At 44.7% G+C, this 44,353-nt stretch carries 41 protein-coding genes and 1 pseudogene; 24 read left to right on the forward strand and 18 right to left on the reverse strand.

Annotated elements, in window-relative coordinates; genetic code table 11:
* From E5S67_RS16545 to E5S67_RS16555, 3 genes are all read right to left on the reverse strand, one after another.
* Positions 1-260, reverse strand: a 260-nt coding sequence (locus E5S67_RS16545) for a hypothetical protein (protein WP_172189081.1), incomplete at its 3' end; no start/stop codon positions are given.
* Complete coding sequence (locus E5S67_RS16550; RefSeq protein WP_172189083.1) at positions 257-3,556, reverse strand: helicase-related protein; 3,300 nt, start codon at positions 3,554-3,556, stop codon at positions 257-259. The genes E5S67_RS16550 and E5S67_RS16545, both read right to left, overlap by 4 nt.
* 105 nt (positions 3,557-3,661) lie before the next feature.
* Entirely contained in the window at positions 3,662-5,314 is a 1,653-nt protein-coding gene (locus E5S67_RS16555) for an ABC1 kinase family protein (protein WP_216670512.1), read from the reverse strand.
* 485 nt (positions 5,315-5,799) lie between these two features.
* On the opposite strand from E5S67_RS16555, the gene E5S67_RS16560 reads away from it, so the two are divergent.
* Positions 5,800-6,066, forward strand: a complete 267-nt coding sequence (locus tag E5S67_RS16560; protein ID WP_172189085.1) for a hypothetical protein — start codon at positions 5,800-5,802, stop codon at positions 6,064-6,066.
* Positions 6,067-6,246: 180 nt separating this feature from the next.
* On the opposite strand, the gene E5S67_RS16565 is transcribed toward E5S67_RS16560, so the two are convergent.
* From E5S67_RS16565 to E5S67_RS16580, 4 genes are all read right to left on the reverse strand, one after another.
* A complete protein-coding gene (locus E5S67_RS16565; protein WP_172189087.1) occupies positions 6,247-6,489 on the reverse strand; it encodes an ISAzo13-like element transposase-related protein in 243 nt (80 codons plus the stop codon).
* A gap of 125 nt (positions 6,490-6,614) precedes the next feature.
* Positions 6,615-7,241, reverse strand: a complete 627-nt coding sequence (locus E5S67_RS16570; RefSeq protein ID WP_172189089.1) for a hypothetical protein — start codon at positions 7,239-7,241, stop codon at positions 6,615-6,617.
* A gap of 110 nt (positions 7,242-7,351) precedes the next feature.
* Complete coding sequence (locus E5S67_RS16575) at positions 7,352-8,086, reverse strand: cadmium resistance transporter (RefSeq protein WP_172189091.1); 735 nt, start codon at positions 8,084-8,086, stop codon at positions 7,352-7,354.
* A 143-nt stretch (positions 8,087-8,229) separates the two neighbouring features.
* Entirely contained in the window at positions 8,230-8,934 is a 705-nt protein-coding gene (locus E5S67_RS16580) for a DUF1003 domain-containing protein (protein WP_172189093.1), read from the reverse strand.
* Between the two features lie 843 nt (positions 8,935-9,777).
* Here E5S67_RS16580 and E5S67_RS16585 point away from each other — a divergent pair.
* Complete coding sequence (locus tag E5S67_RS16585) at positions 9,778-10,362, forward strand: Uma2 family endonuclease (protein ID WP_172189095.1); 585 nt, start codon at positions 9,778-9,780, stop codon at positions 10,360-10,362.
* A gap of 114 nt (positions 10,363-10,476) precedes the next feature.
* Here the strand turns inward: E5S67_RS16585 and E5S67_RS16590 are convergent, their stop codons facing one another.
* The 3 genes from E5S67_RS16590 to E5S67_RS16600 all read right to left on the reverse strand — a co-directional run bounded on the left by E5S67_RS16590 (position 10,477) and on the right by E5S67_RS16600 (position 13,380).
* Positions 10,477-11,538 carry a mannose-1-phosphate guanylyltransferase gene (locus E5S67_RS16590; protein WP_172189097.1) on the reverse strand — a complete coding sequence of 354 codons (1,062 nt, stop codon included), beginning with the start codon at positions 11,536-11,538 and terminating at the stop codon, positions 10,477-10,479.
* A 145-nt stretch (positions 11,539-11,683) separates the two neighbouring features.
* Positions 11,684-12,616 carry a trypsin-like serine protease gene (locus E5S67_RS16595; protein WP_172189099.1) on the reverse strand — a complete coding sequence of 311 codons (933 nt, stop codon included), beginning with the start codon at positions 12,614-12,616 and terminating at the stop codon, positions 11,684-11,686.
* A gap of 149 nt (positions 12,617-12,765) precedes the next feature.
* Entirely contained in the window at positions 12,766-13,380 is a 615-nt protein-coding gene (locus E5S67_RS16600; protein WP_172189101.1) for a thylakoid membrane photosystem I accumulation factor, read from the reverse strand.
* 447 nt (positions 13,381-13,827) lie between these two features.
* Between E5S67_RS16600 and E5S67_RS16605 the strand changes: the two genes are divergently transcribed.
* On the forward strand, positions 13,828-14,730 hold the full coding sequence (locus E5S67_RS16605; RefSeq protein WP_172189103.1) for an undecaprenyl-diphosphate phosphatase: 903 nt from the start codon (positions 13,828-13,830) through the stop codon (positions 14,728-14,730).
* 431 nt (positions 14,731-15,161) lie between these two features.
* Here the strand turns inward: E5S67_RS16605 and E5S67_RS16610 are convergent, their stop codons facing one another.
* Positions 15,162-16,499: a tetratricopeptide repeat protein gene (locus tag E5S67_RS16610; protein WP_172189105.1), complete on the reverse strand. Its 1,338-nt coding sequence runs from the start codon at positions 16,497-16,499 to the stop codon at positions 15,162-15,164.
* Between the two features lie 245 nt (positions 16,500-16,744).
* Here E5S67_RS16610 and E5S67_RS32490 point away from each other — a divergent pair, with 245 nt between their 5' ends.
* From E5S67_RS32490 to E5S67_RS16625, 3 genes are all read left to right on the forward strand, one after another.
* Positions 16,745-16,930: a hypothetical protein gene (locus tag E5S67_RS32490; protein WP_216670513.1), complete on the forward strand. Its 186-nt coding sequence runs from the start codon at positions 16,745-16,747 to the stop codon at positions 16,928-16,930.
* Positions 16,931-17,072: 142 nt separating this feature from the next.
* Positions 17,073-17,843: a class I SAM-dependent methyltransferase gene (locus tag E5S67_RS16620; protein ID WP_172189107.1), complete on the forward strand. Its 771-nt coding sequence runs from the start codon at positions 17,073-17,075 to the stop codon at positions 17,841-17,843.
* A 478-nt stretch (positions 17,844-18,321) separates the two neighbouring features.
* Positions 18,322-20,880: a sigma 54-interacting transcriptional regulator gene (locus tag E5S67_RS16625; RefSeq protein WP_172189109.1), complete on the forward strand. Its 2,559-nt coding sequence runs from the start codon at positions 18,322-18,324 to the stop codon at positions 20,878-20,880.
* Positions 20,881-20,912: 32 nt separating this feature from the next.
* Here the strand turns inward: E5S67_RS16625 and E5S67_RS16630 are convergent, their stop codons facing one another.
* Positions 20,913-21,560 (reverse strand): ceramidase domain-containing protein, encoded by a 648-nt coding sequence (locus E5S67_RS16630; protein ID WP_172189111.1) that lies wholly within the window; start codon positions 21,558-21,560, stop codon positions 20,913-20,915.
* A gap of 256 nt (positions 21,561-21,816) precedes the next feature.
* On the opposite strand from E5S67_RS16630, the gene E5S67_RS16635 reads away from it, so the two are divergent.
* From E5S67_RS16635 to psbM, 4 genes are all read left to right on the forward strand, one after another.
* Positions 21,817-23,202, forward strand: a complete 1,386-nt coding sequence (locus tag E5S67_RS16635) for a TIGR03279 family radical SAM protein (protein WP_172189113.1) — start codon at positions 21,817-21,819, stop codon at positions 23,200-23,202.
* A 141-nt stretch (positions 23,203-23,343) separates the two neighbouring features.
* Entirely contained in the window at positions 23,344-25,239 is a 1,896-nt protein-coding gene (locus E5S67_RS16640; protein WP_172189115.1) for a TolC family protein, read from the forward strand.
* A gap of 147 nt (positions 25,240-25,386) precedes the next feature.
* On the forward strand, positions 25,387-25,683 hold the full coding sequence (locus tag E5S67_RS16645; protein ID WP_172189117.1) for a 2Fe-2S iron-sulfur cluster-binding protein: 297 nt from the start codon (positions 25,387-25,389) through the stop codon (positions 25,681-25,683).
* Between the two features lie 303 nt (positions 25,684-25,986).
* A complete protein-coding gene (psbM, locus tag E5S67_RS16650; RefSeq protein WP_015177760.1) occupies positions 25,987-26,100 on the forward strand; it encodes a photosystem II reaction center protein PsbM in 114 nt (37 codons plus the stop codon).
* Between the two features lie 120 nt (positions 26,101-26,220).
* Here psbM and E5S67_RS16655 read toward each other — a convergent pair whose 3' ends face one another.
* Positions 26,221-27,072, reverse strand: a complete 852-nt coding sequence (locus tag E5S67_RS16655; RefSeq protein ID WP_172189119.1) for a universal stress protein — start codon at positions 27,070-27,072, stop codon at positions 26,221-26,223.
* 142 nt (positions 27,073-27,214) lie between these two features.
* Here E5S67_RS16655 and E5S67_RS16660 point away from each other — a divergent pair, with 142 nt between their 5' ends.
* From E5S67_RS16660 to E5S67_RS16670, 3 genes are all read left to right on the forward strand, one after another.
* Positions 27,215-27,709, forward strand: a complete 495-nt coding sequence (locus E5S67_RS16660; RefSeq protein ID WP_172189121.1) for a YbgC/FadM family acyl-CoA thioesterase — start codon at positions 27,215-27,217, stop codon at positions 27,707-27,709.
* Between the two features lie 178 nt (positions 27,710-27,887).
* A complete protein-coding gene (locus E5S67_RS16665) occupies positions 27,888-29,036 on the forward strand; it encodes a homocitrate synthase/isopropylmalate synthase family protein (RefSeq protein ID WP_172189123.1) in 1,149 nt (382 codons plus the stop codon).
* 82 nt (positions 29,037-29,118) lie between these two features.
* Complete coding sequence (locus E5S67_RS16670; RefSeq protein WP_172189125.1) at positions 29,119-30,582, forward strand: MFS transporter; 1,464 nt, start codon at positions 29,119-29,121, stop codon at positions 30,580-30,582.
* A 39-nt stretch (positions 30,583-30,621) separates the two neighbouring features.
* Here the strand turns inward: E5S67_RS16670 and E5S67_RS16675 are convergent.
* Positions 30,622-31,065: pseudogene (locus E5S67_RS16675) on the reverse strand (SufE family protein).
* On the opposite strand from E5S67_RS16675, the gene E5S67_RS16680 reads away from it, so the two are divergent.
* Positions 31,066-31,407 carry a FecCD family ABC transporter permease gene (locus E5S67_RS16680; RefSeq protein WP_246276822.1) on the forward strand — a complete coding sequence of 114 codons (342 nt, stop codon included), beginning with the start codon at positions 31,066-31,068 and terminating at the stop codon, positions 31,405-31,407. It abuts the pseudogene before it with no gap.
* A 455-nt stretch (positions 31,408-31,862) separates the two neighbouring features.
* The gene (locus E5S67_RS16685; protein ID WP_172189127.1) at positions 31,863-32,795 is read left to right on the forward strand and encodes a coiled-coil domain-containing protein; all 933 of its coding nucleotides are present in this window, start codon (positions 31,863-31,865) and stop codon (positions 32,793-32,795) included.
* A 75-nt stretch (positions 32,796-32,870) separates the two neighbouring features.
* Here E5S67_RS16685 and E5S67_RS16690 read toward each other — a convergent pair whose 3' ends face one another.
* Genes E5S67_RS16690 through E5S67_RS16700 form a run of 3 tightly spaced genes read right to left on the reverse strand, consistent with a single transcriptional unit; the run spans position 32,871 to position 35,282 of the window.
* Positions 32,871-33,938 carry a DUF6282 family protein gene (locus E5S67_RS16690; RefSeq protein ID WP_246276823.1) on the reverse strand — a complete coding sequence of 356 codons (1,068 nt, stop codon included), beginning with the start codon at positions 33,936-33,938 and terminating at the stop codon, positions 32,871-32,873.
* Positions 33,916-34,821 carry an alpha/beta fold hydrolase gene (locus E5S67_RS16695; protein ID WP_172189129.1) on the reverse strand — a complete coding sequence of 302 codons (906 nt, stop codon included), beginning with the start codon at positions 34,819-34,821 and terminating at the stop codon, positions 33,916-33,918. Before E5S67_RS16695 ends, E5S67_RS16690 begins: the two co-directional genes overlap by 23 nt.
* Before the next feature lie 14 nt (positions 34,822-34,835).
* On the reverse strand, positions 34,836-35,282 hold the full coding sequence (locus E5S67_RS16700) for a SufE family protein (protein WP_172189131.1): 447 nt from the start codon (positions 35,280-35,282) through the stop codon (positions 34,836-34,838).
* A 176-nt stretch (positions 35,283-35,458) separates the two neighbouring features.
* On the opposite strand from E5S67_RS16700, the gene E5S67_RS16705 reads away from it, so the two are divergent.
* From E5S67_RS16705 to E5S67_RS16725, 5 genes are all read left to right on the forward strand, one after another.
* Entirely contained in the window at positions 35,459-36,013 is a 555-nt protein-coding gene (locus E5S67_RS16705; RefSeq protein ID WP_172189133.1) for a methyltransferase domain-containing protein, read from the forward strand.
* 47 nt (positions 36,014-36,060) lie between these two features.
* Positions 36,061-37,053, forward strand: coding sequence for an iron chelate uptake ABC transporter family permease subunit (locus E5S67_RS16710; protein ID WP_172189135.1), 993 nt, complete (start codon positions 36,061-36,063; stop codon positions 37,051-37,053).
* On the forward strand, positions 37,019-37,192 hold the full coding sequence (locus E5S67_RS16715; RefSeq protein ID WP_172189137.1) for a hypothetical protein: 174 nt from the start codon (positions 37,019-37,021) through the stop codon (positions 37,190-37,192). Before E5S67_RS16710 ends, E5S67_RS16715 begins: the two co-directional genes overlap by 35 nt.
* A 23-nt stretch (positions 37,193-37,215) precedes the next feature.
* On the forward strand, positions 37,216-38,001 hold the full coding sequence (locus E5S67_RS16720; RefSeq protein ID WP_172189139.1) for an ABC transporter ATP-binding protein: 786 nt from the start codon (positions 37,216-37,218) through the stop codon (positions 37,999-38,001).
* A gap of 320 nt (positions 38,002-38,321) precedes the next feature.
* The gene (locus E5S67_RS16725) at positions 38,322-39,230 is read left to right on the forward strand and encodes an ABC transporter substrate-binding protein (RefSeq protein ID WP_172189141.1); all 909 of its coding nucleotides are present in this window, start codon (positions 38,322-38,324) and stop codon (positions 39,228-39,230) included.
* A gap of 155 nt (positions 39,231-39,385) precedes the next feature.
* Here the strand turns inward: E5S67_RS16725 and E5S67_RS16730 are convergent, their stop codons facing one another.
* Positions 39,386-39,745, reverse strand: a complete 360-nt coding sequence (locus E5S67_RS16730; protein WP_172189143.1) for a hypothetical protein — start codon at positions 39,743-39,745, stop codon at positions 39,386-39,388.
* A gap of 325 nt (positions 39,746-40,070) precedes the next feature.
* On the opposite strand from E5S67_RS16730, the gene E5S67_RS16735 reads away from it, so the two are divergent.
* From E5S67_RS16735 to E5S67_RS16750, 4 genes are all read left to right on the forward strand, one after another.
* A complete protein-coding gene (locus E5S67_RS16735) occupies positions 40,071-40,802 on the forward strand; it encodes a response regulator (RefSeq protein WP_172189145.1) in 732 nt (243 codons plus the stop codon).
* 10 nt (positions 40,803-40,812) lie between these two features.
* Entirely contained in the window at positions 40,813-41,421 is a 609-nt protein-coding gene (locus E5S67_RS16740; protein ID WP_172189147.1) for an adenylate/guanylate cyclase domain-containing protein, read from the forward strand.
* Between the two features lie 84 nt (positions 41,422-41,505).
* Positions 41,506-42,441 carry a fused MFS/spermidine synthase gene (locus E5S67_RS16745; protein WP_172189149.1) on the forward strand — a complete coding sequence of 312 codons (936 nt, stop codon included), beginning with the start codon at positions 41,506-41,508 and terminating at the stop codon, positions 42,439-42,441.
* A 257-nt stretch (positions 42,442-42,698) separates the two neighbouring features.
* The coding region (locus E5S67_RS16750) for an NACHT domain-containing protein (RefSeq protein ID WP_172189151.1) at positions 42,699-44,353 on the forward strand (1,655 nt) is incomplete at its 3' end.

A 44,353-nucleotide genomic window follows, 5' to 3' on the forward strand; every position in this document is an offset into this window, starting at 1 on the left:
TGGTGATTTTGAGCCAACATTCTCATGAAACTAATGATCGATCGAACCCTCGATCGATTTATGAATGATTTGCGATCGCTATATATGTCAAATTCTGCAATAAAGTTATCCGAACTATTAGGAGAAAACGGAAGAGTTTTATCACTGCGGTAGCCAAGAGCAAAGAACAAATTACGGGCGTTATCGGCAAGTTTTCCCTTGGCAAAACTGTTTAAAGCTTGGTTAATAGATGCTTTGGCTTGTTGTTCGCTGACGCTCATTTAATTACCAGCCAGGTAATCAGTTCAAAATCAGTTGTTGCTTTAACCTGATGCGCTTGTTCAACCAACACAGCACTGCGACTAGACAGCAGATTTCCGATGAGCCGCTTGTTGTAAATACCTGCAATTGAATCAACCGCGCGCTTAAGCAGATCGTTATACAAACTCATATCAAATCCGTTATTAGTTTGTCGATCGAACAAGTTGCACAACTCTTCATAGGGAACAGTACACCCCGCGCACAGCAACTGATATATTTCAAGTATTTGTTTGGGTTGAGCAAAAGTTAATCGCACTTCCTTATTTTCTCGAACGTAAACTAAAAAGTATGGTTGCAGCGGGTTGACGGTTTTATTATCAAGAAAATCGCCTTTTTGTTTGAGGCAAAAAATTACGCCGGGAGCAATTATCGGGTACTCCGAGTTAGTTGGAACTACTGCATAGAGTCCTAAAGGGGCATCTTGGAGTAGTTTGCGGTTGCTCTCAATGTATTTGGCTAGTTCCATTCGGAAATCATCGAGAGTGAATTCCGTTAGGGCTACACTCTCGGTGAAATCTTCGAGATCCAGCACCTCCTCTTTCAATCGCAGCAACTGCTTGTCGCGGTATTTCAAATCACTCTCAATCAGTTCTTGAATCTCCTTTGCCTCCAGCAGGTTATCTTCAAATGTACCAGCCATGTCTGCTAAAGCCATCCGTGCTTCTACTCGATTTTTCAGATTGATGTATTCATCCAAGTCTTCTGTCGGCCAAAAATTGATTAATTGTACCGTGTGGTTGGGGCTGCCAATGCGATCGCACCTACCGAACCGCTGGATAATTCGGACTGGGTTCCAGTGTATGTCGTAGTTAATCAGATAATCACAATCTTGTAAATTTTGCCCTTCTGAAATACAATCTGTGGCAATTAATAAATCAATCTCGCCGTCTTGTTGCATAGATGGAATTTGGGCGCGTTTCTTGGCGAAAGGCGAAAAATTTGTCAGGATGTGATTGAACTCGTTTTTGCCAAAGGTAGTCTTATTTGCCGCCGATCCCCCAGTGACCAAAGCTAAGTTAATTTTCAATTCTATTCTTGCCCATTCCCGCAATCCTTCGTAGAGATAGACTGCCGTATCTGCAAACGCAGTAAAGACTAAAACCTTGCGATTTGGTTGGCCATGCTTGTTAGTTGTAGGATGCTTAACTTTCTCGGCGATCAGTTCTTTTAACTCAGCCAGCTTGGCATCGCGTTCAACAGAAATGCTTTGGGCAGAATTGTAAATTTTTTTAAGCTGTTCCTTGTCGCGTTTCAGGTCTTTTAACCAGGTTTCGACATCAAGGTGTGCCATTTTAACTTTTAGCTTGCCAACCTCCCACGCCGCTCGTAAATCCTCGTCTTCTTCTGCCTCGCACTCTAAATCATTGAAATCAATTTCCGCGTTTTCGTCTTGCCAATTCCTGAAAAATTCGAGTCGTTTTTGTAACTCTGATATTTTGTCAATAGTCCGCTGCATTGTGATAGCGAAGGAATTCACCGAGCTTTCCAGGCGTTTCAAAAAATTAACCTTTATCATGCCGATCAGAGAGCGTTCCCGATCGCTCTGTTTGAAATTTCGCACTCTTTTATTTTCATAAGCCGAACGGTATGGCGACAGGACATACTTTGAAGGGTTGAATAGCGAGAGTTGATATTTAGAAATTTCGCAGTTAAGCTGTTCGTAGGACATGAACTCACCCTTTAGGTCAATCTCAGGAAATACGGAGATGGGTTTGAGCCGTTCTGGAAAGCCGCCTAATTGGGCGATCGCATCTTTATAGTATTTTTGAATGTGCTTGCGAGATCGTGCGATCGTCAATTGGTCAAGCAGTTTGAAAAAAGCAGAACTTAGTTCTTCCAGCAGTTCGCTAGTTTTGCGATCACGACTTTTCTTGGCCCACTTGGTAAATTTCCCCTGAGCATCAGCTAGTGTATCGCGCAGACTGGCAATTCCCAGCGATTCGCTAAAGGCAGCATCGCGACCTTCTGTGATAAAATAAAGTTGATTCCGCAAATCCTTTAAATCATTGTTAACCGGAGTTGCTGATAAGAGTAGCACCTTAGTTTGGACACCGCTCTTGATAATATCATCCATCAGCCTTTCGTAACGGCTCTTTCTAATTAGATTGCCAAATTCGTCCCGTTTAATCTTGAGGTTGTTGCGAAAATTGTGGGATTCATCAATAACTACCAAGTCATAGTTACCCCAATTAAACGTTTCTAAATTAATGTCCCCAGACCAACCGGAATCGCGACTCAGATCTGTGTGAGATAGGACTGTATAGTTAAAGCGGTCTTTAATAAAAGGATTGAGTTCGCTATTGTTCTGTGCTAGATATACAGTCCAATTCTCGCGGAGTTTTTTGGGACACAGAACCAAAACTTTTTCATTCCGCCGTTCAAAATATTGAATAACCGCTAGAGCTTCAAATGTTTTCCCTAAACCAACGCTGTCAGCAATAATACACCCGTTATATCGTCGGATTTTATTGAGGGCGGCCTTAACTCCGTCTTTTTGAAATTCAAATAGAGATTTCCAGATTTCTGTATCAAATAGGTGTATCTGTTCGCTGATAATATCGCTTTTCTCTAGGTCATCTAGAAAAGTCTCGAAGATATGAAACAGAGTTTTGTAGTAGATAAACTCAGGAGTATTATTCTGGTAAAGTTGCTCTAGGTACAGCAGCACATCTTGTTTGACATCTTCGATGAGTTCGGCATCATTCCAGAGTTCATCAAACCAGACTTTAAGGTCGCGGGTATCACGTTTACTATCTACTTCTAGATTGAGTTCAATATTGTTATATTTCGTACCTAATCCCAGTCCCCGCACGGTAAAATTAGAACTGCCCATAATAGCATTTTCCGTTCCGTTATGAGCAATGTGATACATTTTGCCGTGCAGTAAATTAGATTGCTTTACCGACCGTATCTGTACTTTCTTCTCAATCCATTCTGCACATTCTTTTGCAACCCGCTTTTGCTGCAACCGATTCTGTAGCTGCAAGCCCTGATCCTCAATTTGGAACGCCTTTTTATCGGTTTTACTGGGGTCAAGAGACTTGATGAAGCGCGGTTCGCCAAAGAGAAATTTCAAGCTTTTAATACCTAGAAGTTGTTCCTTCAAAGCATCAAAAGCATAAATTGTAAAGTAAGCAGAAACAATTGACAAGGTTGAGTTTTCCTCGACCTTGGCTTTCAAAAAATCGCCCACAGTGCCGCGGTGGCGGTTGTCTCTAATTGCCGACTTTGGGAGAGAAGAATCATGCTGCGACATAGCCTACCTTTATGCGGTTTTTGCACTTGGCTATATTCTACATCTTCCACAATTCTCAAGAACAGGCAAGATGCCTGTTCCACAACACATACCGATATTGTACAATCAACTGCGCAAACGCCCCGATCGCAGAATGCTAATAATCAACCAAAAACCCAAAAAACTCGCCGCCCCAAACAAACCAGTGCTCAGAAAAGATAGCTGAGAAGTTTGCGCATTAGAAGAAATAATTGCAGCCCCTATAATCAGCGAACCCACAACAATACTAAAAGAAAGTCGGTTCGCAGAATCCCCCAGAGTGCGGCGTAGCGGATCGAGTTCTTTTAGTGTCAAGTTCCACTTCAAAGTTTCCGAAGTAACCCGGTCTAAAAGCACTTCCACCTGTCGCGGAGATTGCAAAGATAAGCTTTTGAGATCCAGGGCAGTTCTCAGCAGAGCTTGCACCGGGTCATCTCCTAATAACTGACGCCGAAACATATCGGTCATCAGCGGTTTCACCTGCTCTACAATATTAAACCGCGGATTAAAAGAGCGCGCCAGTCCTTCCAAATTAGCTAGAGTTTTTGCATACAAACCGAGATTGCTGGGCAGCCGAATTTTATTTTTTCTGGTGATTTCCAGCACCTCATAAAAAATTTCCGACAAGTTCATTTGCGACAAGCTCACATTGTAATACTTGCGCAGCATTCGAGCCAAATCGTTCTCTAGATTAACTAAACTTGTAGGCTGAGCAAATTCTGCCATTTCCAAAGTTAATTGAGCGCAGCGCTGAGCGTCTAAATCGACAATTGACAGCAACATTTCTGTCAAATTTTGCTGAGTGCGCGGGTCTAACCTGCCGACCATGCCGCAGTCCAGCAAAGCTATCCGGCCGTCTTTGAGATAAAATAAATTGCCGGGATGCGGGTCTGCGTGAAAAAATCCGTCGATGTACAACTGCTGGAAGAAAACGCGGCAAAGCAGCGTTGTAATCTCTTCGCGTTCGGCATTTACATCTCCTTTGTGGCGAATTCCTTGCAAATCGCCTAACAAAATCGGGACTCCGTTCAGCCACTCCATTACTAAGAGTTTTTTTGTAGTTAACTCCCAGTTAATTTCTGGTAAGACAACTTGTGTGGGGTCAAACCAGCGACTTTTAGATAAATTGCGGCGCAGTTCGTCTGTGTAGCTGGCTTCTTGAATGAAGTCTAGTTCTGCACGCAGGGCGATCGCAAATTCTTCTGCTAAGGCGACAATATCGTATTGTTGACCGAACTCTGTGAGCATCACAAGTTCTGCCAAACCTCGGAGCACGGCTATGTCTTGTTCGATGACAATATCAATACCGGGGCGCTGAACTTTGAGGGCGACTTCGCGGCCGTCTTTTAAAGTAGCTTTGTGGGTTTGGGCGATAGAACCTGCGGCGACGGCTTCAGTGTTAAATTTGGCGAAGGTATTTTCGAGAGATTGTGTGAGTTCCTGGCGGACGATTGCTTCTACTTGCGACCACGGTACGGGCGGCACTTCCGCTTGCAGCGTGGAGAGGATTTCGATGTAGCTGGCCGGTAAAAGGTCGGGACGGGTGCTCAGCAATTGCCCTAATTTGACAAAAACTGGGCCTAATTCGACGAGGATATTGCGGAGAACTGCTGGAGTTGGGAGACTGGGTGCGTCGGTTTTGCGACCGGTTAGGAGGCTTTTCATGTAGTCCCAACCGTTGCGGAAGACGACCTCTAGAATTTCTCCTTTGCGAGAAGTGTTTTGAACTAGGCTGAACAAGGGGCCTCCGGGTCGATCGGGTTTAAGGGCAATATAACTACTAGGATAGCGCTGTTAACCAAGCTGACCAGTGTCTTGAGGAATAACTTAGGGGAAGTGCGATCGAATTTTGGGGTGTGGGAGGGAGGGGCGATCGGTTTTTGGCTTTGGCATTACTCTTCATAGTAATATACATTTCAAGCAGACTTAATATTTTTATAATTAAAATTTTTACCTCATAATTTTTAATTTTATAATTAAAGTAAATATTCTGATTTAGGAAGAGATCAAAAAGATGAGTGCCGTTGATATAATATTTACTATTCCTGACTAGATTAATCAAGGTTTAGAAAGTGCGAAGTATGTACGAGTTGGCGGTGTGATTCGGGATGCACAGAAGCAGCCGCCTGAAATAGTTGCTATGTTGCGTGAAGTAAACCCTAATCTTTCTCAAGTATCAACCCTACTATCTCAGTCTACAGCGGTTAGAAGAAATTGAACAACGCTTGAAGCGAATTGAGCATAAAATAGACCTGAGTTTTTATGCTGATTTCCGTGAAGCTCTCAAAACTGCACAAAATGCCTTTACAATGGAAAAATATGATAACCGTAGAGCGTTTGCAATCCAGGGTGTTTCGCGATCGAACAACGCTCAAGAGATTTACAAAGATTACACTCTTACAGCATTTGATAATCAGATACAGGTTGCTGATGAATATTTTTATTGTTTGTTTTTAGCTTATGTAGCTGAACTCCTTTGCTACTTATTATAATTAGAAGAAATCGCAGTGAAGATAATTTCATATAAGTTCAAAATATTTGGCATCCCCTAGTTGTAAAATATCTTTAAAAGATGTTGCCCTCTGTCGATTCCGCAGAGTGGAATAAGTTGATTGAGAAACAGCCTAAAGTATTTTTACCAGAAAGCGACTGGCGATTAAATAAAATCCCAATCAAGTGGGAACAATTGCGATATCCCATTTAGGCAGGATGGAGGAGCGATGGCAGAAGCGGAGGTACTTTTTTAGTTCCTGAGATGGAACCTTAATCCCTTTTTCATAGGTCGTTTCTAGCAAATGTACAATTGGTTTGAGTCCCTTCCACGTCATATTTGCAGCCGAGTTGACCGCTTGCGGCTTCCCGTTAACTTTTGGGCTGCATCGAGGAATGTCGCGAATCATTGCATCACTCAGCATCTTCTGGCTTTTTTGCGATCTAAAGAGGAGAGGCAATAGCCAATCGTGGCATTGCCTCTCCTCTATTGGGCCTGGGACTTTATTTTTTCCCAAGTCCCCAACTATTAACCGTTCCTAAATAAGCATTAATCAATCAGTTGCGGCGTAGGAACTTGTGCATTAATCTGGGCCTGAGAAAACGAGGGCAGGGTCCAAGTTGTCTCACCCGCTTTAAAAACTTTAGCAGGGGCAACATTCAATTGAATACCACCCGTTGCTGCATTCGTTGTAGCAACTAGCTGCGTACCATCTACAACCTTAATAGCAACCGGTTCAGCCAAAGAAAGTGGCTCAGTCGCCGGGCCTAAAGTAGCTTGAGTCTCTGCTGGCAAGTAAATACCATCGCAATCCCAATCATCATCTGTAATCTCACCGGCTGCCAGGAAATAAAGTTGCGTCGGCGATTTTTTCGGCTTATTCGCATAAACTGCCAGCGTTTGCCCAGTTTCATTACGACACTGAGCCCGCTTTTTAGCAGTTTCGATCACGTACTTCTGCATTTGCAATTCTCCCAACCGCTGTTGGTACTGCTCAGGCGTATAACCCGCAGTGGAAGGATCGCTCTGAGCTGACAAAAGTTGATTCAATTCCTGTGTCACTTCCGCATAGTCAGCCCCCTTTGTGAAATCCTTGCCGGCCCAAGAAGGTTGAGCTACAGCTAAGTTTACGAAAAGCACTAAAGCCACCAGAATTACTTTGAAAAACTTGCTCATTTTTGTTGTCCTTTGTGTAAGAAATCAGAGTTTGTTCTTATAAAACCCCTCCACTTTGCTGAAATTATAAATTATTTTACAACTTCAGCAAAGTGGAGGAAACTTGAACCCTAGTTTACCTCAAATTTTTCGATTTTAGGTGCAGTCTCTAACGATTGATAAGTGTCTTTAAGCAATATCAGCAGCCACAAGCAACTGATAGCTAAAGTAACTACTGTTAAATCGCGATTCTCTAGAGTATGGCTATCGAGCAGGATCAGCGTACCCAGACCCATTAGAACGAAGGGAACAAGGGAATTACCGTAGCGGACAAGTAGGGTCGCGATCGCGCTCATGCGAGTTAGTTGATACGCCACATAACACCAGACACCCACTAGCAAGAAAAAGACGCTCAGAATCACTAGCAGGCTATCCCAAGTGCAGTTGGCAAACAACGGGATATAAATCCCCACATTATCACCTCCATTAGCAAATGTCACCGCAGCTACGCTATAAGTTTGTGGCGATAAAAGACTAGCAAAAATAGTGGATTGAGGCGAATCTGTAGCTGTATTTTCATCATCAGCCTCTGTATCTCTATTTAGCAGGCGGCTGACTCCAATGGCAATTGGTACTAACCCCAACATCCCCACCCAAGGGCGCGGCACCATCATACAGCCAAAGAAGCTAGGAAGACTAAGCAGCACCAGTGCTGCGAACCCAAGATATTGTCCTGTAACAATGTGTTGCCGTCTAAAAACAGCATTGACTTGGGAAAAAAACAGCAGCAAGATGACAATATCATCTAAATTTGTGGCGGTGAAAGCTGTAAAACCTGTGGAAATAGCGGTAATGAAGGGGTTCATATCTAACTGCCTAGATTGTGATGGTAGGATTGCTGGAAAAGTGCCGGAGATTAATTGATGTTGAGGAGTTTTATGTGTTAAAAATGTTACTTAACATATTGGCTAGACTGACGCTCTTATTCACTGATTAGTAACGTCGATTGTCACAGCTTGAAATAGGTTGACGCGGATACCGAATGTGTTAAGGGCTTTTGAGTAGGAAGTAAAATTGGCATCACTTCTGCATATTTAGATGAGTCAAATTTCGATTTAAATACTTGGGGAAGTAGGATGGGAACCTCAGGCTTCTGCTTCCGATCGGAAGCAGACGGCTTAGCTGCTTCATTACCTTCGGTAATTGCCTTAACGGGGGCTGGCATCACCATCACTTTGATGGGACTGACAGATGGCTGTTGCTGATTGAGTTTTTCCATTAAGTCAGGAATGTGGTGGCTTAATCGATCGATCTTTTCGTGCAGTAATACCACATCGTGAGCCGCTTTGAGATTAACTTGATGATTGTAGAGATTTTGTTCGCGTTCGTCATCCGACTGGCGGTTTTGACTCATTAACACAATCGGTGCAGTGTAAGCAGAGGCAAAGGAGAATACTAAGTTGAGCAGGATGAAGGGCTGCTGATCCCAGTGAGGAAGGCCCGGTGTCAGGTTCGCGCCCACCCACCCCGCGAGGACTACTGTCTGTCCAATCAAAAACGGCCACGAACCCACTTTCGCTGCTAGGGTATCTGCTAAATGCTGTCCGCGAGTTAAGGCTTTTTCTTCTGGTTTTTGAAGGGTAAGCTGTAAAGGCATTTGATGGCTGGCGGTTTTCACTTTTGCATTAACGCTTTTGGATTGAGTGGATTTCATGGCAAACCTCACGGGTGAAAGTCTAGTTGAAGCTGACTGGTTAATGTTCGCTTGCGTTTTTCTTTGATGGCTTTACTTTAGTCAACCTCGACTCATAAGAGCAAATGTTCTTTTTTATCAAATCAATCACTTCTATTTATAGAATTGTTGGGAAATAGGAGAGAATAAGAAGAACGAGACAGGGTGAGGGGAAGACTCAACATCGAACCAAAATTTAACGGGAAGTCGCAAACGAGACTTCATGGCGAAAGTCGCCCCAGACGACTTGGGAGGGTGAACCCGTCAAGCGGAAACGATGTTTGGCGGGAATCGTCATAGTGTGGAACTCGGATTGCAAAAGTCGGCGAAGGGGGATTCTGTATAGTCAGGACTTACGCAGGCACACTACATATAGTGTGCCGAAAAAGGGTGATGGCGTTGGGTTCTCGCCCGTGCTCGCGTTTTTTGTGCGACAAGCACGCGTTTCATGTAGCCCCAACCGTTGCGGAAGACGACCTCTAGAATTTCTCCTTTGCGAGAAGTGTTTTTAACTAGGCTAAACAAGGGGCTTCCGGGTCGATCGGGTTTAAGGGCAATATAACTACTAGCATAGGGCTGTTAACCAAGCTGACCAGTGTCTTGAAGAATAACTTGGGGGGAATAGCGGGAAGGGGCGTGAGAGCTTTGGGGGGTGGGGGCGATCTGTTTTTGGCTTTGGCATTACGCCTCATAGTAATATACAGTTAAAGCAGACATGATATTTTTATAATTAAATTTATTTACTTGAAAACTTGTGTCAAATACTGGAATGAGTAAGTGATTAAATAACCCGAGTCTAAATGTGTTTAAAACCGTATAAGAGACATGATTGCAATCCAATTTCCTCAGACCTCGATCGAATTATCCATCAACTTAACTGACGAGCAATTTTTTCAGCTTTGTCAGAACAACCGCGATTATCAATTTGAACGTACAGCATCCGGGGAATTAATTATTATGCCACCGACAGGCAGTGAAACTAGCAAGCGCAATATGGATCTATCGTATCAACTTCGAGCCTGGAGCCGCCAAAATAATCTAGGAGTTGCCTTCGACTCTTCTGGAGGCTTTAGGCTTCCCAATGGTGCCGATCGCTCTCCTGATGCCTCTTGGGTCAAAAAAGAACGCTGGGATGCTTTAACACCGGAACAAAAAGACAGTTTTGCTCCTTTGTGTCCTGATTTTGTTGTTGAGTTGCGTTCTCGGACTGATTCCTTGAAAAAACTTCAAGAGAAAATGCAAGAATATATAGATAACGGTGCTAAATTGGGTTGGTTAATTGACAGGCAAAATCGGCGGGTAGAAATTTATCGCCCCGGTCAAGATGTTGAAATTATCGAAAATCCTGCCACTCTATCAGGGGAAGATGTACTGCCTGGTTTTGTGTTGAATTTAGAAGAAATTATGTAAATAAAGTAAATAGTAAGGCCCAACACAGATTCAAAAACGAATGCCTGGATAAACAGTGATGAATAGTTGGTGTATCCGCCTTGAGAATCCGTGTCGTGCTGCCTCATTTCACCCTCACAGCAAATCTTTCAATTTCTCATCTTCTCCCAACACCTTAATTACCTGTTTAATCTCCTGCGTCCTGTCCTTTTTCACAATCAAAGTCACATTGCCATCTCTGACAACTACCACATCTTCTAAACCAATGGTGACAATTAATTCATTCTCATCTGCTGCATAAAAAATGCCACCTTTCGTATCAATTCCGACGTGTTTTGCTAACTCCACATTCGGTTTGTCTCCTTGCAGCAAACGGCCGATCGCATTCCAATCTCCCAAATCGTCCCAGCTAAACCCTACGGGCAGAACACAGGCTTTTTGCGTCTTCTCCATCAGCGCGTAATCAATGCTAATTTTGGGTAATTCCGAGTAAGCCTGGGCGCCTTTGGCCTCCAAAGCGGCCATCATTTCCGGTACATGATTTCGCAATTCTGTCAAGACTGTTCCGACTCGAAAGACAAAAATTCCGCCGTTCCAACTAAACTTGCCACTGGCTACAAATTCTTCAGCAGTTGTGCGATCGGGCTTTTCCGTAAACCTCGCCACCCGATAGGCCGGAAAACCCCCAAAACTGCCAATTTCCTCGCCTTGTTCGATGTAGCCGTAGCCGGTAGAAGCATAACTCGGTTTTACTCCCAAAGTGGCGATCGCATCCTGATTTCTCGCCAACTCAGCCGCCGCCTCCAAAGTCTTCTCAAACTCCTCCGGTTCCCCAATCCAGTGATCCGCCGGGAAAAAACCAACCACCGCATCCTCACCGTAACGCTTCGCAGTTTCTATAGCAGTCCAGGCCACCGCCGGCGCCGTATCCCGACCCTCCGGTTCCGCCAGCAAATTCTCAGGAGGCAGCAGCGGCAACTGTTCGCGGACTCCCGCGGCCAACATTTCCGACGTTACCACCCACAAATCGTCCCAACCGTTACCTAATGTTAATAGTCGATCGGCAGTTGCTTGCAGCAAACTCTTGCCGCTACCGTCGAGACTCAAAAACTGCTTGGGCCGCTGTTTGCGACTCAGCGGCCAGAAACGTTCGCCTTTACCGCCGGCGAGAATTACGGGAATTAAGGTTTTGGTCATGATTTGAAGTTAAACAGTTCTGATCTATTTTGCCTGACACTTGAGGGATTGAAACGATCGTGATATAATTGATCTAACTAATTAATTGTTGGCAGCGTGGCGTTAACGCGCTACGTTTTTTATTTAGTAGGGATTTTTAAAATGCCTAGGAGGGATTTTTGGTCATTTTGTCAATCCAATTAGCATAAAACGATACCCGCGTGTCGCCGGAAATTTCCCCGAAACTGCCATTGTCGTCAATTTTATCAATATCGGCGATGTTTGTTTTGAAAAATCCCCGATCGCTATAACCCCAAGAACTAATCCCCGCAATTTTCCCATCGACAAACGAAGGCCCGCCCGAATCTCCGCTAGCCGTAGCTATCTCATTTTTCCCCAAACCTCGATCGCGCAACTTCGGAAAATGCCTCCCCAAAGTATCCCGTTCCGCACTTCCATCGTCAAAATCAAAGATTAATTGACTTCCCAAAACCAAATCGGACATATCTGATTCTGTAGCATCTTTCAAAACATCAATTAACGCATCATAGCGATTCTGTCCGCTATATCTTTTTGCCTCAGAATTAGAATTTTCATCTTGTCCCTTTGCACCTAAACCTATATATCCGTATCCCACCTTTGTCAATACTTTGCCTACTTCATTCTTGTTTCTATTTATATCGTACTGTTGAATACTTTTTGGTGCGACCCTTTTCAGTTTTAAAATAGCAATATCGTTGCCAACTTCTGACTCATAACCATTCCAACCCGGATGAATATAATAATTGCTAACAGAGATCCTAACTTCACCGCTAGGCAATTTAAAATTTGCTTTGATTGCCGTTTCTGCAGGAACCTTGACTCCGCCTCCGTTCAGACAGTGGGCGGCCGTGAGAACGTACAATCCTCCTGTTAGCAGCGAACCCGTACATTGAGTGGGATCGAGATAGGCGACGCCTGTATATTGATTGAAAGCTAAAGGTTTGCGGGAACTGCTGTTACCAAAAGCACTAATTATTGCTCGCCCGATTTCTGCTGTTTCTAAAACTAACAATACAGTCAAAACTACCATTAATAAAACTTTTATTGCTGACTTCATTTTTGATATTAAATTGATTGAATAGCTGTTAGATCAAATCCGGTATTATTGGAATTAATGTTACCTACAATCAGGAGACGGCAGCGCAGTTTTTATACAATTAATCCTGGTAGGAACACGGCAGTGCCGTGTCCTCTTATTGCAATATTTTACTTCGTCGACAATTCGACGTTAAGTTCGTTCACGACACGGCGTTTGCGCGGGAGTGATTTTTCTCTGGGTAGCAAGTCAAATACTTTCCGAAAAGCATCATCTACCTGTTCAAAGGATATTTGTCCTTTCTCGTTAAAAACTACTTTTCCCGATTGGTCGAGGATGACAGTTTGAGGTACAAAACCTTCGTAGTAATGGCTCGGTTCGGTGAGTTCCGGTGACGGTTTCGGAGGCAAAGAGTCAACTGTTATAGGCATAAAATCGGCTTCGCGGCCGTAAAATTCCTGGAGTTGAGAGACGACGATCGCGTATTGCTTGGAGTCGCTGCTGTCGTCAGTGTAAAACACTAACAATACGGGTTTATTGCGTTTGAAAGAATCTGTGAGTTTGACTTTAGGAGGAACTAGGGAACCGTTGCCGGCGTAGAGGGCAAAGATTGTACCGTCATAGCGATCGTCTGTGAGAGTTGCGAAGGCTGGTGGCGTGCCGGTTAGCAGTATCAAGCTAAGTGCGATCGCCACTGTTAAAAGACTGGCTGACAAGATTCGCCGCAGCAAGCCCAGGCCAGAAGCAGCAGTAACAATTGATTTTTTTTTGTCAGGAAGTATCATAGGTTGTTGGCAGTTGCTGTATGCTGGCGAAATCCGATGCAAAAACTTTGATAATTTTATCACCCCAATGTAGGCAAATGTTGTTGAGTAGGTTAAAGTAGTTTCGGATCGACTATCATATTTTGCTTGTTGTAGCGATCGACACGGTGATTCTACTGACAGAAGAGAACTAGGGCGGGCTGGAAGTGTCCGCGCCACAATAAAATTTATTTTTGGTGGGGTGGGCTTCTAGCTTCCCAGAAGAGTGCAAGATCTTAGAGGATGTTTTAAAAGGGTCGTTTGACCTCATAGTTGGCACAAAGAAGCATCTAAGTATGGGCCCAAACCTTGATTGATCGTCTCAGTTAAGCCCAAGCAGAAGGGCTAAATTATACCTTCCCAGACTTTTAAAACATCCTCTTAAATTCAACTGATTACTAGAAACTGACAACTGGGAATTCACAACTAATGATAGCTTTGCTTGAGGCACTCCTCGCCCAAACGCCCGCGGCTGATGTTTCCGGACCCGCTCAAATCAATCTTGTGCAGGCGATTGTTTTAGGAATTGTACAAGGATTAACAGAGTTTTTGCCCATCAGCAGCAGCGCTCATTTGAAGGTAGTGCCGATCGCCCTGGGATGGGGCGATCCGGGGGTTGCTTATACTGCTGTTATTCAGTTGGGCAGCATTGTTGCAGTGCTTTGGTATTTCTGGAAAGACTTGACAAATATAACTTTTGGTGCTGTAGATGCCCTGGTGCGGCGCGACTACAAATCGCAAGAGTTTCGGATCGCATTGGGAATTGTTTTGGGAACAATACCTATAGTCTTTTTTGGGCTGCTAATCAAGGCATTGGTTCCAGATTTTGACAAGTCGCCGCTCAGAAGTTTAGCCAGCATCGCCATTGCTTCGATCGTCATGTCGCTGCTGTTAGCAATAGCAGAAAAAACTGGCAGGCGCTCGCGCCCTTTTGAAAAGTTAACTGTCCCAGACGGCATTTTGATGGGATTAGCTGAAGCAATTGCATTGATTCCGGGGTGTTCGCGATCGGGTTCTACCCTAACAGCAGGATTGTTTATGGGATTAGAAAGACCCGCGGCCGCGCGGTTTTCTTTTTTATTGGGAATTCCGGCCATTACTCTGGCTGGATTAGTGGAATTGAAGGGTGCTTTGGGAGAAGGAATCGGCGATGCTGGAGTTGCAGCTTTGATAGTGGGAACGATTTCGGCATTTGTGTTTTCTTATTTGTCGATCGCGTGGCTGATGAAGTTCCTGCAAACTCAAAATACGTGGGTGTTTGTGTGGTACAGGTTGGCTTTTGGCGTGGCGATTTTGACCGCGCTTGCAGGTGGGGCCGTGAACAATATTTAAAAAGTAAATCCGAGAGCAGTAGGAGCGACATAAGTCGCTCTGAACTCGGTATAATTAAGAACTAGAACGCCGAATTACAAAATTATTATGAATGAAAGAAAGTCGGAAACCTCAACAGCCAGAGAATCTATTCATGCAGTCTAAAATAAATTTAGATCTGACGATTGATATAAAATGTGCGCGCGTGCCGTTAAGGAGGAAGGCGAACGATTTGTCTCACCCTTTTTTTCTTGAATTTGAGCTTACCACTTTTCTTTTATTTACACAACTCATTCAGACGGGCTAGAGTAACAAAAAATACAAAAAAAATTAAACTATCTGATGCTGATAATGTTTAATTAGATCCTCAAATTCTTCAAGAAGTCGGGACTCTGGGTATTCTATTTTTTAGCGATTAGTAGTGCGATCGACCTTTGGGGAGTTTTTGCAGTTTATTGAAGTTTCCTCAGATTGTTAATGGCTTTTTCATAGTTACTCTGATCGCCTTGCTGCTGAAATAAATCTGCTGCTTTCTGAAAGTCTTGAATCGCCCCGGGTTTGTCTCCCTCTTTAGCGCGGGCAAGTCCCCGGCTCAAATAAGCACCGGCTAAGTTAGGATCGATTCGCAAAGCTGCGTTGTAATCGGCTACAGCACTTTGCGTGTCTCCTAAACGAAAGCGGGTAACGCCCCGGTTTAAGTAGGCACCGGCAAAGTTAGGATTAATTTGCAAAGCTCGATCGTAATCGGCTACAGCACCCTGGCTGTCTCCTAAATCATCGCGGGCATTCCCCCGGTTGATGTACGCTTGGGCATATTTAGGATTGATTCGCACAGCTTCGTTAAAATCGGCTACAGCACCCTGGTTGTCTCCTGAAACATAACGGATATTCCCCCGGTGGTAATAAGCAAGAGCATCGTTAGGATTAATTTGTAAAACTTGGTTGAAATCCGCGATCGCACCTTCCTTGTCTCCTAAACTATAGCGGGCAAGTCCCCGGTTGCCGTAGGCTTGGGATAAGTTAGGATTAATTCGCAAAGCTTCGTTGAAATCCGCCACAGCACCCTCGCTGTCTCCTAATTGAGAGCGCACCATTCCCCGGTTGTTGTAGGCAGAGGCATAGTTAGGATTAATTCGCAAAGCTTCGGTGTAATCGGCTACAGCACCCTTGTTGTCTCCCAAACGATAGCGGGTAACTCCCCGGTTGTAGTAGGCTGAGGTATCGTTGGGATTAATTCGTAAAGCTGCGTTGTAATCGGCGAGTGCACCTTGGCTGTCTCCTGAGTCATCGCGGGCATTGCCCCGGCTGATGTAGGCTTCTACATAGTTAGGATTAATTCGCAAAGCTTCGTTGAAATCGGCTACAGCACCCTTATTGTCTCCTAAAATATAGCGGGCATTTCCCCGGCTGTTGTAGGCTTCTGCATAATTAGGATTAAGCGCGATGGCTTGAGTGTAAGCAGCTATAGCGCCTTGATAATCTCCTTTTTCATATTTTTCCTCACCCTGAATAAAGAAATCCTCAGCTTTGGGCGCAGCCACGACAGGCGCACTGGGAATCTTTACCCCTACATCCACTTGAGCTGATGCTAATAATCTCAAACTGGTATTAATCGGAATCCCCTGATTGAAAACTGGTTCTCCGTTCAGAATCCCAGTGCTAATATATTTGAGAGTACCGTTGCACAAAAAGCTATGATTTCCCGCACGGCTGGGTTGACAAAAGAGCGCTGTTGTGCTGCCAGAAACAACTAACCCTGTCAGGAGTCCCGTCAAAATTTTGAGTTTCATAAATACATATTTTTGATACATATTCTCTCACAGATCAGGTTAATTCACAACCCAGAACTGAGCCTGATTGTAAAGGCGATCGACTTTAGCAAACTATATCAATACCGAAAAAAGGAACCAGAAAAATAATTGTTGATGGGGAGCCTTTCATCTGGCTAATCCGAAGACAAGCTACTTATACGCAATCATGCTACGCTGGCGGAAATATTCATGTTGGTGTCGAACACCCTGAAGAACCGGGTTCGGTGTTAGTTATCCTCACCGATCGACCTCATCCTCAATGTTTGGTGGATATTAACGAAGTGAAACCAGTAAGACCCTCTGATGTAGCACAATGGATAGGGCAAGCGGTGCGACTCGGATGGCAGCCTCGGCTACCCGGAATAACTTTTAAGGTGCGGATTGCAGGACTGTTTATGGAAAAAATATAATGCTGTTTCTTCAGTAACCACACAAGTCAATTCTGTGAAAGACAATTCACTCGCCTAGGATGAATTTAGCGATCGCCCGATCGCCAAATTCATCCTAGACAAGTTAAACTGTAAACATTCTCCGCTAGCCACATCCTAAACTATGACCGCACATCAGGAATCCATCATCGACCAGTTCACTCGTCAGGCAATTCCATTCTCTAAATTGTACGCTCACACAAATCAAGAGTCTCTGTACCTGCTCATAGAAATGGCGAGTGTTTCTGACAAAGACACAGTTCTAGATGTTGCTTGCGGCCCGGGTATTGTTGCTTGTGCTTTTGCTGCGGTTTCCAGTCGCGTTACTGGCATTGATTTAACACCAGCAATGATCGCACAAGCCCAGATTTTGGCACAGCAAAAAAACTTGACTAATCTCTCATGGCAGGAAGGCGATATCGAGATGCTACCATTTGCGGATGATAGTTTTTCCATTGTTCTGAGTCGTTACGCTTTCCATCATTTTTTGCGGCCAGATGTTGTGTTGTCGGAGATGGTTCGCGTGTGTCGTCCGGGCGGTCGAATTCTGATTGCTGATGTTGCGATGCCACCGGATAAAGTGAATGCTTATGACCGGATTGAGAAGTTGCGCGATCCATCTCATACTCGCGCCTTGACTCTGGAAGAGTTGCCCCAATTAGTCGCGGATGCCAATCTTCAAAATATCAAGTTGGCATTTTACAAGGTAGAATTAGAGCTTGAACAGCAGTTAGCTGCTTCTTTCCCAAATCCCGGCGATGACAATAAGGTGCGACAAATTTTTAGAGAGGATATTGGTGTTGACAATCTGGGGGTTGGCGCACATGAACTAGGAAATGAAATTCATTATGCGGTTCCGATCGCTGTGATTGTTGGCGAGAAAGCAAAGCTATAGTTAGCTGGAAATGGAATTAGGTAATGCCGATCGCAATTCAAGTGCTGCTGCTAATTCCTACAAAGTGCGTCAAGCTAAGCTCCCGATCGCGATCGGCTAAAGTTTCCTTCATTCTTATGGCAAGTTAAAAGTGTATAATTAAGTCTACTATGACAGGGAACTGCGATGACTATTCTTAAACCTCGTTATAAGCTGTTCAGCATTTAAATCACGTTCGCAAAATAATCAAAAGTTAGTAAAAATTAAAAATCGAAAAATTTAAATGGAGGATTCACTATGACTGCACAAATTTAACAAGCTATCGATATGGGGCGTTGCTTAATCAGAGTATGAAAAAAATAACTTGAAAATCCCGAAGTTTTGTGGATACTGGTTTCTCTGACTTGCATATTGAGCCAGTCATACCTTAAATCAGCAACGCCCAAAAATATATATCCTACACCAACCACCACGATTCGGCTTTCGCCGACACTAAGCGATGTCTACCGAAACATTAGTTAACTGGCTCGAATCGAGCACCGAATTAGGCATATTATCCCGCGAGATTTTACAGGCGATCGCGGGTGAAATGGAGATGACAACTTTTCCCCCTGGATTTCGAGTGGTAATAGAAGATACGCCCGTCACTAATCTCTATATCCTAGAACGAGGACAAGCCGATCGATACCACCGCAAACAACCGGGTTTAATGTGGGGGAGTAGTTTATTACCGGGGGCGATCGTCAATTTATCGGCCCTTCAACGATCGCAACCTGCGGATAGTCGAATTATTGCTCGGACAGAGTGTCAATTTTGGGTAATTAGTGCCGATCGCTGGCGTGGTTTCCTAGAAAGATATCCACGGATCGCCCAAGCCTACGCTCAACGTTTGGCGGCGAAATTAGAGCAGCTAGAAGCAGAAATTGCCTACGAACGAGAGCGTCAAAATGCCCTCCGCAGCTATCTAGTACCTAGGGCGAAACGGGGAGTCATTGGCAATAGTCGTTATGCAGTGAAATTGCGCCAACAAATTCGCACGGCATCGAGTGACAGCCGATCGGTATTAATCTCTGGCGAACCTGGTTTAGAAAAGGATAATTTAGCTGCTTTAATTCATTTCGGCTCTCACCGCCGCAACGAGCCAATTATTCAGATTAAAAGTGCTTTACTTCAGAGCAATGGAGCGGAATTATTCGGGCGGTTGGGCGGCAAACCGGGGCTGTTGGAATGGTTGGGAGAAGGGACGTTAATTTTAAATGACGTGCAAGAATTACCCGCTCAATTATGCCCCCAAATTCAGCAATTATTAACCGAGGGAACCTATACGCCAGTTGTCAAGGAAGGACAAATACCGCGACCACCGCGTTCTAGTAAGGCCCGGATAATTTTAATCTCAGAAATTGTGCAGCCCAAGCTAGATAAGCTGACACAACACAAGATTAAAGTTCCATCCTTGCGGGTGCGAAAAACAGATTTAGAGGCACAAGTCAACTATTATCTCAATATCATTGGTCGCAAAAAGAAATTAGTCAAGCCCAAAGTTACACCGGAAGCAATTCGCCGCTTACAAGCCTACGATTTTCCAGGTAATTTGCAGGAATTGCAGGGAATGGTCGATCGCGCCTTAGTTCAAGCACAGGGGAGTAAGGTATTAACTGAAGAAGTGTTTTGGGCCCAGGCAGCGAAGAAACAAAAGTTTCGGGTGAATTTATTAAATATTTATCCAAAATTTCGGCAATTTTTACGGAGCGATTGGTATCCAGATCGCGTGAATTATTGGTTTACCACCTGGGTGTTTGCATTGGTGGTAATTATCCTGTTTGTTGCTCCCCAAGATCGACAACATAATTTTGCCCTAAATATCTTTTGGGCGTGGTGGTGGCCGTTAATTTTATTATTATTCCCCATCATCGGGCGATTGTGGTGTGCTTTTTGCCCTTTTATGATTTATGGGGAAATCGTCCAAAAACTATCGCTAAAAATTTTCCCTCGAACTCTCAATAAATGGCCGCGCCAACGAGCAGAAAAATGGGGTGGCTGGCTTCTATTTGGACTATTTACTCTGATATTTCTGTGGGAAGAGTTGTGGAATTTAGAAAATACCGCCTATTTATCCAGTTGTTTGTTGTTGCTCATCACCGCCGGAGCGGTAATTTTTTCCCTAATCTTCGAGAGGCGATTTTGGTGTCGTTATTTATGCCCGATCGGGGGAATGAATGGATTATTTGCTAAACTCTCAGTTATCGAACTTCGCGCTCAACAAGGAACCTGCGCGGCGGAATGCAGCACCTACCAATGTTACAAAGGCGGCCCCGGCTTGGGGGAAGGATTAACTACTAATGGCTGTCCGATTTATTCCCATCCCGCCCAATTAACCGATAATAAAGATTGCGTGTTGTGCATGACTTGCTTGAAAGCTTGTCCGCATCGATCGGTAGAATTAAATCTGCGCCCTCCCGGCATCGAATTATGGACTACCCACGTTCCTCACAGTTATGAAGTTGCCCTGTTATTTCTATTGTTAGGCGGTATTTATCTGCATCGCTTGCCGGAGATAAATAGTTGGTTGGGGCTGAGCATCAATTTAGAGCAATTTTTACCTCATTTAGGACTGTCGATCGCAGTGTTAATTATCCCGCCGATGATTCCCCTAATTGCCTACGCAATCATGCAGGCAATTTATCGATTGGGACAAGCAGAAACCATGCCATTTACAACCTACAAACCCCTCTCATTTGTCTCTCTCGCCTACGGTTATTTACCCTTAGTCTGGGGCGGAAGTTTGGCTCACTATTGGCGATTGGGTTTGCAGGAAGGCGGTCGAGTGATTCCTGTAGCTTTTGCCACTTTCGGACAAATGAGAGACGATTTACCGAGTTTTATTGGCGATCCAGCGGTGATTAGTTTCTTGCAAGGTTTAACTTTGATTGTATCATTATTAGTTACAATATTTGTGACTCAAAAAATTGCCAAGCGCTCAATTAAATCTTTGATTCCACAACATTTAGCGAGTTTGTGCCTGATGCTGAGTTTGTGGTATGCGATCGTAGGAACCTGAGAGGGAGTATGCGCGATATATTACTTTGAATTTTAATTTTTTACTCGCTCTGACCAATTTAAGAGCAGGCTTCTTGCTGACAGGTACAGCAAAACACCATTAAAAAGGTGCCAGAGGAAATGAGTCCCTGTTGAAAAGAAAGGGCAAATTGCCCGATCGATAGTACGGAATGCAAGGGCTAATAGGAAAACACCTGTTGCTGCTAATAGAATGAATGGTTCGCGCTTTTGCTGTCGATAGTGATACAGTCCTAGTCCGAGCAAAACCAAAAATGCAGGAGCATACGAAAGAGAACCATTGAGAAGATTTATAAATTGCTTGCTAAAATCGCTAACAAAAAAGAATGCTGCAAGTAATACTCCTGCATATCCTGAATTCATCCTAACTACCCGACGACTGTAAAGCCATATAAAACAAAGCTGAAAGAGCAGAATAGGAATCACATCTAGTAAATTTGCAGATCGCGTTGCAAATGTATGAAATAGGAAACTTCCGATACCAATACTGGTGGCTAAAGCAATCAGTATCCAAATACCAGGGGATATTTTGTGGTGTCGCCGAGCTAATTGCCAAATAGCCCATGCTGCAATAATGAAAGACACATTAGAAATAGCATTCAGTGGCTCGCTCCATAAACCAGGAAGGAGTCGCTCACAGTAAAGGTCGATATAATCATTCATAGCTCTACCATTTATTTTTTCAAGCTAACTTATAATTGTGTCGCAGATGCTGTACAATACACTATCTAATCTAGAATACCGCAAGTCGCTGATGTATGTAAACCCCTTCTTACTCGCATTCAGCTTTTTAAACTAAACTCAACCTGTATAATTGAGACAGGTGAATGGAAGATAGTACGAGGGTTATATTAACACATGAAAACCTCAAAAAACTCTGTAAATAACTCAATTTAACCCAATAATTAATCCCGAACTTATGAGCGACTTATCAATCCGGCCCGCCCTGATCACCAAAGTTATCCCCGACAGCATCTGCGCCGAAATCGGATTTGAACCAGGAGACTCAATCGTCGCAGTCAACGGCCAAAAACCCCGCGACTTGATCGACTATCAATTCCTGTGCGCCGATGAATTTATCGAACTAGAAGTTTTAGATGCCAAAGGCAAAAGTCACAAGCTAGAAATAGAAAAAGATTATGACGAAGACTTGGGAGTGGAATTTGAAACTGCTCTCTTCGATGGACTAATTCAGTGCAACAACCGCTGCCCTTTTTGCTTTATCGACCAGCAGCCTCCGGGAAAGCGCGAAACTTTGTATCTCAAAGATGATGACTACCGCCTCAGCTTTCTTTATGGCAGCTATCTCACTCTCACAAATCTGACTCAAAAAGAGTGGGACAGAATCGAACAAATGCGGCTTTCTCCTCTCTATGTTTCGGTGCACGCTACCGAACCGGAAGTGCGAATTAGGCTGTTAAAAAATCTCCGCGCTGGCAAGATTTTAGAACAAATCAAATGGTTTCAAGAACGCCGATTGCAAATTCACGCTCAAGTAGTTGTTTGTCCCGGTATTAATGATGGCGAACATTTAGAACGCACTTTGTTAGATTTGGCAAAATTTCATACCGGAAATAATCCCGCTGTAGCATCGGTGGCTGTAGTGCCGGTGGGTTTAACTCGCTTTCGCCCAGCAGAAGATGAATTAATTGCAGTAACTGCGGAAAAAGCGCGAGAAGTAATCGAGCAAGTGCAGAAAATTCAAGTGCTTTTGAGTAAAGGAAAAGGCGGCAAAAAGGCGAAAAAGCCGAATTCAAAATCGCGCTGTATTTGGCTGGCTGACGAGTGGTTTTTAATAGCTGGTTTAGATTTGCCGTCGGCTGCTGATTACGAAGATTATCCGCAAATTGGTAACGGTGTGGGTTCTATCCGCCAGTTTATCCAGCAGTTTGAAACGGCTTTTGAGAAGCTGCAACCGATGCAAGTCGAGCCTGCGCGCAAGTTGGTTTGGGTGGTGGGTAATGCTGTAGAAAAAGCTTTTGAGCCGATCGTACAACAACTCAACCAAATTCCCGGCTTGTCCGTCAACATGGCAGCACTTTGCAGCCGCTACTGGGGACAAACTATCACTGTCACGGGTTTGCTCACCGGGCAAGATTTGCTGGAAGCTTTGCAGGGGCGAGACTTGGGAGATGGCATCCTGCTGCCGTCGGTGATGCTAAAACAGGGGGAACCGCGTTTTCTAGACGACATGACCCTCGAACAGCTAGCCAGCTCGCTGAAAACCCGGATTTTGCCCGTTAGCGGAGTAGAGGAACTAATCTCGGCGGCGATCGGTCTGGCAACTGCTGAAGTTGAATTCTAAATTTTGAATCGAACATTCAAAAGTTAAGATGAGTATGGTAATTGTGACTTGTAACCGTCGAGTTCAGGCTACAGACTAGAAACTTGAGACCTCAATCTTGCTCTAAAATTGTCTCTAGGATTGCAGAGTAATTAAAAAATTATGCGTGTTTTTCGTCAAATCATCGTAGTCGGAGTGGGCGCTGCAATTACTTTCAGCAACGCCGCACAGAGTGCTTCAGCACAGCCTCCGGCTCAATCTCAGGACAGTTTGGCCCTTAGCAATCAGCTCGAATTAGGGCAGAATGTTCGATCGACCTCGAACACAGCGCCAGAATCAGCCTCAGATCCCGAACAGTCGATCGCCCTTAACCCGCCAACCTCCGAGTCTCAGCAGCAAGGGGGAGCGAAGATCGCATCAACTCCCCCAACCAAGCCCGAGCAAGCATCAAAGCCTCAACAGGCTGCTCCGGCTTCCCCATCAACTCTGTCTCAGGCAGGTTCGACACCTATAAGAGGTTTGGGACCGACAGACGCTCAGCAGCCTTCCCCGAGCCCTCTCAACAATGTTCCTGTGCCGAGTTCCCCGGTACCAATTATCCGGGGCACTCCGAACGAAAGTTTCCCCCCTCTCACTCCGAGGGGCATTTTAGACACCAACCCTCCGGCTTCCCTGGAACCCAACCCGAATCCGCTGCTGTTTCCGACAAACCCCGAGGATGTCAGGATCGAGCAAACAGAGTCAATTACTTTGCAGCAGGCGATCGACCTCGCCCGCCGCAACAGCCAAACTTTGCAAATCGCCGGACAGCAAGTGGAACAAAGCAGATTCGCTTTGCGCGAACAGCAAGCTGCTCTTTATCCCGACCTGAATTTTCAAATGGACGCCAGCCGTTCTGTGAGTGCCGGCGGAGAACTCGGAGTCCGGGCTCAGCAGCGCCAGTTGAACCAGAGGGCTAACGGAACCGGGCTGCCCGCCCTCCAAGCCGGCCCAAATTTCGGCAGCAACAGTCTCAACAGCACTTTGCAGTTGAGCTACAACATCGATTTGTTCGGAGGCAGGAACGCTAACATCCGCGCGGCAGAGGAACAGTTGCGCCTTCGGGAACTGGATGTGGAACGCCAAGCCGAGCAACTCCGCTTCGACACTGCTGAGGCTTACTACACCTTGCAAAACGCGGACGGACAAGTTGCCATCCGCCAAGCTTCGGTCAGAAATGCCCAGCAAAGTTTGCGGGATGCCGAAGCTTTGGAACGGGCAGGGGTGGGAACCCGATTTGCTGTGTTGCAGGCTCAGGCAAATTTGGCTAACGAAGTGCAGCAACTGTCAGTTGCCCGTCGCGATCAGCGAGTTGCCCAGCGCCGTCTGGCTGAGATTTTGAATATCAGCCAGTCGGCGAACTTGACAGCGGCTGACCCGGTAGAGCAAGCGGGCTCTTGGAGGCTGTCTTTGGAAGAGAGTATCGTGCAGGCTTTTAGGAATCGCCCCGAGTTGGAACAGCAGTTGGTGCAGAGGGATATCAGCAAGCAGCAGAGGCGATCGATTCAGGCGGGGCGTTTGCCTCAACTGAGTGTTGGGGGTAGTTACAACGTACTGGGACAAGACCCTGATAACCCCGATCCGTATGCTACTCGCGGCTGGGCAGACGGGTATTCGATCCGGGCGAGTCTGACTTGGAGTATCTTCGACGGGGGCGCGGCGAACGCCAGGGCGAGACAGCGGGATGCTGAGATTACGATCGCCGAAAGTCGATTCGACCAACTCCGCAACCAGGTGCGTCGGGAAGTGGAACAAGCTTATTTTGGCTTGGAGTCGAGTTTTGAGAATATCGAAACTTCTGAGGCGGGAGTTTTGCAGTCAAGGGAAGCTCTGCGTCTGGCGAGACTGCGGTTTCAAGCTGGCGTGGGTACTCAGACGGATGTGATTCAGGCAGAAACTGATTTGACTAGGGCTGAGAGAAACCGATTGTCGGCAATTGTCACCTACAACCTAGGGCTTTCGTCTCTTCAGCGGGCTGTGAGCAATCTTCCCACTAATAACCTCTCGGATGCTCCTTGAGATTGGGTTGGGACAATTCCCTACCCGATAGCTACGCACGCGCGTCCTTTAATCACCAAGGCAATTAAACATCGGGTATTAAACGTCCGACACATTAGTTAATATTTTGTAATAGAGTTCCATGTCAACTGCGTTAAGGAATCGGCAATGGCCAATATCAAGTTTGTGAAGGAAAATCAGGAAGTCATCGCAGCAGACGGAGCGAATTTGAGGCTCAAAGCTCTAGAAAACCGCATCGATTTGTACACGTTTTCGGGAAAGATGATGAATTGCGGGGGCATAGGTCAATGCGGGACCTGCATTGTGGAAATTGTCGAGGGAAGTGAAAATCTCTCGCCCCGCACTGATTTTGAAAACCGCAAGCTCAAGAAAAAGCCCGAAAACTATCGGTTAGCTTGTCAAGCTATGGTCAACGGCGAGGTCAGCGTGAAGACTAAGCCGTGACTCTCAGAAGGCACAACGCAAAACGCTAGGGATGCTAGAGATGCAGAAGGAAAGAAAAATGCAGAAGGAAAGAATTTTGTTTTTTTTTCCTATTTCACTGTATAATTACCCCTTTTGCTAGCCTAGGAAAAGAAACTAGGTTTCTACGACAAATTAAAGATTGGGCAGCGAGGCATCCAGGCAGAAACCGGGTTTGGACGCTTGTCCGCAAGCTCTCCTTCTGTCTTCGAGTTTGCCTTTTGCCTTTGAGTGATATCCTAGTTGTGTGTGTTTTTCCATTTTCCGATAGAGGCGAGCGTCTTCATGGAAGTTAACGATTTAGGGTTTGTGGCAACCATTCTTTTTGTATTGGTTCCCAGTGTTTTTCTAATCATTCTGTACATTCAAACAGCTAGCCGTCAAGGTAGAAAAGATTAGCAACTGCTGCTATTTCTGTCTGCCTTTGCTGCTTGCAAAAAAAAGCGCCAACAGCTTTTTGCTGAGGCGCTTTTTTTGTTAAATGTTGAGTGTTGGCTGCTAAGTGTTAACGATGAGAGTCTAGGCGACTGTGCGGGCTAGCAAGACGGGACATTTGGCGTAGACTCGCACGTAGTCTGATAGCGAATTTCCCAGGAGTCGATCGATATCCACAAAGCTTTTGGCAACGTTGGGCCGCCGATCCGGGGAACCGATCACCAACAAATCGGCATTCAAGTCGTCTGCAATCCGACAAATTTCTTCCCCAGGCTTGCCTGTAGCACTCACACAGCGGTAGCTAACTCCCATTTGTTTCGTTATTGCTACTGCTGGAGCCAATACCGAGTCTTTTTCAGCACTTGCTGTTGAATCTTCGGTGGATTTTCCCGTCAAATCTTTGGTGACGTGTACTAAAATTATCTCTCCGCCGCTGACTCCTTTGACCAAAGATAGCGCAAGCTGCAATGACTGTTTGGCAGCTTCTGATTTGTCGATCGCCACCATGACGCGCTTGAGTTTTTTGACGTAGATGTCGTCTTTTACTAACAGCATTGGTCTGGATGTTAGCTGGAAAACGTACTGGCTGACTGAGTTTTCCAAAATCGATTGCAGCCGTCCGAGTCCCCGAGAACCCATAATTACTAAGTCGGATTTTTCTTCTTCTGCGACTTGGCAAACTGTTGTTTTCGGGTCTCCCTGTTTGAGCCGGGGATTGACTTTGCTGGGATCTATTTTCAAAGACTGGACTGCTTGTGCTAAAATCCTGCCTCCTTCTTCCAACTTCTCGGCCATGCCATCGGAGGTTACTTGGGGCGGCACGACGTGCAAGACGGTGACAGAAGTTTGTTGCAAGGAAGGGATGTCCATCAACATATTAAACATCTCTTCGCACAAGCCGCGACCGGCTACGGCTACTAAAATTTTTTCTATCATAGTTTTGGCGGTAAAAATAGTTGAGTTTTCTTGTGCGACGCTCTAACTAGGGCGTTGGTACTCGAGTTGCTTAATGTCAAGCATAAGCCTGAAGTTTGCTTTATGATTTGTAGAAATGTAGCGTTTTGGAACAATTTGTAACGTGTTAGAGAACGATCGAACTCAACCAGAACTCGCACCGACTGGTGCCATTCAAAATCGCCGCGGGATAGACTCTGAGGGCTGGTTTGAATATTTGGTGCGAGTGTACCCTCACCATACTGACTACAGCGGTGTGGTTTGGCACGGGACTTATCTGGCTTGGATGGAGGAAGCTAGGGTGGAAAGTTTGCGCTCTCTCGGCATCGAGTATGCAGACTGGGTGGCGCAGGGTTTGGAATTGCCCGTGGTGGAACTTTCGCTGCGCTACCACCGCTCTGTAAAAATGGGCCAATCTGTGGCAGTCAGAACGCGGATAGCTGCTAGCGAGGGTGTGCGGCTGCTTTGGGATTACGAAATTCGAGCGGCTGATACTCAGGAGTTATATGTGACAGCACAGGTAACTTTGGTTGGTGTCGATCGCGAGAAAGGTAAGATTATGCGTCAATTACCCCCAACAGTGCAGGCAGCTTTAGCAAAGTTGGCGATCAACCCTTAGACTTATCTATTAGATCTCCCCAATAACTTTTGTGGAGCAGGCATCCTGGCTGCCTTTGACTGTATTTTTTGGAGATATCTATTGGGGGTCATGGCTCAAGTTTGTATAAGGTATTGTGCCCTCGCCGATGCCAGCCCCTTTTTCAAGATTTTGTTAGTACCTAAATTGCTCGTAGATTATGATTAAAATTCTTGATTCTACCTTGAGAGAGGGAGAACAAACCCCTGGAGTTTATTTCGCACCTGAAACAAAGTTAAAAATTGCGGAGTTTTTAGACCACATAGGAGTTGATATTATTGAAGCTGGCAATCCTGCTGTAGATAGCGAAATTGCTTTAGCCGTTACCCGCATTGCCAATGCTGGACTAAAAGCCAAAATAGGCGCTCATTCGCTGTGCCGAATAGATGATGTTAAAAAAGCCCTGGATTGTAATGTCAGCTTTTTAGGCGTGTTTTTTAGTGTATCCTCTCAACGATTGCAGTGCGACTATAATATCTGTTTAGATGAAGCCCTAGATAAAATTGTGGAAGCAATAACTTATGCGAGAGAGCAGAATGATAGTTTATTGATTCGCTATACGCCGGAAGATACAGTTCGCTCTCCTATGAAAAATGTGATTGAGGCAGCTAGTGCAGCAGTAAAGGCCGGAGCTAATATAATCAGCATAGCTGATACCACTGGATATACAACCCCATTTCAACAAAAACGTAGTATTTATTATTTTGTCAAAATCCTGAAGGAGGAACTAGCCAAACGAGAATTATATCCACAAATAGAAGTTCATTGCCACAACGACCGAGGTTTAGCTTTAGCAAATGCCTTGGATGCCTACAGAGCGGGGATAGATATTATTGATGTCAGCGTGATGGGACTAGGGGAAAGAGCTGGTATAGTGGATTTGGCTGAGTTACTAATAAATTTATCCGATCTTATTGAGGAGAAAAACTTTTGGAAACTAGAATATTTGAAAGATTTGTATAATTTGGTAAGCGAGTATTCTCATGTACCTATTTCTCCTCATCACCCTGCCGTGGGGAAAAATGCTTTTACCCATTATGCAGGTGTTCACGTTACGGCAATTGCAAAAGATGAGCGCCTATATCAAAGTTTAAATCCAGAATTTTTTGGAAGTAAAAGTAGTATTGCATTAGGGATGCAATCGGGATTGACTGCTGTAGAATTAGCTCTAAAGCAGATTGGCAGAGAGGAACTGGTTGAAAACAAATATTTAGTAGCTAAGATTCTTAAAGAAATTAAAGAAATGGCTAAAAGAGGAACCCAAATCGATATCGAGAAAGAATTGATAGAAATTGTTAATAATTGCTAATTTAACAGTAGCACCTACCAGTAAAAAATGTTATATTTTGGATGATTTCAGAATAATACCCACCTCTCCCTAGATAGTAATAATGTCAACAACGCCAGCAGAAAACTCTAACGAATTAAGGCAAGAAGAGAAGAAAACATCTGAAAAATGGTGGACTACAGTTGGTATTGGTATTGGTGTATTCATTTTTGCTTTGGATGTGTATATAGTTAACTTGGCTTTGCCAGTTATGGTGGAATCTCTCCATACGAGTTTTGCCACGAGTCAATGGATAGTTTTAAGTTACTTGCTGGCGATCGCCATATTTGTAATATTGGTATCAAAATTAGGTGATATCTGGAACAAGAAGCGATTGTACATTATTGGCTTAACAATCTTTACGATCAGTTCGCTATTGTGTGGAATGGCGCCAAATGTCGGGTTTTTAATAGCGTTTCGAGGATTGCAAGGAATAGGTGCTGCGTTTTTATCTGGCTTGGGAACTGCGATGATTGTGGAGGCATTTCCAGCGGCAGAGCGGGGACTGGGACTAGGTATTAGAGCGGGAATTTACGGAATGGGGATTACCTTGGGGCCCATAGTAGGAGGACTGCTGATGAGTGTGGGAGGCTGGCCTTTAATTTTCTGGGTGAATGTTCCGATTGGGATTTTTGCCATTTTAATTGTGGCTTGTTTTGTACCGAATTCTGCGATTAGTGGAAACCCCGAAAACTTTGATATCATCGGTACGCTGGTATTGACCATCGTCTTAACTTCTTTTATTCTTGGCATTACCCTATTACAGAAGGGTAATTCTTATATTGCCATAAATATGCTGGGTTTTTCTGTCGTCAGCTTGATTGGCTTTTTATGGTTTGAATCCCGAATAGCAGCACCAATGATAGAATTGAAAATATTTCAATCCGTAGAGTTTAGCCTGGGCTTAACGCTACGTTTTATTGCAAATTTCGCGATCGCAGGTGTCATCTTTATCCTTCCTTTTTTCTTCACTTTCCTTGAACACTATTCAACTCAAAAATCTGGTTTTTTAATGGTAGTACCGTCACTTCTGATTGTGACGACTGCGCCTATTGCGGGTATTCTTTCCGACCGTTTTGGCACGCAGCTAATTACTTTAATTGGTCTAGTATTTATGGCAATTGGATGTTTTTTAATCAGCAGATTTGATACTGAATTAACTGTTATCAAGTATATCTTGGGGATTATTCCCTATGGCGTAGGAGTGGCGATGTTCAACTCTCCTAACAATAGCTCTATTATGGGAGCAGCACCAAAAGAGCGATTAGGTATTGCTTCGGGATTGTTGTCATTTTCGCGGATATTAGGGCAGATGCTGGGAGTACCAATAGTAGGTGCTTTGTTTTTCTTTACCACAAGTTTTAGCGCTAATTTTGCACCGAATATCGATATTAGCAATGCGCCTGTACAAGCATTACTTTTTGCTACACATACTACTTTTTTGGTGCTTGGGGTTTTATTAATAGTTTCGACAATGTTTGCAACTTTGTTTTGGTGGAGAGAAAATAAAAAAGTGGCTATCCTCTAAAAATCATTGGCTGTTGATTTTAGTGAGGATTTTTTATGTTTAATTCAGTTCTAATTGCTCACTTCCCAGGGATTGCAGCCCTTTCTTTTTCATCATTTGAAAAATGTTGTAAAATCCGTTAGCGCGGGAAGGTATCAAACTCACATTCAATCCCGTGTCTTGAATAAAATCTGGGGTAATGCTGACAATTTCAGCAGGCGTTAATCCGCTCAAATCTTCCACCAGCAAGCCAACTAATCCTTTGACTAACTGAGCGTCTGAATTGCCTTGATACAAAACTTTTCCGTCTGCCAAATTTGCAGTAATATAAACTTGCGACACGCAGCCAGAAACTTTGTTTTCAGGCAGTGTATCGCTTTCGGGAAATGCTGGGAGTCTCTTGGCATACCACAGCATTTGTTAGTAGCGCTGTTTCGGATCGGAATGTCGCTGAAAGCGCTGGACGATTTTAGCTAGGGGTGCGGGTAGCGTCGATCGATAAATTTGCTTCCTTTGGGTGACGATTTAGCTGTTGGTTTGGGGGTTTCGCTGGTACGATCGCGCTTATTGATTGGGGGTGTTGCTACTTTGCTAGCTGCGAGTGCTGTCATCATCGGCGGATTGATTGGTTTTGTGGGATTGGTTGTGCCTCACGGGGTGCGTTTGTTGGTTGGTAATGATTATCGGTTTGTGTTGCCGATGAGTGCGATCGGCGGTGCTTGGGTGTTGACTTTTGCGGATTTTTTGGCTCGTTTGGGTGCGGTAGAATTGCCTGTGGGTACGGTTACGGCTTTGTTGGGTTCTCCGCTGTTTGTCTGGCTGCTTTATCGGCGTTCTAGTCAGTAGGAAAGAAGGAAGAAGGAAGAGGGAAGAAGGAAAATGAAAAAAATCAAATGTTAGGCTTTTGTTATTTCTTATTTTTCCCCTATTTTGAATTCCTTATTTTTATTTTTCAAGTCTCAACTTTCAAATCTCAATGCTTAAGGCTCAATTCCCAATTACTAAAATACAATGTCTTTAGAAATTAAAAAATTAACTGGAGGTTACTTGGATTATTTGCTGACTCAGCATATCGAGATTATTCCTCATATTGTGGATTTGCTGCATTAATGGGGCTTGCAGGGTGCGGATGGCGGACCTTACCTGTAAACAAAAGGTATTTGTAAATAAATATAAATTGTTGAACCAAGTTAATACAGGCTTGCAAGTTGTGATAGCTTTGAGTAAGATAGCGATTTATTGAAGTCCATTTTTTGGGCAAGCATCAAGATTAATCAATTTATATCAATTAGATACAACAAATGGAAGCATTACTTTTATTAATAGGATTTGGAGCAGGGGCCTTAGTCTGCTGGCTAATTTTGAATAAGCGAAATTCCCGCAATTTGGTGCGTATGCAGGGTTCGGAGGAAGCCATCTCGAATTTAGAGGCTCAGTTGGATTCCAGGAATTTGGAATTGCGGCAAAAGATGCAGGATGAAAATCAGCTAAATTCTGAATTGTCCGAGTTGCAAAGTCGGTTGGAAACTGTGACTCGCGAGCAAGATTTTTTAAATAATCGAGTGTCGGAAATGGAAGAATTTTTGGGAGGAATTGCCCAGGAGCGATCGCAAATTGATTCTCTGATTGCTGAGCTGCAGTTAGAAAATTCTCAACAAGCTGAGTCGCAGTTAGCAGAAGTGGCAGAACTTCAATATCAGTTAGAAGTTGCGGAGCAGGAGCGATCGCAGCTTAACGATCAATTGCTGGAAATGCAAGCAGAGTTAGAGGCGGTTGATGCAGAACGTTCTCAATTTCACGCTCTGCTGTCTGAATTTGAGAGTCAGTTGCAAACTGCTAGTCAAACCAGATTGCAGCTACAAAACCAGTTGTTGGAATTTCAAATTAAGTTCGATCGCTCGATTGAAGAGGGGGAGGAACTTCAGTCTCAACTTTCGGGCGTGCAAGCTCAACAGGAAGTAGTCGAAAAAGAGCGATCGCAACTGCAATCGGAATTAGAAACAGCTAACAGAGAGCGATCGTACCTTTACTCTCAAATCTCGGAATTTCAAAATCAAATCTATATAGCTAATCAGGCTCAAAATCAACTGCAATCTCAAGTAGCGGAATTAGAAAATCACTTAGAAACCGTCTATCAAGAACGCTTGCAGCTAAATTCGCAGCTCTCCGAATTGCAAACCAACTCCCCAGCGGGCGAGCAAGAATCTCAAGAACCTGAAGTAGAGCCAAATTGACGAGAAATCAAAGATAGGACAAAAGTCCTTGCTACAAACTTTAGAATAGTTATGCCATGAGACATAATATTACTCCTAAATTCCTAACAATAGAGCTGGATTTTCCTTCATCATTAAATCTATTTCGTGTTGAGAAATGCCTTCCTCTAGCAATTTTTTCACAAATAACTTGTAGCCTTCTGCGGGTAAAGGATCGGGTTTTCTGCCCAAATCTGTGCTCGTAACAAAATGCTCGGCTCCGATTAGTTTAATCGCTGCTGCCATCTTACTAATAGAAACTTGATGCCAGTTTTTGTGTCCCTCGTCAGCAGCATTTTTTCCCATCAAATCGTTAACAAATGCTAGTTCTAGAAAAGCTCCCATCTGGGCGGCTCTTTGCATATTTTCTAAGGACAAACCGGGTACATCTGCCATTGCGTGGGTAATCAGGATGTTCTTAATGTTGAGAAGGTTGGCTTCAGTGACAACCGCCATCACTTCTTCTGAGGAAATATGACCGGTTTCCAATACCAAATTCTCTTTTGCTACAATCTTCAACACCGCTGCTGTTTGCGGTAAAACATTGCCATTTTCCGCAACTTTAATCCCAATTTCCGACTTGTGAAAAACCTGCAAGTGATGCTCAGCATCAACCGTTGGCAGCCACACTATTTTACCGTATTTGCCACCGATGCGGTGCATTGCTTCTACAGCCTCGGGATTAATGCCACCGACAGCATAATTGAGAACGACTCCCCCGAAAACTTGGATTTCTGGTACTATTTTATTCACCAAAACTGCCCGCGCTGCTGTGCTGGCATAATGATTTTTCAATACAACAGCTTTCATGTGCGATCGCGCCGCTGACTTAGCTACCTCAAAATCGTCTAAGCTGCGGGGAATCACATCAGGAGAAGAATGGATGTGAAAGTCGATCGCACCTTCAATAATACTCTCTTGTGAGTTAGCAAACGGCGGCTCTCCTACAGCATACAGTGGCAAAGGAAAGGAAGAGAAAACCAGCCAAAATACCGCTGTTATTCTGATGATATAAACCGCCAAATAGTAAACCGCCGAATAGAATTCGGGGCTACAAAAACGAAGTCCGCCTGCGCGGACGGAAGAATTGGATTTAAATAATTTATAGAAAAGATTGAAGCGCATTTGCTAAAGCTTCTGCATTCTCTTCGTGCATACCCAATGAACCGGGAATAACTCGCGATTCAACACCCGGTAATTCCGTTAATGCTTCCATTTCAGTCTTGGATTTGGGCGGCGCATTTTCAGCAATTACAACCATCACCGGCACTGCTAACTGTTGAAATTGATCTGTAAATTCCGATCGCACTTTTGCCGGATCTAAACCACCAGTCACGAAGGCGGCGGAACCGTACCGAGCACCTGGTTTTTGCGTCACTTGCCATTTGCTTTGGATGAAATCAGTCGTGACTTTTTCAGCATCGACATAGACGTGACGGCGGTACATGAGACTGAGGAATGACGGCGCAGTGTTCAGTTTGTAAAGGAATTGACCGATTAAGGGCGATCGTACTAATTCTCTCACGATTCCATGCCACCCGCTTTGCTGTTTTCTCATCGTCGGCAAAGGCCCGCGCCAAGTCGGCGCAGCTAACACAATCTTTGACCATACATTGGGCTTTGATTGCGCTAATTGCATCGCATAACCCGCAGCGTGACCTGCTGCAACTACAGCAACCGGACTATTAAAAATTGCCTCAACAAAATCCTTGAGAAATTGATGGTATAATTGCGGTTGATAGTCGGTTCGCGGGCGATCAGATTCGCCAAAACCCGGCCAATCTAAGCTCACAACTTGAAATTTAGGAGCTAAGAATTCTGCTAAAGGACGCATTTCTTCTCGCGTCGAAACCGTACTGAAAGCAGGCAGCAGCAATACAGGATTTCCCTGTCCTCTGGTTTCGTAAATAACTTTGATTTGCGTTTCTTTCCAATTCCAGAGATATTCTTGAACTGCGGCGGGATAGTTGCCAGAACCTAATTTTGTTAAATCTGTAGTTTGAGTCATGGCTGTTTATTCTTTTAATTTGCTTCGGCTTGCTTGCTCAATTCACAAGCAAGTGCCTTATTTTTCATCATTTGAAAAATGTTGTAAAATCCGTTAGCGCGGGAAGGTGTCAGACTCACATTCAATCCCGTGTCTTGAATAAAATCTGGGGTAATGGTGACAATTTCAGCAGGCGTTAATCCGCTCAAACCTTCCACCAGCAAGCCAACTAATCCTTTGACTAACTGAGCGTCTGAATCGCCTTGATACAAAACTTTTCCGTCTGCCAAATTTGCAGTAATATAAACTTGCGACACGCAGCCAGAAACTTTGTTTTCAGGCAGTTTGTCGCTTTCGGGAAATGCTGGGAGTCGCTTGGCATACCACAGCAGTTGTTCGTAGCGCTGTTTCGGATCGGAGTGTCGCTGAAAGCGCTGGACGATTTTAGCTAAGGCTGCGGGTAGCGCGGTGTTTGCGGACATGATTCCAAGTAGCAGTTTATTTTGCTAATATTATAAATTTTATTGTAGCAGCAGGTGCGATCGATTTGCAACATCGGCGTTGCTCTGCACTCATCTGGTCGCGCTGAAGCCGTCTTCAGGTGAATGGGTTATTGTTATTGTAGTTAACGAGTTCGAGCGTTCAAAATCGAGGAAATATGGTATTTAGTGCTGTTAACGAAGATTGGTGTCGAGTCGTAATGAACCGCGAAACGCGCAGAATTGTTAAAAGCTTGCATCCGGAGGGATTGAATGTATTAGAAATCTCTGGCAATAGTTGGGGTAATTGGGAGTCTTTCAAAACCTATAAATCGCTCAAATATCCCGATTTTGATATTTGCGAGTCTTGCCTCGACGAAACATTTGATTTGATAATTGCCGAGCAGATATTTGAACATTTACTTTGGCCTTACCGCGCTGGGAGAAATATATATAAAATGCTCAACAGCAACGGTTACTTTTTAATAACCACACCCTTTTTAATTCGCATTCACGATTATCCTACAGACTGCTCTCGCTGGACAGAAACTGGCATCAAATACTTGCTTGCTGAATGCGGTTTTAATTTAGAAAGCATCCAAACAGGAGCGTGGGGAAACCGAGCTTGTGTGGTGGCAAACTTTGCGAGGTGGGAGCTTTACAATCCCTCCATTCATTCGCTAGCAAACGAGCCGGATTTTCCCTTGGTAGTTTGGGCGGTCGCGCAGAAATAACTCTGCAAAAAGGCTATTTATCTAAAAGCAAAGCGGTATAATATATTGTGAAAAAAATCTGGCTAAAATATCGAGTTTTTCAGGCAGTTGTATTCTTAGGATTGGGTTTGCTGTTAACCATCGCCCTTTCGCTTTCTTTTGGTGCGGTACCGATGAGTGCAGATCAATTGTGGCAAGCATTTCTGCACCGAGGTGATGCTGTCAATCAAACTATTTTCTGGGAATTGCGTTTGCCCAGAGTGGCGGCATCGCTGACTGTTGGTGCGGCTTTAGGAATGTCGGGGGCTTTGCTGCAAGGTTTGCTCCGCAACGGTTTAGCCGATCCTTTTGTATTAGGAATTTCGGCGGGTGCAGGGTTGGTTGCGATTACCATGCTGACTTTGGGAATATTTCAAACTTGGGTGCCTTTGGCGGCTTGGATAGGTGCTATTTTAACTTCGATGCTGGTCTACTTTTTGGGAAAAACTAAAACGGGGATTTCTGTGGAACGTTTGGTTTTAGCTGGTGTGGCTGTGAGTTCTCTGTTTGGGGCAATACAAACTACACTGCTGCTGTTAGCTGAAGACAGCCGTCTGCAAGCTGCTTTGAATTGGTTGATCGGCAGTTTGAACGGTCGCGGTTGGTCGGATTTGCAGGTGGCTGCACCTTATATTTTGGCTGCTTTGCTGTTAGGATGTTTTTTGGGGAGATCGATAAATTTGCTGGCTTTGGGCGACGATTTAGCTGTTGGTTTGGGGGTTTCGCTGGTACGATCGCGCTTGTTGATTGGGGGTGTTGCTACTTTGCTAGCTGCGAGTGCTGTCAGCATCGGCGGATTGATTGGTTTTGTGGGATTGGTTGTGCCTCACGGGGTGCGTTTGTTGGTTGGTAATGATTATCGGTTTGTGTTGCCGCTGAGTGCGATCGGCGGTGCTTGGGTGTTGACTTTTGCGGATTTTTTGGCTCGTTTGGGTGCCGTAGAATTGCCTGTGGGTACGGTTACGGCTTTGTTGGGTTCTCCGCTGTTTGTCTGGCTGCTTTATCGGCGTTCTAGTCAGTAGGGAAGAAGGAAGAAGGAAGAGGGAAGAAGGAAGAAGGAAGAGGGAAGAAGGAAGAGGGAAGAGGGAAGAAGGAAGAGGGAAGAAGGAAGAGGGAAGAAGGAAGAGGGAAGACGCAAAATTAATTACCGATTACCAATAACCAATAACCAATAACAAAATATAATGTCTTTAGAAATTCAAAATTTAACTGGTGGTTACGGCGAAGTTACGATCGCCCACAACATCACTTTATCTTTGCAACCTGGTGAGTGGTTGAGTCTCATCGGTGCCAACGGTTCTGGTAAGTCTACTTTCTTGAAGTTAGTTAGCCGCATCCTAACTCCGCAGCAAGGAAGTGTGTTGCTTGATGGCAAAGCAATTCATACTCAACCTGCTGCTGTTGTCGCTCAAAAATTAGCTATTTTGCCGCAGCAGCAAACAGTGCCAGAAGGTTTGACGGTAAGGCAATTAGTTAGTTTGGGGCGTTCTCCTCATCAGGGTTGGTGGCAGTGGGAATTGAGCAAGGAAGATGCGGAAAAGGTGGAGGTTGCGATCGCTCAAACTGGGATAGAGGAATTTCGAGATCGCCCTGTCGAACAACTCTCAGGAGGCGAACGCCAGCGCGCTTTCCTCGCCTTAGCTTTGGCTCAAAATCCGCAAGTTTTGCTATTAGATGAACCTACTACTTATTTAGATATTTGCTATCAGTTGCAATTGTTAGAGTTGCTTAACCAACTAAATCTAAAACAAAAATTGACGATTATTACGGTGCTGCATGAAATTAATTTAGCTGCTAGGTACAGTTCCAGGATTGCTATGTTAAATAAAGGGGAACTTTTTTGTGTAGGGACTCCCGCTGAAGTTTTAACTCCTGATTATTTAGCTAAGATTTTTGGCGTAGAAGCTATCATTTTAGAAACTTCTGTAGGCTTGCAGATTTGTGCTATCGCTCCCACTCTTCACACTTAATATTTTTATGATAAGTATAACCTTGTCCTCGCACTAAGTTCTCAATTTATTCATAATTATTTCTATTAACTGATTGCCGCAATCCGCTGTTCTATCTGAGTGCCACAGGTTTTAAACTATTGCCTAGTCTTGATTCCCAAGGGCGGAATAAAACTTAAGAGATACTTAAAAAATTTGCATTCAGGCAACAAAGGCGGTTTTTTATACAAAATCTACCGTAAACTATTGATATTTAAATCATTAAGCGCTAAAGTGCGATCGAACTTCCCGTCAATTCTGTCTCAACCGTGCCTAAACTCGCTGTAACTCCAGCCTAAACTATGTACAAAACTTTGTTTTCTCGTACCGCTATCCTGCTGCTGAGTTTAGCATTTGCCGCTTGCTCCGCCGCAACTCCACCACAACTTCAGCAATCAACTCCTGCTGTTTCGCCATCAGCAAATCAGCCACAAACAACTAACAGCGAATCAGTAGAAAAAGTTGTAGCTTTAACACCTTTAACCGCCGATATTATCCATCAACTCGACAAAACCAAACTTGTAGGAATTCCCGGCAGCAAATTAGTCAGCAGCAACCCCAAATTTACAGGAATTACCGCAGTCACTGGCGAACGCACCCCTCCCAATTTGGAAAAAATTATCGCATTGAAACCGGATTTGGTGGTAGGTGCGTCGGGATTTCACGACCAAACAATGCAAAAATTGCAGCAGCTTGGAATTAAAACTTTACTCACTCAAGTTGATAGCTGGAAATCCCTAGAAGAGTTAACAACCGCTTTAGCTCAATCCCTCAATACAAATCCCGAACCCCTGTTAAAACGCTACCAAACATTTTTAGCAGACATCCCGAATCAAAACCCCGCCACTTTAGTTTTGGTAAGCAGACAACCGATTTTATCGCCGAATCAAAGCAGTTGGGCTGGAGATTTGCTGGGTAAGTTTAACGTGAAAAATGTCGCGGCCCAATTGCAAGGAGATAGCCCCGTTCGAGGCTACGTGACGCTTTCAGCGGAAAAGGTTTTAGAGGCTAATCCCGAAGTAATCATTATAGTCGATCGGGGAGAAGGAATTTTAGACCAATTTAAATCTGATTCATTTTGGAATCAACTAACAGCCACAAAAAATAATCGAGTTTACGTTTTTGACTACTACGGATTGGTCAACCCAGGTAGTATCGAAAAAATTGAGCAAGCAACTGCTCAACTTAAACAAGTTATAGCTAAAAAGTAGAGACCCGATTTTGAGAGATACAAAATCTCTAGAAACCCTGAAACAAATTGACTACAATTTCTCAAAAAGGAGAAAGCTAAAGGCACTCAAAAGCGCGCAGCGATCGGAAATCTGGTTTTTGAGCCTGATTCCCAATGCTGTCCGATCGATCGGTCTTACACCGGTAACAGCGGCACACCGCGCAACAGGCGCAGCGAATTGATACAAGCCGGGCAGTCGCAGCCAAACATCGCCACGGCGGCATCGCTTTCTTCTTCGGAAAAGTCCAGCATTGCCACCTGTTCGTCAGCAGGGCGCTGCCAACTGATTTTTGGTTGAGAATTAGCAGCAGCAGACTTACCAGGGAGGCGCACGCAAGTCAGGCGCTGAGTGTGGGGCGATCGCACGCACTTGGGCGAATCAGCCGATTGGCTTGGTGTTTCGCCAATTTGAGCGGGATTTGCGATCGCGCTTAAAGACATCACAGATCCAAACAGCGTTGGACTTACCAATAAAGTGAGGAGCAATCGATTCATTTGTCGTCCTTCAGAACTTCAACGTATACAGTAGCCGATTATCTGTTGCAATTCAACAAGGTTTTCGTCCGACATCAGTACGATTTGCCGTAATTAAGGCTTAAAAGCCGCATATTTGCTACCAAAAACTTGAACAATTATCCGCCTATTGAAAACCAGCATTTTCTGATAAGTATCACCTTTGCTTGCCTGTTTAAGATTTGTTGCAATTTGAGTAAATTTAGATTGCGAGTGATAACAAATTTATCCTATGCGGGTAAACTGATTTCAGCAAGGACAACTCGCAGCAGCGGACAAGTTTACCTCAAAAACCAGGTGGGGAGTGATGAGTACAGTTTTAGTTGTGGAAGATTCCCGCAGCCAGCGCGAGTGCATTTCACATCAGTTGAGATGCAGCGGATTGAATGTAATTCAGGCATCTGACGGTGTGGAAGCGCTGGCTAAAATTGAGAAAAATTGCCCCGATTTAGTATTATTAGATGTCATAATGCCCCGTTTAGACGGCTACGGCGTTTGCCGTTTAATTAAAGCTAATCCCGAAACTCGGAACATACCGGTGGTATTTTTAACAGGGAAGGGACAGCAGCTAGCTTTATTTTCGAGGTTCCAGGGCGATCGCGCCGAGGCTTATGTTAGCAAACCTTGGCAGCCGAGGGAACTTTTGGCAACGATCAAAAAAGTTTTGCTCAATGCCAATATTAAGTTCGATCGAGCTTCTGCTGACGCTTGGACGGAATACGGAATTTTAAACTTAAATACAGTCGAACTTTATCAAAGCCACGCCGATGCTTGGACAAAATACAGCCCCCAAATTATTAAATTGTACGATTCCAGCTTAGCCGCTTTCGAGCAAGCTTTGGCAATTGAACCGAGTCACTCGAATGCCAACAAGTATCGCAACCGAGTTCAGACAATCCGGGCAATTTTGAGGAAAAAATTAGAGCAAACTAAACCTTGCAAAGTCTGCGATTATTATTACGGTAGGGACGGGCTAAACTGTGCGGTTCATCCTGCTGGCCGCCCTCAAGAACTGTGTCGCGATTGGGAATTAAATTAAATAAACTTAAATGAAAACAAATAACCGGGCTAACTTGGAAAAGTTGCTGCAAGAAAGAAACGAACATCCCGAAAGGATGGCTGAAATTGATGAAAAAATTAATGCCACTTTCCGCAAAAATTATGCAATTTTAGTAATGGATATGTCGGGATTTTCGCGCACGACAGTCCGCTACGGAATCATTCATTTTTTGGCAATGATTCACCGGATGCACGGAATTGTCAAACCGATAATTTCAGACTGTGGCGGTACTGTAGTCAAGGAGGAAGCCGACAATATTTTTGCAGTGTTTACCGATGTAAAATCGGCGGTGGAAGCTGCGATCGACTCTGTGAAACAAACGGCGGCTGTTAACACGACACTGCCGCCGGAAATGGACATTCACCTCTGCATTGGTATTGGTTGCGGCGATGTTTTGATGCTGGAAGGAGAGGATATGTACGGTTCCGAATTTAATCTGGCATCGAAGCTGGGAGAGGATTTGGCGGAACGGGGAGAGATTTTGCTCACCTCAGCCGCCTTTGAAAATTTGGAAGGTGACAAGCAAGATTGGGAAAGAGTGGATTTTTCGATTTCGGGTTTGGAGTTGGTGGCATACAAACGGATACAGTCTGCTTAATTTATATATCCGCGATTAAAATCGCATTTACACAAACTCTCGTCCGCCTGCGCAGACTAAGAAATAAGTGGGATTTGCTATTACATGATTGACGATCGCCAAAATTGGCAACGTATGAATTTAGCTGCCATTCAACAGCGGCTGGCTTGGCTGCAACAACAGCCAGACAAAGTTATTTTTTGCAAAGATTCTGGTGTTCACTATGTTGCCGTCACAAAAGATCGATCGCACATTAAGCTATCTTTAGTAGAAAAAGTTAATTTGCATACAGATTTACTGCAATCTGTATTCGATTTCAACAATCCTTTACATCTAGTGTCTGAATATACTCAGGCGATGATGTTGGGTTTAGTGTGGCAAAACCAACCTCAAAGAATCTACATAGCTGGTTTTGGCGGCGGCAGAATTCCCTTAGTGTTGCACCACTATTTGCCGGAAACTGTTATAGAATGTGCGGATGTCGATCCGATCGCGATCCAAGCAGCTACACAATGTTTTGGGATAAAATTCGACGATCGGCTAACTGTAACAATTCAAGACGGCAGAGAGTATTTAGAGCAGCAAAAATCAGATACTCAGTACGATATCATCATGATCGACGTAGCTTTTGGCAACGGCTACTTTCCGCACCGCCTATCCACCAAAGAATTTTATCAAATCTGCGAAAAACACTTGTCAATCGAGGGAGTTGTGGTAGCAAATCTGCTGCACAGAGATCAGTTTTATGCCGAAAAAATCAGGACTTTTCAAAGTGTGTTTTCTCAGGTGTGCCTGTGTGTTTGCCAGGAAAGTAATAGCATTTTGATTGGTAGCAACAGCCCGATTTTGGAGAAAGATGAGATTGTTGCTAAGGCAAAATATTTGCAAGATAGCTATCAATTTTCCTTTCCATTAACAGACAGGGCGCTTGAGGTAAAAGTAGGTAAAGAATTGGCTGAGGCTGTACCTAATTTAGACAAAGCTCAAATTTTTCATGACGATTCGCCGCCCGCTGGTTATTTTGATTGCTGGTTATTCTGATATCTATAATAAGTCCGGGTTTACTCTTTGTCGAACAGGCCGGAAAGCCTGTTGCTGATGTGGCTTTCACGATGTTTAGATAGCCCGGGGATTGGAAATCGCGTCTACACATACGAAGTCCGAGCAGAGGGGAACTAAGAGAAAAGGGGGTACTAAAGCCGGATTTAATATGATGTGATTTTGTCCCGAATTTTCAGCATCGATCGCCTATCGAGAAAAAATCTATAATCAATCCATATTCTAAAATCTATAATCAAATGGCGACACCAGTTGATTTTCCTAAATATCTGCAATCCCTGGTTGAGTCTTATAAAAAACAACAGCATCTCTACACGCTGACGGATTTACAGGTGGAGGTGCGGGTGGAAAAGCCACCGGAGGATCGATCGCAACCTCCATCCGCAGAAAATAAACCAGAAACGAAAATCGAGCGGCTGGAAGTGCTGGCGGGAATCCGCAAGTACGTGCAGCAGGGAAAAGTGCTGCTAGTGGGCAAGCCCGGTTCGGGAAAATCGACGGTTTTGCAGCGTTTTCGGTGGGAATTGGCACTAGAAGCGCTCAAGGAGGGCGATCGACCGATTCCGGTGTTGGTGCAGTTGAGGAGCGATCGCTCGATCGTAGAAGCAATCTGTGCAGAATTTCGACAAGCAAAGCTGAGAGTTTGCCCGGAAGAGGTGGATGATTTGCTGCTGCATGGCAGGTTGCTGCTGTTGCTGGATGGCGTGAATGAGATGCCATCGCAAAAACGGCGGCAGGATTTGCAGGTATTCCACGACGACAATCCCGATACGGCGATGATTTTCACGACGCGGGATTTGGCGCTGGGCGGATCTTTGGGCATTGAGCAACAACTGGAGATGTGTGCGCTGACGCAACCGCAGATGCGGGAGTTTGTGCACAAGCATTTGCCGCAACATGGGGATTTGCTGCTGCAACAATTGCGCGATCGCCTGCGAGAGATTGCCGAAACGCCGTTACTACTGGAAATGATGTGTAAGGTGTTTAAAAATAGCGGGAAAATTCCCCAGAGTAAGGGCGAGTTGTTTCAGGAGTTCGATCGCCAGTATGAGGAGTTTAAGGGCGGTGCGTCGGTTTCAGAGGATTTTCGGCGCTTCAAGTCGGAGGTTTTGCAGCAGTTGGCTTTTGTGATGTTGCAGGGCGACTCGCAGCGCCCCACGGATGGTTGGGTGGCGATTTCTGGCGATCGGGCTGAGGGGATTTTGGAGTGCTGGTTGCGCGATCGGGGGGTGGTGGATGCGCCAACCAAGGCGAAGGAGTGGCTAGAGGATTTGCTGGAGCACCATCTGTTGCAGGTGGCGGCAAAGCCGGAGGAAATTGAGTTTCATCACCAATTATTTCAGGAGTATTATGCGGGGCGGGCGTTGCTGAAACTGTTTGAGGATAAGCATTCGGATGCGATCGATGATGAACGGTTGCAGCATTTCTATTTGAATTATTTTAAATGGACGGAGCCTCTGGCGTTCATGCTGTCGTTGTTGCGGGATGAGGTGCAGGCGGTGCGGGTGGTGCGGCTGGCTTTGGATGTGGATTTGATGTTGGGGGCGCGGCTGGCGGGGGAGGTGCAGCGGGAGTTTCAGCAGCGCACGGTTGGGTTGGTGGATGGGTTGGATGTGCCGGGGTGGTTGAAGGTTAGGCTTTTGGAGGAAGTGCGATCGGATGATGCGATTCCGGGCTTACTCGAACTCGTTGAACATTCAGACTATTCTGTGCGTAGGAGCGCGGCAGATGCCTTAGGCAAAATCTGTGACGAAAAGGCGATTCCGGGATTACTTAAACTCGTTGAACATTCAGACTATTCTGTGCGTAGGAGCGCGGCAGATGCCTTAGGCAAAATCTGTGACGAAAAGGCGATTCCGGGCTTACTCGAACTCGTTGAACATTCAGACTATTC

The organism is Microcoleus asticus IPMA8, from assembly GCF_013179805.1.
Classification (GTDB): domain Bacteria; phylum Cyanobacteriota; class Cyanobacteriia; order Cyanobacteriales; family Microcoleaceae; genus Microcoleus; species Microcoleus asticus.

What these genes read in the sequence shown, in the direction of transcription:
- E5S67_RS16550 (WP_172189083.1), bottom strand. Translation starts at nt 3,556, where the DNA reads ATGTCGCAGCATGATTCTTCTCTCCCAAAGTCGGCAATTAGAGACAAC.
- E5S67_RS16565 (WP_172189087.1), bottom strand. Translation starts at nt 6,489, where the DNA reads ATGCTGAGTGATGCAATGATTCGCGACATTCCTCGATGCAGCCCAAAA.
- E5S67_RS16570 (WP_172189089.1), bottom strand. Translation starts at nt 7,241, where the DNA reads ATGAGCAAGTTTTTCAAAGTAATTCTGGTGGCTTTAGTGCTTTTCGTA.
- E5S67_RS16575 (WP_172189091.1), bottom strand. Translation starts at nt 8,086, where the DNA reads ATGAACCCCTTCATTACCGCTATTTCCACAGGTTTTACAGCTTTCACC.
- E5S67_RS16580 (WP_172189093.1), bottom strand. Translation starts at nt 8,934, where the DNA reads ATGAAATCCACTCAATCCAAAAGCGTTAATGCAAAAGTGAAAACCGCC.
- E5S67_RS16585 (WP_172189095.1), top strand. Translation starts at nt 9,778, where the DNA reads ATGATTGCAATCCAATTTCCTCAGACCTCGATCGAATTATCCATCAAC.
- E5S67_RS16590 (WP_172189097.1), bottom strand. Translation starts at nt 11,538, where the DNA reads ATGACCAAAACCTTAATTCCCGTAATTCTCGCCGGCGGTAAAGGCGAA.
- E5S67_RS16595 (WP_172189099.1), bottom strand. Translation starts at nt 12,616, where the DNA reads ATGAAGTCAGCAATAAAAGTTTTATTAATGGTAGTTTTGACTGTATTG.
- E5S67_RS16600 (WP_172189101.1), bottom strand. Translation starts at nt 13,380, where the DNA reads ATGATACTTCCTGACAAAAAAAAATCAATTGTTACTGCTGCTTCTGGC.
- E5S67_RS16605 (WP_172189103.1), top strand. Translation starts at nt 13,828, where the DNA reads ATGATAGCTTTGCTTGAGGCACTCCTCGCCCAAACGCCCGCGGCTGAT.
- E5S67_RS16610 (WP_172189105.1), bottom strand. Translation starts at nt 16,499, where the DNA reads ATGAAACTCAAAATTTTGACGGGACTCCTGACAGGGTTAGTTGTTTCT.
- E5S67_RS16620 (WP_172189107.1), top strand. Translation starts at nt 17,073, where the DNA reads ATGACCGCACATCAGGAATCCATCATCGACCAGTTCACTCGTCAGGCA.
- E5S67_RS16625 (WP_172189109.1), top strand. Translation starts at nt 18,322, where the DNA reads ATGTCTACCGAAACATTAGTTAACTGGCTCGAATCGAGCACCGAATTA.
- E5S67_RS16630 (WP_172189111.1), bottom strand. Translation starts at nt 21,560, where the DNA reads ATGAATGATTATATCGACCTTTACTGTGAGCGACTCCTTCCTGGTTTA.
- E5S67_RS16635 (WP_172189113.1), top strand. Translation starts at nt 21,817, where the DNA reads ATGAGCGACTTATCAATCCGGCCCGCCCTGATCACCAAAGTTATCCCC.
- E5S67_RS16640 (WP_172189115.1), top strand. Translation starts at nt 23,344, where the DNA reads ATGCGTGTTTTTCGTCAAATCATCGTAGTCGGAGTGGGCGCTGCAATT.
- E5S67_RS16645 (WP_172189117.1), top strand. Translation starts at nt 25,387, where the DNA reads ATGGCCAATATCAAGTTTGTGAAGGAAAATCAGGAAGTCATCGCAGCA.
- psbM (WP_015177760.1), top strand. Translation starts at nt 25,987, where the DNA reads ATGGAAGTTAACGATTTAGGGTTTGTGGCAACCATTCTTTTTGTATTG.
- E5S67_RS16655 (WP_172189119.1), bottom strand. Translation starts at nt 27,072, where the DNA reads ATGATAGAAAAAATTTTAGTAGCCGTAGCCGGTCGCGGCTTGTGCGAA.
- E5S67_RS16665 (WP_172189123.1), top strand. Translation starts at nt 27,888, where the DNA reads ATGATTAAAATTCTTGATTCTACCTTGAGAGAGGGAGAACAAACCCCT.
- E5S67_RS16670 (WP_172189125.1), top strand. Translation starts at nt 29,119, where the DNA reads ATGTCAACAACGCCAGCAGAAAACTCTAACGAATTAAGGCAAGAAGAG.
- E5S67_RS16685 (WP_172189127.1), top strand. Translation starts at nt 31,863, where the DNA reads ATGGAAGCATTACTTTTATTAATAGGATTTGGAGCAGGGGCCTTAGTC.
- E5S67_RS16690 (WP_246276823.1), bottom strand. Translation starts at nt 33,938, where the DNA reads ATGCGCTTCAATCTTTTCTATAAATTATTTAAATCCAATTCTTCCGTC.
- E5S67_RS16695 (WP_172189129.1), bottom strand. Translation starts at nt 34,821, where the DNA reads ATGACTCAAACTACAGATTTAACAAAATTAGGTTCTGGCAACTATCCC.
- E5S67_RS16700 (WP_172189131.1), bottom strand. Translation starts at nt 35,282, where the DNA reads ATGTCCGCAAACACCGCGCTACCCGCAGCCTTAGCTAAAATCGTCCAG.
- E5S67_RS16705 (WP_172189133.1), top strand. Translation starts at nt 35,459, where the DNA reads ATGGTATTTAGTGCTGTTAACGAAGATTGGTGTCGAGTCGTAATGAAC.
- E5S67_RS16720 (WP_172189139.1), top strand. Translation starts at nt 37,216, where the DNA reads ATGTCTTTAGAAATTCAAAATTTAACTGGTGGTTACGGCGAAGTTACG.
- E5S67_RS16725 (WP_172189141.1), top strand. Translation starts at nt 38,322, where the DNA reads ATGTACAAAACTTTGTTTTCTCGTACCGCTATCCTGCTGCTGAGTTTA.
- E5S67_RS16730 (WP_172189143.1), bottom strand. Translation starts at nt 39,745, where the DNA reads ATGAATCGATTGCTCCTCACTTTATTGGTAAGTCCAACGCTGTTTGGA.
- E5S67_RS16735 (WP_172189145.1), top strand. Translation starts at nt 40,071, where the DNA reads ATGAGTACAGTTTTAGTTGTGGAAGATTCCCGCAGCCAGCGCGAGTGC.
- E5S67_RS16740 (WP_172189147.1), top strand. Translation starts at nt 40,813, where the DNA reads ATGAAAACAAATAACCGGGCTAACTTGGAAAAGTTGCTGCAAGAAAGA.
- E5S67_RS16745 (WP_172189149.1), top strand. Translation starts at nt 41,506, where the DNA reads ATGATTGACGATCGCCAAAATTGGCAACGTATGAATTTAGCTGCCATT.